General features: G+C 65.4%; 44 protein-coding genes, 1 tRNA gene and 2 pseudogenes. 22 read left to right on the top strand and 25 right to left on the bottom strand.

What is annotated here, in order from left to right:
• Nucleotides 1-742 precede the first annotated feature (742 nt).
• Nucleotides 743-2,023 carry a 5-aminolevulinate synthase gene (gene hemA, locus VE25_RS06100; RefSeq protein WP_046107703.1) on the top strand — a complete coding sequence of 427 codons (1,281 nt, stop codon included), beginning with the start codon at nucleotides 743-745 and terminating at the stop codon, nucleotides 2,021-2,023.
• Between the two features lie 113 nt (nucleotides 2,024-2,136).
• Here hemA and VE25_RS06095 read toward each other — a convergent pair whose 3' ends face one another.
• Nucleotides 2,137-2,772 carry a response regulator transcription factor gene (locus VE25_RS06095; protein WP_046107702.1) on the bottom strand — a complete coding sequence of 212 codons (636 nt, stop codon included), beginning with the start codon at nucleotides 2,770-2,772 and terminating at the stop codon, nucleotides 2,137-2,139.
• Nucleotides 2,773-3,031: 259 nt separating this feature from the next.
• On the opposite strand from VE25_RS06095, the gene VE25_RS06090 reads away from it, so the two are divergent.
• Both VE25_RS06090 and VE25_RS06085 read left to right on the top strand, forming a co-directional pair.
• Entirely contained in the window at nucleotides 3,032-3,979 is a 948-nt protein-coding gene (locus tag VE25_RS06090; RefSeq protein ID WP_046107701.1) for an IS1595 family transposase, read from the top strand.
• A gap of 327 nt (nucleotides 3,980-4,306) precedes the next feature.
• Nucleotides 4,307-5,239, top strand: a complete 933-nt coding sequence (locus tag VE25_RS06085) for a hypothetical protein (RefSeq protein ID WP_046107700.1) — start codon at nucleotides 4,307-4,309, stop codon at nucleotides 5,237-5,239.
• Nucleotides 5,240-5,355: 116 nt separating this feature from the next.
• Here VE25_RS06085 and VE25_RS22230 read toward each other — a convergent pair whose 3' ends face one another.
• Both VE25_RS22230 and mscL read right to left on the bottom strand, forming a co-directional pair.
• Entirely contained in the window at nucleotides 5,356-5,979 is a 624-nt protein-coding gene (locus tag VE25_RS22230; protein ID WP_083988755.1) for an NYN domain-containing protein, read from the bottom strand.
• 400 nt (nucleotides 5,980-6,379) lie between these two features.
• Nucleotides 6,380-6,817, bottom strand: a pseudogene (gene mscL / locus VE25_RS06080) (large conductance mechanosensitive channel protein MscL); the annotation flags it as partial.
• A gap of 187 nt (nucleotides 6,818-7,004) precedes the next feature.
• Between mscL and VE25_RS06075 the strand changes: the two are divergent.
• Nucleotides 7,005-8,627: an ATP-binding response regulator gene (locus tag VE25_RS06075; RefSeq protein WP_052731761.1), complete on the top strand. Its 1,623-nt coding sequence runs from the start codon at nucleotides 7,005-7,007 to the stop codon at nucleotides 8,625-8,627.
• Between the two features lie 120 nt (nucleotides 8,628-8,747).
• Here VE25_RS06075 and VE25_RS06070 read toward each other — a convergent pair whose 3' ends face one another.
• Entirely contained in the window at nucleotides 8,748-9,446 is a 699-nt protein-coding gene (locus VE25_RS06070; protein ID WP_046107699.1) for a response regulator, read from the bottom strand.
• 175 nt (nucleotides 9,447-9,621) lie between these two features.
• On the opposite strand from VE25_RS06070, the gene VE25_RS06065 reads away from it, so the two are divergent.
• From VE25_RS06065 to VE25_RS06055, 3 genes are all read left to right on the top strand, one after another.
• Nucleotides 9,622-12,900 (top strand): peptidoglycan-binding protein, encoded by a 3,279-nt coding sequence (locus VE25_RS06065; protein WP_046107698.1) that lies wholly within the window; start codon nucleotides 9,622-9,624, stop codon nucleotides 12,898-12,900.
• Nucleotides 12,901-13,108: 208 nt separating this feature from the next.
• Nucleotides 13,109-14,041 carry a sulfite exporter TauE/SafE family protein gene (locus VE25_RS06060; protein WP_046107697.1) on the top strand — a complete coding sequence of 311 codons (933 nt, stop codon included), beginning with the start codon at nucleotides 13,109-13,111 and terminating at the stop codon, nucleotides 14,039-14,041.
• A complete protein-coding gene (locus VE25_RS06055; RefSeq protein WP_046107696.1) occupies nucleotides 14,038-14,799 on the top strand; it encodes a TIGR02186 family protein in 762 nt (253 codons plus the stop codon). Before VE25_RS06060 ends, VE25_RS06055 begins: the two co-directional genes overlap by 4 nt.
• A 55-nt stretch (nucleotides 14,800-14,854) precedes the next feature.
• On the opposite strand, the gene pdeM is transcribed toward VE25_RS06055, so the two are convergent.
• Both pdeM and VE25_RS06045 read right to left on the bottom strand, forming a co-directional pair.
• On the bottom strand, nucleotides 14,855-15,565 hold the full coding sequence (pdeM, locus tag VE25_RS06050) for a ligase-associated DNA damage response endonuclease PdeM (protein WP_052731760.1): 711 nt from the start codon (nucleotides 15,563-15,565) through the stop codon (nucleotides 14,855-14,857).
• Nucleotides 15,565-18,054 carry a ligase-associated DNA damage response DEXH box helicase gene (locus VE25_RS06045; protein ID WP_046107695.1) on the bottom strand — a complete coding sequence of 830 codons (2,490 nt, stop codon included), beginning with the start codon at nucleotides 18,052-18,054 and terminating at the stop codon, nucleotides 15,565-15,567. Before VE25_RS06045 ends, pdeM begins: the two co-directional genes overlap by 1 nt.
• Nucleotides 18,055-18,134: 80 nt before the next feature.
• On the opposite strand from VE25_RS06045, the gene VE25_RS06040 reads away from it, so the two are divergent.
• Complete coding sequence (locus VE25_RS06040) at nucleotides 18,135-18,803, top strand: nucleoside/nucleotide kinase family protein (RefSeq protein WP_052731759.1); 669 nt, start codon at nucleotides 18,135-18,137, stop codon at nucleotides 18,801-18,803.
• A gap of 15 nt (nucleotides 18,804-18,818) precedes the next feature.
• Complete coding sequence (locus VE25_RS06035) at nucleotides 18,819-20,177, top strand: MATE family efflux transporter (RefSeq protein WP_046107694.1); 1,359 nt, start codon at nucleotides 18,819-18,821, stop codon at nucleotides 20,175-20,177.
• Here VE25_RS06035 and VE25_RS06030 read toward each other — a convergent pair.
• Together VE25_RS06030 and VE25_RS06025 are read right to left on the bottom strand one after the other, a co-directional pair.
• The gene (locus VE25_RS06030) at nucleotides 20,174-21,283 is read right to left on the bottom strand and encodes a quinone-dependent dihydroorotate dehydrogenase (RefSeq protein ID WP_244466872.1); all 1,110 of its coding nucleotides are present in this window, start codon (nucleotides 21,281-21,283) and stop codon (nucleotides 20,174-20,176) included. The genes VE25_RS06035 and VE25_RS06030 overlap by 4 nt on opposite strands.
• A complete protein-coding gene (locus VE25_RS06025; protein ID WP_046107693.1) occupies nucleotides 21,280-21,633 on the bottom strand; it encodes a DUF952 domain-containing protein in 354 nt (117 codons plus the stop codon). The genes VE25_RS06030 and VE25_RS06025 overlap by 4 nt, the downstream gene beginning before the upstream one ends.
• 147 nt (nucleotides 21,634-21,780) lie before the next feature.
• On the opposite strand from VE25_RS06025, the gene VE25_RS06020 reads away from it, so the two are divergent.
• Together VE25_RS06020 and aac(6') are read left to right on the top strand one after the other, a co-directional pair.
• Entirely contained in the window at nucleotides 21,781-22,422 is a 642-nt protein-coding gene (locus VE25_RS06020; RefSeq protein ID WP_046107692.1) for a S24 family peptidase, read from the top strand.
• A gap of 10 nt (nucleotides 22,423-22,432) precedes the next feature.
• Complete coding sequence (gene aac(6') / locus VE25_RS06015) at nucleotides 22,433-22,882, top strand: aminoglycoside 6'-N-acetyltransferase (protein WP_439328896.1); 450 nt, start codon at nucleotides 22,433-22,435, stop codon at nucleotides 22,880-22,882.
• A gap of 4 nt (nucleotides 22,883-22,886) precedes the next feature.
• Here the strand turns inward: aac(6') and VE25_RS06010 are convergent.
• A pseudogene (locus VE25_RS06010) lies at nucleotides 22,887-24,449 on the bottom strand (lysine--tRNA ligase); the annotation flags it as partial.
• Nucleotides 24,450-24,672: 223 nt separating this feature from the next.
• On the opposite strand from VE25_RS06010, the gene VE25_RS06005 reads away from it, so the two are divergent.
• Together VE25_RS06005 and VE25_RS22655 are read left to right on the top strand one after the other, a co-directional pair.
• The gene (locus VE25_RS06005; RefSeq protein ID WP_046107689.1) at nucleotides 24,673-25,101 is read left to right on the top strand and encodes a tellurite resistance TerB family protein; all 429 of its coding nucleotides are present in this window, start codon (nucleotides 24,673-24,675) and stop codon (nucleotides 25,099-25,101) included.
• A 137-nt stretch (nucleotides 25,102-25,238) separates the two neighbouring features.
• On the top strand, nucleotides 25,239-25,742 hold the full coding sequence (locus VE25_RS22655) for a hypothetical protein (protein WP_152664522.1): 504 nt from the start codon (nucleotides 25,239-25,241) through the stop codon (nucleotides 25,740-25,742).
• On the opposite strand, the gene VE25_RS06000 is transcribed toward VE25_RS22655, so the two are convergent.
• Together VE25_RS06000 and metZ are read right to left on the bottom strand one after the other, a co-directional pair.
• On the bottom strand, nucleotides 25,681-26,496 hold the full coding sequence (locus VE25_RS06000) for a transporter substrate-binding domain-containing protein (protein WP_052731758.1): 816 nt from the start codon (nucleotides 26,494-26,496) through the stop codon (nucleotides 25,681-25,683). The genes VE25_RS22655 and VE25_RS06000 overlap by 62 nt on opposite strands.
• Nucleotides 26,497-26,499: 3 nt before the next feature.
• Nucleotides 26,500-27,708 (bottom strand): O-succinylhomoserine sulfhydrylase, encoded by a 1,209-nt coding sequence (metZ, locus tag VE25_RS05995; protein ID WP_046107688.1) that lies wholly within the window; start codon nucleotides 27,706-27,708, stop codon nucleotides 26,500-26,502.
• A gap of 226 nt (nucleotides 27,709-27,934) precedes the next feature.
• Here metZ and VE25_RS05990 point away from each other — a divergent pair, with 226 nt between their 5' ends.
• On the top strand, nucleotides 27,935-29,047 hold the full coding sequence (locus VE25_RS05990; RefSeq protein ID WP_046107687.1) for a 2'-deoxycytidine 5'-triphosphate deaminase: 1,113 nt from the start codon (nucleotides 27,935-27,937) through the stop codon (nucleotides 29,045-29,047).
• A gap of 58 nt (nucleotides 29,048-29,105) precedes the next feature.
• A tRNA-Gly gene (locus VE25_RS05985) sits at nucleotides 29,106-29,179 on the top strand.
• Between the two features lie 27 nt (nucleotides 29,180-29,206).
• Here VE25_RS05985 and VE25_RS05980 read toward each other — a convergent pair.
• The 4 genes from VE25_RS05980 to VE25_RS05965 form a co-directional block, all read right to left on the bottom strand.
• Nucleotides 29,207-30,004: a sugar phosphate isomerase/epimerase family protein gene (locus VE25_RS05980; protein WP_046107686.1), complete on the bottom strand. Its 798-nt coding sequence runs from the start codon at nucleotides 30,002-30,004 to the stop codon at nucleotides 29,207-29,209.
• Between the two features lie 23 nt (nucleotides 30,005-30,027).
• Nucleotides 30,028-30,762, bottom strand: a complete 735-nt coding sequence (locus tag VE25_RS05975) for a sulfotransferase family protein (RefSeq protein ID WP_046107685.1) — start codon at nucleotides 30,760-30,762, stop codon at nucleotides 30,028-30,030.
• Nucleotides 30,763-31,752: a Gfo/Idh/MocA family protein gene (locus VE25_RS05970; protein ID WP_046107684.1), complete on the bottom strand. Its 990-nt coding sequence runs from the start codon at nucleotides 31,750-31,752 to the stop codon at nucleotides 30,763-30,765. It abuts the gene before it with no gap.
• Between the two features lie 64 nt (nucleotides 31,753-31,816).
• The gene (locus VE25_RS05965) at nucleotides 31,817-33,211 is read right to left on the bottom strand and encodes a sulfatase family protein (RefSeq protein WP_046107683.1); all 1,395 of its coding nucleotides are present in this window, start codon (nucleotides 33,209-33,211) and stop codon (nucleotides 31,817-31,819) included.
• A gap of 699 nt (nucleotides 33,212-33,910) precedes the next feature.
• Between VE25_RS05965 and VE25_RS05960 the strand changes: the two genes are divergently transcribed.
• The 5 genes from VE25_RS05960 to VE25_RS05940 all read left to right on the top strand — a co-directional run bounded on the left by VE25_RS05960 (nucleotide 33,911) and on the right by VE25_RS05940 (nucleotide 39,789).
• Complete coding sequence (locus VE25_RS05960) at nucleotides 33,911-35,809, top strand: ABC transporter substrate-binding protein (protein ID WP_083988751.1); 1,899 nt, start codon at nucleotides 33,911-33,913, stop codon at nucleotides 35,807-35,809.
• 85 nt (nucleotides 35,810-35,894) lie between these two features.
• The gene (locus VE25_RS05955) at nucleotides 35,895-36,893 is read left to right on the top strand and encodes an ABC transporter permease (protein ID WP_046107682.1); all 999 of its coding nucleotides are present in this window, start codon (nucleotides 35,895-35,897) and stop codon (nucleotides 36,891-36,893) included.
• Nucleotides 36,894-36,904: 11 nt separating this feature from the next.
• Nucleotides 36,905-37,768 carry an ABC transporter permease gene (locus tag VE25_RS05950; RefSeq protein ID WP_046107681.1) on the top strand — a complete coding sequence of 288 codons (864 nt, stop codon included), beginning with the start codon at nucleotides 36,905-36,907 and terminating at the stop codon, nucleotides 37,766-37,768.
• A 4-nt stretch (nucleotides 37,769-37,772) separates the two neighbouring features.
• Nucleotides 37,773-38,798 (top strand): ABC transporter ATP-binding protein, encoded by a 1,026-nt coding sequence (locus VE25_RS05945; RefSeq protein ID WP_046107680.1) that lies wholly within the window; start codon nucleotides 37,773-37,775, stop codon nucleotides 38,796-38,798.
• Nucleotides 38,767-39,789 (top strand): ABC transporter ATP-binding protein, encoded by a 1,023-nt coding sequence (locus VE25_RS05940; protein ID WP_046107679.1) that lies wholly within the window; start codon nucleotides 38,767-38,769, stop codon nucleotides 39,787-39,789. Before VE25_RS05945 ends, VE25_RS05940 begins: the two co-directional genes overlap by 32 nt.
• Before the next feature lie 4 nt (nucleotides 39,790-39,793).
• On the opposite strand, the gene VE25_RS05935 is transcribed toward VE25_RS05940, so the two are convergent.
• From VE25_RS05935 to VE25_RS05920, 4 genes are read right to left on the bottom strand one after another with little or no spacing between them, the layout of a single operon-like run.
• Nucleotides 39,794-40,648 (bottom strand): carbohydrate ABC transporter permease, encoded by an 855-nt coding sequence (locus tag VE25_RS05935; protein ID WP_052731757.1) that lies wholly within the window; start codon nucleotides 40,646-40,648, stop codon nucleotides 39,794-39,796.
• The gene (locus tag VE25_RS05930) at nucleotides 40,648-41,514 is read right to left on the bottom strand and encodes a carbohydrate ABC transporter permease (protein ID WP_046107678.1); all 867 of its coding nucleotides are present in this window, start codon (nucleotides 41,512-41,514) and stop codon (nucleotides 40,648-40,650) included. The genes VE25_RS05935 and VE25_RS05930 overlap by 1 nt, the downstream gene beginning before the upstream one ends.
• 50 nt (nucleotides 41,515-41,564) lie before the next feature.
• Nucleotides 41,565-42,884: an ABC transporter substrate-binding protein gene (locus VE25_RS05925; RefSeq protein WP_046107677.1), complete on the bottom strand. Its 1,320-nt coding sequence runs from the start codon at nucleotides 42,882-42,884 to the stop codon at nucleotides 41,565-41,567.
• Nucleotides 42,885-42,892: 8 nt separating this feature from the next.
• Entirely contained in the window at nucleotides 42,893-43,873 is a 981-nt protein-coding gene (locus VE25_RS05920; RefSeq protein WP_052731755.1) for a nucleoside hydrolase, read from the bottom strand.
• Between the two features lie 169 nt (nucleotides 43,874-44,042).
• On the opposite strand from VE25_RS05920, the gene VE25_RS05915 reads away from it, so the two are divergent.
• Entirely contained in the window at nucleotides 44,043-44,948 is a 906-nt protein-coding gene (locus VE25_RS05915) for a LysR family transcriptional regulator (RefSeq protein WP_046107676.1), read from the top strand.
• Here the strand turns inward: VE25_RS05915 and VE25_RS05910 are convergent.
• The 6 genes from VE25_RS05910 to VE25_RS05885 form a co-directional block, all read right to left on the bottom strand.
• On the bottom strand, nucleotides 44,910-46,802 hold the full coding sequence (locus tag VE25_RS05910) for a glycosyltransferase family 2 protein (protein WP_160299952.1): 1,893 nt from the start codon (nucleotides 46,800-46,802) through the stop codon (nucleotides 44,910-44,912). The two genes, VE25_RS05915 and VE25_RS05910, sit on opposite strands and share 39 nt — an antisense overlap.
• Before the next feature lie 29 nt (nucleotides 46,803-46,831).
• On the bottom strand, nucleotides 46,832-47,485 hold the full coding sequence (locus VE25_RS22225; RefSeq protein WP_046107706.1) for an acyl-homoserine-lactone synthase: 654 nt from the start codon (nucleotides 47,483-47,485) through the stop codon (nucleotides 46,832-46,834).
• Between the two features lie 68 nt (nucleotides 47,486-47,553).
• On the bottom strand, nucleotides 47,554-48,261 hold the full coding sequence (locus tag VE25_RS05900; RefSeq protein ID WP_046107705.1) for a helix-turn-helix transcriptional regulator: 708 nt from the start codon (nucleotides 48,259-48,261) through the stop codon (nucleotides 47,554-47,556).
• A 180-nt stretch (nucleotides 48,262-48,441) separates the two neighbouring features.
• On the bottom strand, nucleotides 48,442-49,443 hold the full coding sequence (locus tag VE25_RS05895) for an Hsp33 family molecular chaperone (protein WP_046107675.1): 1,002 nt from the start codon (nucleotides 49,441-49,443) through the stop codon (nucleotides 48,442-48,444).
• Nucleotides 49,444-49,579: 136 nt separating this feature from the next.
• Nucleotides 49,580-50,512, bottom strand: coding sequence for an ornithine carbamoyltransferase (gene argF / locus VE25_RS05890; RefSeq protein WP_046107674.1), 933 nt, complete (start codon nucleotides 50,510-50,512; stop codon nucleotides 49,580-49,582).
• Between the two features lie 128 nt (nucleotides 50,513-50,640).
• The gene (locus tag VE25_RS05885; protein ID WP_152664519.1) at nucleotides 50,641-51,849 is read right to left on the bottom strand and encodes an aspartate aminotransferase family protein; all 1,209 of its coding nucleotides are present in this window, start codon (nucleotides 51,847-51,849) and stop codon (nucleotides 50,641-50,643) included.
• 385 nt (nucleotides 51,850-52,234) lie between these two features.
• On the opposite strand from VE25_RS05885, the gene VE25_RS05880 reads away from it, so the two are divergent.
• Nucleotides 52,235-52,777 carry a GcrA family cell cycle regulator gene (locus VE25_RS05880; RefSeq protein WP_046107704.1) on the top strand — a complete coding sequence of 181 codons (543 nt, stop codon included), beginning with the start codon at nucleotides 52,235-52,237 and terminating at the stop codon, nucleotides 52,775-52,777.
• Nucleotides 52,778-53,223: the final 446 nt, after the last annotated feature.

Here is a 53,223-nt window from a genome sequence, read left to right as displayed (position 1 = left end):
CCCCCACCCCTCCCCTCAAGGGGGAGGGGAGGCAGTGCCCAACCCATTGATCCGGCAGAGAAAGCGGGAACTTATCCCCGCACCCGCGCAGCAGCCCCATACTCACTCCCACCTCCCGCACGACGCGGTGTCGACGAAACGCCGGCGGGAGGGTCCGGGTCAGCGGGGGTCGCCCTGCAGGGTCCCGAGCCGGAGCGAGCCGGGCGGCTTACCTCCGCATCTGTTTTGCCGGGAGGCGGCTACGTAGCCATCCGCCCCCGCGCCCGTCACCCCCAGCTACGGGGGGCTGGCTCGTGAGTGGGCCTGGCGGGTCAAGGCAGGTCGGAAGGCCCCTGGCGGTAATCCAACCGGCAAAGACCCACCATCCGGATGCGCGGGGCGGGCGAAAGCCTCCCGTTCTTTATATCGATAGGTTCGAGGCTCGAGACCGCCCCGCGCCGTTACACCTGCCGCAAGGCGGGAGACTTGAGGAGGAACCGTGAGGCCACCATGGCCGGGCGGGGTTCTGTCGTGCGCTCCAACCGGTGGTTCGCGCACTATGCCGCAGCCTTTGGCGCGGTCCCGCGCATTGGCAGCGCGCGTGTTCTACTTTAGGATTGCTCTAAACTTCGACGCCTCACCCGAAAGACGGCCCCGTTCGCCGCGCGGCGAATTGGCCCATGTCGCGGGGGCGGCGGGTCGAATAGGGTGCGGCAGCCTTGAAGGAAAACGCGGCCGGGCCCCGCGCCGAAAGGGATGTTTCATGGACTATCGCGGCATATTCGAGGACGCGGTCGATTCGCTCCGCCAGGAGAAGCGCTATCGCGTCTTTGCCGATCTCGAGCGCATCGCCGGGCGCTTTCCCCGCGCCGTCTACCGCGATGCTTCCGACAATGCCCGCGAGATCACCATCTGGTGCTCCAACGACTATCTGGGCATGGGCCAGAACGAGACGGTCATCGCCGCCATGCAGGAGACTGCCGGCAAGCTCGGCGTCGGCGCCGGCGGCACCCGCAACATTTCTGGCACCAACCGGCCTCTGGTCGAGCTCGAGCGTTCGCTCGCCGACCTCCACCGCAAGGAAGCCGCCCTCGTCTTCACCTCCGGGTTCGTCTCGAACGAAGCGGCGATCTCGACCATCGCCCGGCTCCTGCCCGACTGCGTGATCTTCTCCGATCAGCTCAACCATGCCTCGATGATCCAGGGCGTGCGCCAGTCGGGCATGCAGAAGCATATCTTCCGCCACAACGACGTGGCGCATCTGCGCGAGCTGCTGGCCGCCACCGACCGCAAGCGCCCCAAGCTCATCGTCTTCGAATCCGTCTATTCGATGGATGGCGACATCGCCCCGGTCGCGCAGATCTGCGACCTGGCCGAGGAATTCGGGGCCCTCACCTACATCGACGAGGTCCACGCCGTCGGCATGTACGGGCCGCGCGGCGGCGGCATTGCCGAGCGCGACGGGCTGATGGAGCGCATCGACATCATCGAGGGGACCCTCGCCAAGGGGTTCGGCGCCATGGGCGGCTACATCGCCGCCAACAAGGCGATCATCGATGCCGTGCGTTCCTATGCGCCCGAGTTCATCTTCACGACCGCCCTGCCGCCGGCCCTCTGCGCGGCCGCCCGCACCTCCATCGAGCACCTCAAGGTCTCGGGCGTCGAGCGCGAGATGCAGCAGCGCCAGGCGCGCCTCACCAAGGCGATCCTCGCCGACGCGGGCCTGCCGGTGATGGAGACGCCCACCCACATCGTGCCGCTGATCGTGGGTGATGCGCGCCTCTGCAAGGCCGCCAGCGACATGCTGATGGACAAGCACAACATCTATATCCAGCCGATCAACTACCCGACGGTCCCCAGGGGCACCGAGCGGCTGCGCATCACGCCGACCCCGCTCCACACCGACGAGATGATCTTCGAACTGCGCCACGCCCTCGTCAGCGTCTGGGCCAGCCTCGAGATCCCCCGCGTCCAGGCCGACCCCGCCATCACCGCAAGCAAGCTCACCTCCGGCGACCTGACCCTGCCGACGGTAGGGGGGTAACGGGAAAGCCGGCGGCACCGCCGGCTCGCAACTTATCCCCGCTCGTTGCCGCCGGGATAGACTGGCTGCCGATTTCGGGCCGGGCAGGGAGCGGCGTCATGCGCACAGGGTCCTCAGCTCGTCAGCACGATCCGCATCAGGTCCGCCGTGTTCTTGGCCCCGAGTTTCTCCATGACGCGGGCGCGGTGCACTTCGATGGTGCGCGGCGAGATGCCGAGCTCGCGCCCGGCCTCCTTGTTGGATTGCCCGTTGGTGATGAGCTGCAGGACTTCGCGCTCGCGCGGGGTGAGCTGGGCGAAGCCGCGCACCTCGATCGGGCGGCGCCCGCCCTGCATGGCGCCCAGGTGCACGTCCTGCCGCAGGGCCTCGCGCACGCTCGAAAGCAGGTACTCGCTGTCGATGGGCTTGGCGATGACGTCCGAGGCGCCCGCCTTCATGGCCGTCACCGCCTCCCTGATCCGCCCGCTGTCGGTCAGGATGAAGACCGGTGTGCCCGTGCGCATCGTCTTGACCCGGCGCAAGACCGTCAGGCCCGTGTCGGGCCCGAGGCGCAGGTTTGCCACGACGACGTCCGGCCGCCGATGCTCGAGGCTGGCGTAGAACTGGACGGTGTCGAGCGCGAAGGCGGTCTGGAATCCTTCCAGCCGGAAAAGCACGCTCAGCGCTTCGCAGGTGCCGGGATCCGGATCGATGATGTAGACCAGCCGGTCTCGGTTGAAGATCGAATGATAGTAGAGTTCGTCGCTCATAGGCCGTCTTCCCCAATAGCTGCCTGGCGATCACTGCATGGAGCCGAGGAGGAGGGCTGTGCCGTCACCGCGCCGCCCGTGGGCGACGCCAGCCTGGCTCCATCGCGTGAATCACCAGTAGTTTGCGCTAAGTGTTCACGCTCAACGACTTCAGTGGAACACGTAGGATGAACTACCTAGAACTTAGGTATATTTAGGCGATTATGCACTTGACACACCCAACCCTTGGCTTCTATAAAGGAGTCAAGGAGTTAGGGTCATGTCCATTTTGAGCGCCGCCTACTTTCACGATGAAGCCGCTGCTTTCGAGCATGTAGAGGCCATTCTGTGGGAAAATGGTCCTGTTTGTCCGCATTGCGGTGGCATGGATCGCGTGTACGCGCTCAAGGACGTGAAGGGTAAGACCGGCAAGGTTCGCCACGGCTTGAAGAAGTGCGGCCACTGCCGCAAGCAGTTCACGGTTCGCATTGGCACCATATTCGAGGAAAGCCACCTGCCCATGCACAAGTGGTTGCAGGTGATCTATCTGATGTGCTCCAGCAAGAAGGGTGTTAGCGCCCATCAGTTGCACCGCACCTTGGAAGTCACCTACAAGACCGCATGGTTCCTTGCCCATCGTATTCGCGAGGCCATGCGTACTGGCGAGCTTGCCCCGATGGGCGGCAGCGGCATGGTCGTTGAGGCTGATGAGACCTATTTCGGTGACAAGGAAGTTGTGACCAAGCGCACGAAGCGCGGCAAGTCCGGCCTGTCCAGCAAGCGCGCGATTGTCGGTCTGGTGGAGCGCGGCGGTTCCGTCCGCACCTTCCATATCGACCGCGCGACCAAGGCCAATGTCGGTCAGATCGTCGCGGAGAACGTCAATCGCGAAACGACTCTCAACACCGACGAGAGCCGGTTCTATGGCGATGTGGGCGCGCTATTCGCTGCCCACCACACCGTCATGCACACGGCCAACGAGTACGTTCGCGGCGAAGCCTACACCAACACGATTGAGGGTGTTTTCAGCATCTTCAAACGCGGCATGAAGGGCGTCTATCAGCACTGCTCTGAAAAGCACCTGCACCGGTATCTGGCGGAGTTCGATTTCCGGTACAATAACCGTATTGCTCTTGGGGTAGATGACAAGGCTCGCGCCGCTCGCGCTCTAGATGGTGTGAAAGGCAAGCGCCTCACTTATAAAAGGTCTAACCAAGCCACGATCTAAGGGATTCACAAACGAAGACGGCGGTGATAGAACACCGCCGTCCCAAGTCGTGCTGATTTGGCCCACGATTGAGGCTCTACGACCCTGCCAGGTTGTGGAGCCTTTTCAATTATCCCGCGCCGCATCCGTGAGCGTGACTGCGGCTAGGGACACCCTCCTTTTCATCGCCAATCTCCTTTCCCCGAACAATCGGTAGGAACATTAATGGCCGCGAATCGCTCGCCGGTCAAGCGGCAGTTGCTCGGATTGCTTCAATTGCTTCAACTCCGATTGCTTTTTTGAATTGCTTCGTGTACCTCTGGGGCGCTGAACCCTCAGGAGGCCACAATGGCACGCGCCCAAAGCCCCGGTTATCCGAACATGTCGCTCCCTAAGGCGATCCAGGCAGTAAAAAAAATCCACGAGGCGGATCGCCGAAATCCTATCGATCGGGCGGTTGCGGCCAAGCACATTGGCTATAGCGGCCAAAGTGGAGCCTCTGATAAGGCTTTGGCATCGCTGGCCCACTACGGACTGACGGAAAAGACTGGCAAGGGTGAGATCCGCGTCAGCCCGTTAGCAGTGGATATCTTGCACCCGGACAAGCCGGAGGCACGAAAGGCTGCGCTGCTAGCGGCGGCTTTTAAGCCCAACATTTTTGCCGATCTGCGCGACCGGTTCGGGGGCGGTCATGTTTCAGAGGACGCGCTAAAGTCCTACCTTATCCGAGAGAACTTTCTTGATCGCGCCATTAACCCTGTCACGCAGGCATATTTGGAAACTTGCCGATATCTGGAGCAAGAGAAAGCATTCGAAAGTGATGGCTTGGGTGGCCCTGATGAGCCAGAATCACCAAATGAAAGCGATGGCGCGGCCACCGTTTTCGGTGGGGCCAAGGTCGGCGACCTCGTTCAATGGGAGGTCAACGGCGCGCTCCAGATGGAAAAGCCGATGCGCGTCCGGATGGTTTCGGAAGATGGCCAGTGGATAGCGGTCGAAGGTAGTGAGACTGGAATACCCATGAGCCAAGTCATAGTAGAAGAGCGGGGGCCATCGCTGCCGCCTGCGCCGCCTCGATTCAAGGTAGATCAGCCACCTGAGGCTGACTCTCGTATGCAGGCGCTCGCTGGTGAAACTGAATGGATGCGTAATCTTGTGGGCCGAGATACCAAGGTTCGGTTGCTCGTGAGTGGTGGCGAGATGGGCGCTAAGGAAATAGGTAAGCTGATCAAACTCCTCGAAGCGCAGCGGGCGGTTTTGGCTGACGATGACGAAGAATAGGGCTGAGGGGCCCCAAATCGACAAGTTCAAAGAACTCGCCCGCGAGCTAGAGACGGACGAGAGCGAGGAGCGCTTTGACGAGCGATTGCGCAAGATCGCCAAGTCGCCAAAGCACACTAAGCCGGTGGAGCATAAGCCGGAGGACGAGTAGCAACTACCGCTCCGTCTCCGTCAGAAATTATCTCCGGCAACAGGCACTTTGCAATGCGACCCCGTGTGATGGTCGCACCAGAGTTGCCAGCCTTTAGAAGTTCTCGCGCATGCCCATGGCGCTCCGGTGGCGTGGCGATAAACACCTGCTTACCAGGGTACCGTCCGCGCACCTTACGCACCGCTGGAACGTGGTCGCTGTCTGCACTCACGATAATTGCGCGGTCGAAAACATCGTCTATGGCGTCCTCGAGCAACGTGAGTGAGAAGTGTACGTCCGTCTCTTTCTCTTCGTGCTGCTTCCATGTGGACTTACAGCTAAGGCACGTGGCGATCTTCTCTGAAAACCTAGCTACGTGGCACTCCACTCCGGAGTGGCGAAGGGCAGCGACATATTCGCGATGACGAGCGTATTGGGAAGGTTTCCATGTCGCGTAAGCCGTGAAGTAGGCGACTTTGATAAGTTCTTCGCCGGGCCTGCAAAGCGACTCCGCAAGAGACCAGAGGTTCACCCACTTGAGGTGAGGTCTCTGCAGGTCATTGATGGCATGATAGAGGTTGAAGCCGTCGATATAGCACGCAACGCGCATTAACGGCCCCTAGAAATGGTAAAGGCCGACTCTGAGAGCCGGCCTATCCAACAGGACGTACCTGTTGGGGGGAATGTGTCTGCAAGATAGGCATGCACCGCTGATTTGTCAACGTGCGTTGCCCAGTCGTGATCTCTGTACGCCAGCCCCATAACGCATATGTAGCATCACCCGTTCCCCAACTCAACGGGTGTGTCAAAGGTATAATCGCCTATATTTACCCACAAATCGACTGTCAATGCCTGCATTCCTAGACGGAACGGGCCGTGAGCGCTAGGGAAAACGCCTGCGTTCCAGTCTATTTATTCGCCGCAGGCTTGCGCGCGGTCGACCGGCGAGCCGCAGTTTTGGCCGGCGCGGCGCTCACTGATTCGCTAGAGCCCAGCGCCGGCGCCGCCTTGGCGGGAACTTGCGCCTTGATGGCGTCGCGGATCTCGGTCAGCAGCACCTCTTCCGTGCTGGGCGCGGCGGGTTCCGGGTCCTTGGCCGCCTCGCGCTTCATGGTGTTGATTCCCTTGACCACGAGGAACAGCACGAAGGCGATGATCAGGAACTTGACCAGCGCGTTGAGGAAAAGGCCGATGTTGAGCGTCGCCACCCCTGCCGCGTTGGCGGCCGCGACCGAGGGAACCGGCACGTCGTTGGGATTGGAGAGCACGACGAAGAGGTTGGAGAAATCGATGCCGCCGACGAGAAGGCCGATGATCGGCATGAAGATGTCGTCGACGATCGAGGAGACGATGGCCCCGAACGCGGCGCCGATGATGACGCCGATGGCCAGATCGATCATGTTGCCCTTGACGGCGAAGTCGCGAAATTCCTTGAGAAAGCCCTGCATTGTCCCACCTCGTTATGCATCCCCGGCCCCCGGGGATTGGCGTTTGCGCTATGCCGCAAGGGTCACCCAGTTTGGCGCGCAATGCAATCGCCATTGCCCCCCGTGACCTTCGTCGGGGTTGCGCGGGCGTGCCGGCGGGCGGATAGTTCCCCCGCAAAGGCAACCATCTTCATCGCCGGACCTCGCCATGCCGCATAAGTCGGCCGGCGCCGAGCACAGCGTGCGTCAGGCGCTGGATTTCATTCCCCAGGGCATCGCCGTGTTCGACCACGGCCTCAAGCTCATCGCCTGCAACCGGCGCTACGGCGATCTCCTGGCGCTGCCGGGCGAGCTGATGCGCCCCGGCACGCCCCTCTTCGACATCGCGCTCCACCTGGCCGACCGCGGCGACCTCGGCCCCGGCGATCCGGCGCGCCTTGCCATCGAGCGCATCAACACCATCACCGCCGCGCCCTCCACCGTCACCCAGCGTATCGACAGCCGCGGGCAGGCGCTCGAGTTCCACTCGAGCCGCCTGCCGGACGGAGGCCTGGCCGTCAGCTTCGCCGACGTGACGGCGAGGGTCAGCGCCGAGCGCGAGCTCGCCAGGGTCAACCTGAGCCTCGAGGGACGCGTCGAGGAGCGCACCGCCGCGCTCACCCGCGTCAATGCAGAGCTCGAATCGGCGAGAGCCAAGGCCGACGCCGCCAACCACGACAAGACCCGGTTCCTGGCCGCCGCGAGCCACGATCTGCTCCAGCCGCTCAACGCCGCCCGGCTCTATACCTCGACGCTGATGGAGCGGGCCAAGGATACAGGGCTCGGCGAGCTCGCGACCTCCATCGAAGCCTCGCTCACCGCCGTCGAGGACATCATGTCGGCCCTCCTCGATATCTCTCGCATCGATAGCGGCGCCGTGCGTCCGGCGCCCGCCCCCTTCGGCGTGCGCGACGCCCTGAAGAAGATCGAGGTCGAGTTCGCGCCCATGGCCCGCGAGCGGGGTGTGCGGTTGCGAATCGTGCCGGCGGCCGCCACGGTCGTCACCGACCGCATGCTGCTCTCGCGCATCGTACAGAACCTCGTGTCCAACGCCATCAAGTACACGCGCCCCGGCGGCAGGGTGCTGGTGGGCGTGCGCCGGCGCGGCGCCCGGCTGCGGCTCGACGTCATCGACACCGGCATCGGCTTCAACAAGGACCAGCACAAGCTGGTCTTCGCCGAGTTCTCCCGGCTCGACCATGGCGCGCGCATGGCCCAGGGGCTGGGCCTCGGGCTCTCCATCGTCCAACGCCTGGTCGCGACCCTCGGCCTTTCGCTCGAGCTCGACAGCGTCGAGGGCAGGGGCTCGCGCTTCTCGCTCTTCCTGCCGCTTGCCCGCAACGTCCAGGTCGCCGAGGCCGAGGAGGCGCCGGCGGGAGAGGCGAGCTTCGGCACCCTCGACCTCAAGGTGCTCTGCGTCGACAACGAGCGGGCGATCCTCGAGGCGATGGACGGGCTTCTCGCCCATTGGGGGTGCGACGTGCGCACGGCTCTCTCCCTCAAGCAGATCGACCGCGAGCGGCTGCTCGAGGGCTGGTATCCCGACCTGGTGCTGATGGACTATCACCTCGAGCAGACGTCGGGCCTCGATGCCATCGAGTGGCTGCGCCACAATGTCGGCGGGCACCTGCCGGCCGCCCTCGTCACCGCCGACCGCAGCCCTGCAGTCAGGGCGCTCGCCGAGGAGCGCGGCGTCGCCGTCGTGACGAAGCCCGTCAAGCCCGCGACGCTGCGCGCCGTGATCAGCGGCCTTGCAAGCCAGAGCGGACGGCAGACGCGGCGCTCGGCCTGAGACTGGAGCAGTTCTGGATTGGCAAACTGACGGCTTGCCCTTCCCTTCTCCCTCCGGGGAGGGGCCGACTTTCCGCGTTCATCGGAAAATCAGGATGAGGGGCTGCGATATCTGTGGTCCCTAAGCCTTCTCGTTGCCGACAGAGAACAGCGCCTCGAACTGACCGTCCTCGATGCGCGCGGCGGCGATCACCGCCTGGGTGCGGCTGTCGACGTCGAGCTTCTGCAGGATGGCCGAGACATGCGCCTTGACCGTCGCCTCCGAGATCGAAAGCTCATAGGCGATCTGCTTGTTCATCAGGCCGTCCGAAAGCATCATCAGCACCCGCACCTGCTGCGGGGTGAGGGTCGCGAGCCTGCGCATCAGCGCGGACTGCTCGTCCTCGCTCCCCATGCTGAGCCCCGCCGGCACGAAGACCTCGCCCGAGAGCACCGTTTCGATGGCCCGCCGGATTTCCGTCGGCCCCACGGATTTATGCAGGTATCCCGCCGCGCCGAGCTCGAACGCCCGCCGCACGATCGTGGCGTCTTCGACGGCCGAGATGATCATCACCGGGATGTCCGGATATTGCGCGCGCAGCAGCAGCAGCCCGGAAAAGCCGCGCACGCCCGGCATGTTGAGGTCGAGCAGCACCAGGTCGCAGTCGCGGTCCGCCTCGAGTGCGGCGCTGAGGCCATTGAGGTCCCCCGCCTCCTCGACGCTCACTGCTGCATCGCCCCCTGCCAGCGTCTGGTGCAGGGCCGAACGGAACAGCGGATGGTCATCGACGATGATGATGCGGCGGCGCGTCATGCCGAGGCTCCAGAAGTGTCTTGCCATGCCTACGCGCTCGCGGCGCGATGGTAAAGCGGGCTTGCGCTAGACTTTCGGCCGATCGGATGCCCGCGCCGGCCGCTATTTAACGGCTTGTTTACCATGTTTTCCCAAGAGTGAGGGGCAGCCCTCCGCGCCGAATCAGCGGGGGTTTCCGCAATTCCACCGATTGGGATCCCCCATGGCCCGCGCCTATTCCCTCTCCGAAACGCCAGAGACCGATCCCGACGCCCAGTCCGGCGAGTGGCAGGCGCTGCGCGGCGAGCTGGTGGCGCTGTTGGATCAGGTGGAAGGCCGCTATGCGACGCGCCAGGCCCCCGCCGATTCCCAGGTCGAGGGATTGTCGCGGCGCGTGCGGGCGCTGCGTAACCAGGTGATCGAGACGCCCGGCCTCGAGCGCCGGCGCGAGGCGCTGCGCTCGGTCAAGCGCGCCGTCGATCGCTTCAGCGAGCGCGACGACAACGGCACCACCGAGCCTGACGAGCTGCGCGCCGCCATCGCCGAGATCCGCAGCCGCCAGACATCGGCCCAGGTGCCGATCATCGGCCGGCGCTCGCCCGACAATGGCCAGCTCACGGAACTGACGGCGCTCGTCGGCGGCCTTTCGGGACGCCTCGAACGGCTGGAGACGGAACTGCACGGCCTGCACCAGGATGCCGGCGGCGTGCGCGAGATCGCCGGGCAGGTCGAGCAGTTGAGCCAGGTGGTGGAACTGCTTGCCGGCGCCGTGGGCGAGACCGGTCAGGTCAAGCGCCTCGAGACGCAGCTCGCCGGGCTCGCCAAGCTGGTCGCCGATACGCCCCGGGTCGATGTCGACGCCATCAACATCCGCCTCGACGAGGTCTCGGCGACGGTCGGCAAGCTCGCCGAGCTGCAGGTGCAGCAGATGGAGCGCGAGATCGTTCGCGATGAGCACCCTGCCGCTCCCGATCCGGCGCTGCGCGCCATCGAGGAAGGCATCCGCAACGTCTACGACCGGATCGACGCCATCGAGAAGAACGTGGGTGCTTCGCCCTTCGATCTCGATCGCATGACCGAGGAGATGGCCGCCTTCACCGCCGCCATGCAGCGGCAGGATGCGGTGCCTCAGTCGCTCATCGCCAAGATCGATGCCATGACTGCGCAGATCGGCGGCCACGAAGGGCAGGGGAGTGACGTTGCCGAGCTGCGGCGGGATATCGCTGCGTTGCGCGATGCCGTCATCGGTGGCCTCGAGCCGCGCTTTGCCCGCATCGAAACGCAGATCGAGGCATTGAGCGGCGCCACCCCCATGGCCCCGGACGGACCGTCCGTCGGCCAGATCGAGAACCAGCTGCGCAAGCTCATGGAACGCCTCGACGAGACCGGCGCCAAGATCGACGATCTCGCCGGCCTGCCGGCAGGCGCGGCGCCCGCCTCGCTCGACGCGTTCGAGAAGCGCATGTCGGCGCTGATCAATACGGCCGGCCGCGACACCGCCGAACGGTTGACGCGCCTCGAAGCGGCGCTCTCGCGGCGTGGCGAGACGCCGGCTTCCGCCGAGACTGCGCAGCCGGCCAAGCCGCAGGCGAAGCGCGATCTGATGCCGGCCAATCCGGCCGACGAGGCGCCGCTCGTCGATCCCGGCTTTGCCGAGGGACCCGTGCGCGCCGCCCTTGAGACCAAGAACGGACCGAAGCTGCCGGCAGGCAAGTCAGCCGCCGGGTCGGCGACACCCGCCGGAAAGCCGGCGTCGACCGCCGCCCAGTCGGACCGGCCCGCTTTCGATCCCAACAGCATCGAACGTCCGCCGCGCCCGGTCTCGAGCCTGACCGAGCCGGCAGCCGATCCTTTCGGCGAGACGCCGCGGAAAGCGTCGATCCCCGAGCCGGCCCCGGCCGCCGCGCCCTTGAGCGCGCAGAGCACCTTCATTGCGGCCGCCCGGCGCGCGCAGCGCGCCAAGCAGGAGACGGCGAGCCAGCCCGCCGGCGCCAACTCGTTGATCGGGCGCGCATTCTCTCGCGTTGCAACGCCCGCGGACGACGGCCGCCCGGCCGCCGAACCCGTTGTCGAGGAGCCCAAGCGCGAGAAGCGCCGCTGGGGACTTGGCTCCCGCAAGGGCGCCGCCGCCTCGCAGGCCGAGCCGGTGCCTGCCCTCGATCTCCCGGAAGAACCGGTGGAGGAAGAGACGAAGGGCGGATTCTGGCGCCGCAACCGCCACGCCCTGCTGCTGGCCGTCGCGCTGGTCGCCGTCTCGGCCCTCGCGCTCAACCTCGCCATGCAGCGCCTGGGCGCCGGTCGGACCGCGCCCGCGCCGCAGATCGAGGAGACGGCGCCGGCCGAAACCGGCGAAGCGACCGGCCTTTCCACCATGCTCGATGCCCAGCCTGTGGAATCGGCGGCGACGCTGACCGCGCCGCAGGTCGGCGATGTCATCGATACCTCCGCCACCGCGTCGATCAATTCCGCTGCCGCCAAATTCGCGACGCCGCTTGAGACGGCGTCCATGCCCCCGACCCTGGATGTTGGAGAAACGATCTCGTACGCGGCGGCCGAGGCCGATGCGGAGGCGATCGCGCCCGAGCCCGAGCCGGAAAGCAGGATCCTGACCGGTTCGATCCCCGCGACCCCGGATGGGCCGGTCACCTTCGCTCCTCCGGCCGAGGATGTGGGGCCCGAAGCCATGCGTGAGGCTGCCGCCAACGGCGATGCGCGCGCCCAGTTCGAAGTCGCCGCCATCCTCACTGAAGGACGCGTCGTCGAGCAGGACTATGAGGAAGCCGCCGTCTGGTACGAGCGCTCGGCCGCCCAGGGTTTCGCGCCGGCACAGTACCGGCTCGGCAATCTCTACGAGAGCGGCAACGGTGTCGAGAAGGACCTCGAGGTCGCCCGCCTCTGGTATCAGCGCGCCGCCGAAGCCGGCAACCGCATGGCCATGCACAACCTTGCCGCCATCCACGCCGGCGGGGAAATGGGCGACCAGGATTTCGAGACCGCGGCCGAATGGTTCGAGCAGGCCGGCGAGCGCGGCATGACCGACAGCCAGTTCAACCTCGGCATGCTTTACGCCCGCGGACTCGGCGTCGAACAGGACTTCGAGCGTTCCTACAAGTGGTTCTCGCTCGCGGCGCATAGCGGCGATACCGACGCCGCCAAGGCGCGTGACGACATCGCCCGTTCGCTCAGCGCCGAGGCGGTTGCCCGCCTCAACGAGGAAGCCGCCGCCTGGAAAAGCACGCCCATCGACCTTGCCGCCAACTTCGCCCCGATCGGCACCTGGGACGAGGAATTCAATCCGGGCGAGGTCATTTCCAACCGGGAAGTGGTGACCAAGGTGCAGCAGGCGCTCGCCAGGCTCGGCTATGATGTCGGCACCGCCGATGGCCTTGCAGGCCCCAAGACCCGAGAGGCCGTTCAGGCCTTCGAACGCGGCACGGGCATGAGCGAGAGCGGCGCCATCAATCCGCGCCTGCTCGCCGTGCTCGGCAGCCAGCCCGTCTGAGGCGAAAACGTCACGCCGCCGGGACGGTTTTTCCGTCATGACAAGTTGGTTTGACAGCGCGTCAACGGAACCGTAAGCCCTTTGGTCATAGAAGAAACAGAATGCCTCCAACCGGCGAAAAGCGGGTTGGGGGCGATAATGCTTTTTCCTCACGAACCTCGGCGCAGTGTCGCGGTCCTCCGGTTCGTGCCGTCTTCGGATCAGGGCCTTGCAGATCTATCTGCCGATCGCCGAGTTGTCCGTGAACCTCTTCTTCCTCATCGGAATCGGAGGGGCGGTCGGATTCCTTTCGGGGCTCTTCGGTGTCGGCGGCGGCTTCCTGCTGACGCCGCTGCTCATCTTCTCGGGCGTGCCGGCCTCGGTCGCGGTCGCCTCGGTCACCGGCCAGGTGGTGGCGGCATCGACGTCGGGGGCGCTGAGCCACTACCGGCGTGGCGGCATCGACATGCACCTGGCCATGTACCTGGTGCTCTCGGGCATCCTCGGCGCCTTCGGCGGCGTTGCGGCGTTCTCGATCCTGCGCGCACTTGGCCAGCTCGATCTCTTCATCGCCCTCGGCTTCCTGGTGCTCCTCGGCTCGGTCGGCACGCTGATGATGATCGAGTCGGTCAATTCCATCGTCAAGCAGCGGCGCGGCGTCGTCGTGCGCGAGCGCCAGGCGCACCAGCACAACTGGATCCACGGCCTGCCCTGGCGGGTGCGGTTCAAGAAGTCCCGGCTCTACATCAGCGTGCTGCCCGTTCTCGGCATCGGCACGATCATCGGCTTCCTCGGCTCGCTGCTCGGCGTTGGCGGCGGCTTCATCATGGTGCCGGCGCTCGTCTATCTGCTGCGCGTACCGGGCAACATGGTCATCGGCACCTCGCTCCTGCAGGTCGTCGCCATGATGGGCGCGACGACGATCCTCCATGCGGTCCAGAGCCAGAGCGTCGATATCCTGCTCGCCTTCTGCCTGATGATCGGAGGCGTCGCCGGCGCCCAGTTCGGAGCCTCAGCCAACAAATACCTGCGTGGCGAGCAGCTGCGCGCGCTCCTCGCCATTCTCGTCCTCGCCGTCGCCATCCGTTTCGGTCTCTCGCTTGTGCTTACCCCGACGGATGTCTTCAGCATGGCCGTCATCGGCCCGGGAGGCGCGCGATGAGACGGCTCGCCCTCGCCACCCTCGCCATGCTCCTCTGCGTTTCGCCGGTGCTGGCCGAGCGGCTGGTCTCTCAGCTGTCGACCGACCTCATCGAGATCACCTCGAGCTACGATGGGGAGCGCATAACCTTCTTCGGCAGCATCGAGCCGGCGGCGGGCGCCGAGCAGCGTTTCGTCGAGGGGCCGTTCCATGTGGTCATCGTCGTCACGGGCCCGGCCCAGGCGCGGGTCGCGCGCCAGAAGACGCGCAACTTCGGCATCTGGATCAACACCGACCAGGTCGTCTTCGATCGCTTCCCGAGCTATTTTCAGGTGCTCTCGAGCGGACGGCTCCTCGATATCACCAGCCCGACGACGCTCGCCGTCGAGAATATCCTGCCGGAGGCCCAGCCGACCGTGCAGGACGAGGCGGGCTGGTGGAAGTCCTCCGTCTTCGGGCGTGAGCTCGTGCGCCTCATGACCCAGAAGGGCTTCTTCGGCCTCTCCGAGTCCGGCGTCCAGTTCCTCTCCAACACCACCTATGCCGCGCGCCTGACGCTGCCGAGCGATGCGCCGCCGGGCTCCTATCTCGCCTCGACCTACATCTTCAGGGACGGCGAGATCGTCGCGCGGCGCGCCGAAGGCTTTGCCGTGAGGAAGACCGGCTTCGAGCGGTTCCTGGCCGTCAGCGCCACCCAGCAGCCCTTCGTCTACGGCATCGCCTGCGTCGCGATCGCGCTCTTCACCGGGTGGCTGGGCGGCGTGATCTTCAGGCGGTGAGTGCTGCCGCGTGCCGGTCGGCCTAGAGCTCAGCGTTTCAAGGAAACGGTGAACTCTAGCCGCCGACGAGCCGCTTGGGACTGACCGGATAGAGCCGGCCTCGCCCCATCATCGTCACCTTGATCTCCGACCAGGCGAAGAGCCCTATGAAGGCGGGCGAGAGGATGTTGAGCGTTCCCGTCGAAACGCCATAGGCCGGCATGATCATCAGCCGGCTGTCGTGGACGAAGCAGCCGCGCCGCACGGAGCGCCCGTTCATCAGCACCCGCGCCGCCGGATGCAGGTGCCCGGCGATCAAGCCGTCCACCGATCGCTGCGGCTCATGCGTCAGCGTCAGCCCGCGATGGGCGAACGCGGGAAGGCACCGCCCGCCCAGCTGATGCGGCGTCGGATCGTGGTTGCCCGACAGCCACAGCCATTCGCAGCGCTCCATCAACCCGTCGAGCCGCGCACGGTCCATGTCCTGGAGCGAGGCGGTACCCTCGTCGCGATGGAAGCTGTCGCCGAGCGCGATGACGGTCGCCGCCCCGGTGTCGAGCAGATCCTGCTCCAGCCGCCGCAGGGTCAGGCCTGTATCGTAAGGCGGCAGCATCTGCCCGCGCCGCGCGAAGGAGCTCATCTTCTCGAGGTGCAGGTCGGCAACGAGCAGCATGTTCTCGGCGCGCCAGTAGAGCGCACCGGACGCCAGCGGCTCGAACATGTGGCCGGCAAAGCGGATGAACACGGTGGTGTCCGCCTCGTTGGTATTGACCGCCTCTTGGAACACTACCCGCCCAAAGCTTCCCGCATCAACTCGTCGGCCGCCTCCGCCATGGCGGTCTCGCGTGCCTCCCCGAAGATCGGCTCCTTGCCGATCTCCAGCATCACCGGTACCGCGAGCGGGGAGATTCGGTCCAGCGGCTTGTGGACGATGTGCCGGCGGATGCGCTTGAGGCACTCGCCCAGCCGCTCGATGTCGAGGAGGCCCCGCGCCGCGTCCCGGCGGGTCGCCTGGATCAGGACGTGGTCCGGCTCATGGGCGTAGAGCACGTCATAGATGAGGTCGGCAGACATGGTGATCTGCCGTCCGGTCTTCTCCTTGCCCGGATGCCGCCGTTCGATGAGCCCGGCGATGATCGCGCAGTTGCGGAACGTGCGCTTCATCAGCGCCGATTCGTCGAGCCAGGCCTCGAGGTCGTCGCCGAGCATGTCTTCGGCAAAGAGCTCGTCGAGCGAGAGCCGTCCGGTGCGGATGAGCGCTGAAAGATCGCCGAGCCCCCAGATGGCGAGCGCGTATTCGGAGGCGACGAACCCCAGCGGGCGCGCCCGGGCGCGCTCCAGCCGCCGTGTGAGCAGCATGCCGAGCGTCTGGTGCGCCAGCCGTCCCTCGAACGGATAGCAGACGAGATAGTTGTGCCCCTCGAACGGGAAGGTCTCGACGAGAAGGCTGTCATGCCCCGGCAGCACCGAGGCTTCCTGCTGAAGACGCAGCCACCCCGAGACCTGGTCGGGCAGCGCCCGCCAGTCCTCGGGCGTTGCGAGAATCCTGCGTACGCGGTCGGCGAGGTAGGTCGAGAGCGGGAACTTGCCGCCCATATAGGATGGGATCTTGGGATTGGTCGCCTGCGAGCGCGACACGAACGCCTCGTTCTCGTGCATGCCCTCGAACGCCACCACCTCGCCGCCGAACATGAAGGTGTCACCGGGGACGATCGTAGTGAAGAAATATTCCTCCATTTCGCCCAGCACCCGTCCGCCGCGGCTGATCGGCCCGCTGGTCGCGCCCTTGCGGAAGCCGCGGCCGCGCACCAGCCGCACCCGCACCATCGGCTCCTCGATGATGGTGCCGACATTGAGCCGGTATTGCTGGGTGACATAGGGGTTGGCGATCCGCCAGAGGCCTTCGGGCGTGCGCCGCAGCCGCGCGTAGCGCTCATAGGCGCGCAGCGCATAGCCGCCGGTCGCGACGAAATCGAGGATGCGGTCGAACTGGCTGCGCGCCAGCTCGCGATAGGGCCAGGCGCTGGTCACTTCGGCAAAGAGGTCGTCGGCGTCGAACGCTCCGGCGCAGGCGCGCCCGAGGATGTGCTGGGCAAGGACATCATAGCCGCCCGTCGTCGGGTTCTCGCTGTCCTGGTGGTTCTCGGCCACCGCCTCCACCGCCGCCTCGCATTCGAGCACCTCGAAGCGGTTGGAAGGCACCAGCACCGCCTTCGACGGCTCGTCGAGCCGGTGGTTGGCGCGCCCGATGCGCTGCAGCATGCGCGATGACCCCTTAGGCGCTCCGACCTGCACCACGAGGTCGACATCGCCCCAGTCGATGCCGAGGTCGAGCGTCGAGGTGCACACCACGGCCTTCAGGTCCCCGCGCACCATGGCGCTTTCGACCTTGCGCCGCTGCTCGACCGAGAGCGAGCCATGGTGCAGCGCGATCGGCAGCATCTCCTCGTTGATCGCCCAGAGGTTCTGGAACAGCATCTCAGCCTGCGAGCGGGTGTTGACGAAGAGGAGCGTCGTGTTGTGCCGCTTGATCGTCTCGTAGAGCGCCGGCACCGCCCAGGCGGCCGAGTGTCCGGCCCAGGGCAGGCGGTCCTCGGTATCGAGAATGGACAGCTCCGGCGGCGCTCCGCCCGTGGCATTGAGCAGGTGCGCCGGCGCCAGCGGCACGGGCAGCGCGATCCAGTCGCGCAGGAGGTCCGGCCGCGCCACCGTCGCCGAGAGCGCGGTGATCCGCATCTGCGGAGCGAGCGCCGCGATGCGGGCGATGGCAAGCGAAAGCAGCTCCCCGCGCTTGGAGGTGACGAGCGCGTGCAGCTCGTCGAGGACGATGCGCTTCAGCGAGCCGAAAAGCTGCGCCGCATCCGGATGGCTGAGGAGCAGCGCGATCTGCTCGGGCGTGGTGAGGAGAATATTGGGCGGATCGTATCGCTGCCGCTGCCGGCGCGCCGCAGGCGTGTCGCCGGTGCGCGTCTCGACCCGGATATTGATTCCCATCTCGTCGATGGGGGTCGTCAGGTTGCGCGCCACATCCACCGCCAGGGCCTTCAGCGGCGAGATGTAGAGCGTGTGCAGCCCGTCCTGTGGGGTCTCGATCAAATCGGTCAGCGTCGGCAGGAACCCGGCGAGCGTCTTGCCGGCGCCCGTCGGCGCGATCAGCAGCGCCGAGGCGCCCGCCTGCCAGCTTTCGAGCACGTCGAGCTGGTGCCGGCGCGGCGCCCACCCCTTGCCGGCGAACCAGCCGGCGATGATCGGATGAAGCTTGAGCGCTTGCGACATGGAATCCGGCGGGTGGACGTGCAAATTCTTCTTGAGCCTATATGATCGTCGCAAAAGGCAGAAGGAGGAGAGGCGCGGCCATGCCCACGCGACTTGAGCTCGATCCGCAATCGGCGCTCTCGGTGCTCGTCACCCATGTGCTCGAGATGGAGCGGCACACGCGCGAGCGCATCGCCATCGGTGTTGCCGGCGGGCCGGGTTCGGGCAAGTCGACCCTCGCCGGCGAAGCCGTCGTCGCGCTCAATGCCGTTCAGCCGGGCACTGCCGCGCTCGTTCCGATGGACGGGTTCCACATGCGCCACGCCAAGCTCGAGCAAATGGGGCAGGTGGACTACAAGGGCGCCCCGCACACCTTCGAAGGGGCCGCCTTCGTCAATTTCCTCCATCACATCAAGGTCGCCAATGCCCCGGTCAAGGGACCGATCTACAGCCGCAAGATCGAGGACGTGGTCGACGATGGCTTCGAGGTCGCTCCGGACGTGCGCGTGCTCGTCGTCGAGGGCAACTACCTGCTGCTCACCGATCCGCCCTGGGCCGGCGTCAAGCCGCTCCTCGACTTCTCGGTCTTCCTCGATGTCCCGCGCGAGACGGTGCGCGCCCGTCTGATGAAGCGTCATGCAGAGGAAGGCCTCTTTACCGAGGAACGCAATCGGGCGCATATCGAGCGCAACGACCTGCCCAACTATGATCTCGTGGCCGAGACGCAGAACCGCGCCGACCTCGTCATCGCCATCATCTCCGACCACTGACCGGAATCCATCGAAATGACCACCGCCGAGGGCGGCAAGCGCGCCCAGTATCCGTTCGACGTACGTCATGCCGACGTCTGGAAGATCGCGCTGCCGGCCTGCGTCGCGTTCATCACCGAACCGCTCGCCGGCCTCGTCGACATCACCGTCATCGGCCGGCTGGGCGATGCGGGGCTCCTCGGCGGCCTCGTCCTCGGGGCGCTGGTCTTCGACTTCATCTTCTCCATGGCCTACTTCCTGCGCATCGGCACGGCCGGGCTCGTCGCCCAGTCGGTCGGCGCCCGAGACCCGCGCGACGGCTTGCTGCATGCCGTGCGCGCCATCGGACTTGCCGTCGGCATCGGCCTCCTGATGATCGTGCTTGCCGGCCCGATGCTCTGGCTCGCCAATTGGCTCCTGGCGCCCGAGCCGGGCGTGGCTGGTGCGCTCGCCACCTATTTCCAGGTCCGCATCTGGTCGGCGCCGTTCTCGCTCATCAACTATGCGCTTCTCGGCTGGTTCTACGGCCGCGCCGCGGCGACCACAGGCATGATGCTGCAGATGATCATCCACGGGGTGAACATCGTTGGCAGCATCCTCTTCGTCTATGTATTCGGCTGGGGCGTCGCCGGCGCGGCTGTCGGTACCGTCCTCGGACACGTCGCCGCCGCGCTCCTCGGCCTCGTGCTGATGGCGCGCCACTTCGGCGGCGTGCGCGCGATCGTTGCCGCTGTCGTTCCGGCCGAGCTCTTCGATGCGGCGGCCCTGAAGCGGATGTTCGGCCTGAGCCGCGACCTGATGATCCGCTCGCTCGCCCTGATGGGCGCCTATGCCTATTTCGCCGCCCAGGGCTCGCGCATGGGCGAGGTGGTGCTGTCGGCCAACGCCATTCTCCTCAACCTCCTGATGATCGTCGGCTTCTTCATGGATGGCATCGCCCAGGCCGCCGAGCAGCTGACCGGCAAGGCGGTCGGCGCCAACTGGCGGCCCGCCTTCGACAAGGCGTATGGGCTCAGCTTCCAGTGGGGCCTGATCATCGCCGTGTGCCTCGGTCTCGCCTGGTATTTCGGCGGCGGCTACGTCATCGGCTTCATGACGACCAACGAAGAGGTGCGCGCCTACGCCATGGACTATCTGTGGCTTGCCGCGCTATGCGCGCTGACCTTCATGCCCGCTTTCGTCTACGACGGCATCCTGGTCGGTACGACACTCAACGTCACCATGCGCAACGGCATGGTCATGTCGCTTTTCGTGTTCCTCGCCGTCGCATTGCTGCTCCAGCCGGTGCTCGGCAATCTCGGTCTCTGGCTGGCGCTCCACGCCTGGTTCCTGGCGCGCGGCGGCATCTACTGGTGGGCGCTGGAACGGCGGCGCGCGAGCCTGTTCGCGGGTTAACCGGAAACGTGTCCCACCGCCCAGTCGGCGGTGCGCGTGCCGACGAGCTCGCCGATATTGGTCTTGCCCTCGGCCCGCACCGCCGCCACGAGCCCGCGCTTGATCCGCTCCAGCAGGTCGAGTCCGCCGAAGACGAGGGCGGAATAGAGCTGCACGGCATTGGCGCCGGCCTCGAACTTGGCCACCGCCGACTGCGGTGAATGGATGCCGCCGACACCGATGATCGGCAGCTCGCCGACCCGCTGGCGCATCTGCGCGAGCTTGCGGGTCGAGAGCGCGAACAGCGGCTTGCCCGAGAGCCCTCCGGTCTCGCTGGCATTCTCCATGCCTGCGACCGTCTCGCGCCCGATGGTGGTGTTGGAAACGATGAGCCCGTCGAGATCGGTCGCCAGTACCACATCGGCGATGGCATCGAGCGCCGCTTCGTCGAGGTCCGGCGCGATCTTGAGGAAAACGGGGACGCGAACCTTGGCCTTGGCGCGGGCGGCGAGCACCTCGCCGAGCAATCGGCGCAGCGCTTCGTCGGCCTGCAGGTTCCTGAGGCCCGGCGTATTGGGCGAGGAGATATTGACGGTGAGGTAGTCGGCGACGTCGGCAAAGCGCTTCACCCCCGCCACATAGTCGGCGACGAAATCTTCGCTGTCCTTGTTGGCCCCGATGTTGGCGCCGAGCGCCGCGGGCACCCGCGTCGCCTTGAGGCGCGCGAAAACCGCCTCGTGACCTTCATTGTTGAAGCCCATGCGGTTGATGACCCCGTCGGCCTCTCCCACCCGGAAGAGCCGGGGTTTGGGATTGCCCGTCTGCTGGCGCGGCGTCACGGTGCCGACCTCCACCATGCCGAAGCCCATGCGGGCGAGCGGGCGCGGCACCTCGGCATTCTTGTCGAACCCGGCCGCCATGCCGACGGGGTTTGCGAGCTCCAGTCCGCAGAGCTGCGTCTTCAGCTCCGGCGGATCGGGATCGACCTGCTCGGGCGCAAGGCCCAGCCGCAACGCGGTTATCGTCGTGCCGTGGGCGATTTCCGGATCCATGCGCAGCAGGGCATCGCGGCTGAGGTTCTGCATCGCCGGCAGGCGAAGGAGGGGAGAAAGAGCCGACAGGATCATATGACCGCCTCGGGCAAGTCGCAGCTCCCGTCGGCCGCGACCGCGATTTGCGCCTCCCAGGCGACGGCCGAGAGCGGCAGGGGAGCGTAGAGGTGCGGAAAGAGTGCGCCGCCACGCGATGGCTCCCATTTGAGCGCCGCGCCGAGGTCATCCGTCCGCACGGCGAGCAGCACGAGGTCGCCCTTGCCCGCGAAGTGCAGCCGCAGCGTCTCGGCAAGCTGTTCGGCGGTGGAAAAATGGATGAAGCCGTCCCTCGCGTCGATCGGCATGCCGGCGAAAACGGCAGCCTCCCGCGCGGGTTCGTAGGTGGCTTCTGTCGCGATCTTGTAGATGAATTCGGGTTCGGCCATGGCGCCGGGACCCTAATCCTACGGGCTCTCCGCGGCAAGCGGCGGCAAACCCTTTACCGAGTCTTTACAGAGCAAACGCCCGGCTGTAGTAATAGGACAAGTTTCCGAATCTAAGATATCATTCCTCTCCAGCGAGGATCCGGCATCATGCTGTCACACCGCGCCATCTGGGATGGCATCGACGCGATCGCCCGGCGCCACAGCCTCAGCGCCTCAGGTCTGGCGCGGCTGGCCGGTCTCGACGCCACGGCGTTCAACCCCTCCAAGCGCATCAGCAAGGACGGGCGCGAGCGCTGGCCGTCAACGGAAAGCATCGCCAAGATCCTGGAGGCGACAGGAGAGAACTTCGAGCAGTTCCTCAATGGCGCCGGGGCCTTTCTGCAGATGGATGCGCCGCCTCGCGTCGCGACCGTTCCGCTCATTGGCCTTGCCCAGGCCGGCGCCGGCGGCTTCTTCGATGCGGCCGGCTTTCCTGCCGGGCAGGGTTGGGACGAGATCGCCCTGCCGTCACCCGGCGATGCAGGCATCTATGCGCTGGAGGTCCAGGGCGATTCCATGGAGCCGCTCTACCGCGAGGGCGACCGGATCGTGGTCTCGCCGACTGAGCAGGTGCGGCGCGGCGACCGCGTGGTGGTGCGCACCCATGAGGGCGAGGTGATGGCCAAGATCCTCGCCCGCCAGACCGCGCGTCAGATCGAGCTGCATTCGCTCAACTCCGCGTACGAGCCGCGCATCCTCGATATCAAGGATGTCGAATGGATCGCCCGCATCATCTGGGCGAGCCAGTAATATGTCCGGTATTCACGTCTCGCCTGCCTGCGCCGCCGACGACGCCGATTGGCTCGCCATGCGCAACGCACTCTGGCCGAGGAGTCGGGATGATGAGCATCGCGCCGATATCGAGGCCTACGATGAGACTGCGCGCTCGCCCATCTGCCTCATCGCCCGCGACGAGGCCGGTGTGGCGCTCGGTTTCGCCGAAGCGGCCCTGCGCCACGACTATGTTAATGGTTGCAAGACCTCGCCGGTCGCCTTCCTCGAAGGCATCTATGTGCGGCCGCAAGCGCGGGGCAGGGGCGTTGCCAGGAAGCTCGTCGTGGAGGTCGAGGCGTGGGCGCTCGGGCTCGGCTGCACCGAGTTCGCCTCCGACGCGGCTCTCGACAATGTCGAGAGCCATGCCATGCATAAGGCCCTCGGCTTTACCGAAACCCAGCGCGTCGTTTACTTCCGCAAGCTCCTGAGCAGCTGAGCCGTCAGGCCGCGGCGCTCACCAATTTGCCCGCCAGCGCATCGGCGATGAGCTTGCGCGTCTCTGCTACGCCATAGAGCGCGACGAACGAGCCGAAGCGCGGCCCCTGGTCAGCGCCGAGCAGCACCTGGTAGATCGCGCCGAACCAGTCGCGCAGCGGCTCGAACTGGTGCGCCTTGCCCACCTCATAGACGAGGTTCTGCAACTCCTCGGCATTGGTTGAGCCTTCGAGAGGCGTAAGCTGATCGGCGAGGTCCTGCAGGGCTGCGCGCTCTTTCTCGGTCGGCGCGCGGAAAACCTTTGTCGGCCGCACCCGATCGTTGAAGTAGCGCACCGCGTAGGTCGCGAGCCTGTCGAGCTCCGGCTCCGTCTGCGGTGTCGCGCCTTTCACGTAGCGCGAGATGAAGCCCCAGAGCACCGAGGTATCATGGGCGTTCGATGCCGAGACGATGTTGAGCAGCAGCGAGAAGGTGATCGGCATCGAAACCTTCGGCGGATGGCCGAAGTGCACGTGGAACGCCGGGTTCTCCAGCCGCTGCGCCACGTCCTGGCCCTGATAGGCCTCGGCGAACTGGTAATATTCGTCGACCGCGCGCGGGATGACGTCGAAATAGAGGCGCTTGGCCGCCCGCGGCTTCTGGAACATGTAGAGCCCGAGGCTCTCGGTGCTCGCATAGGCCAGCCACTCATCGATGGTGAGGCCGTTCCCCTTGGACTTCGAGATCTTCTGCCCGTTCTCGTCGAGGAAGAGCTCGTAGACGTAGTGCTCGGGCGCCTGGCCGCCGAGAATCTCGCAGATGCGGTCGTAGATTGGCGCGTTGGTCTGATGGTCCTTGCCGAACATCTCGAAGTCGACCCCGAGCGCGGCCCAGCGCATGCCGAAATCCGGCTTCCACTGCATCTTCACATGTCCGCCGGTGACGGGGACGGTCACGTCCTGCCCGTCCTCGTCGGCGAAGGTCACGGTGCCGTCCTTGGCATTGACATCCTTCATCGGCACATAGAGCACGCGCCCGCTGGTCGGCGAGATCGGCAGGAACGGACTATAGGTCGCCTGCCGCTCGGCTCCGAGGGTCGGCAGCATGACCTTCATGATGTCGTCGTAGCGCTCGGCCGCGCGCAGCAGCACCGCGTCGAACTTGCCGGACTTGTAGTAGTCCGTGGCGCTGGCGAACTCGTAGTCGAACCCGAAGGTGTCGAGGAACCGGCGCAGCATCGCGTTGTTGTGCTCGCCGAAGCTCGCGAACTCATTGGTCCAGGGGTCCGGCACGGCGGTCAGAGGCCGCTGCAGGTAGGGCTCGAGGAACGAGCGGCTCGGCACGTTGTCGGGAATCTTGCGCATCCCGTCCATGTCGTCCGAAAAGCAGATGAGCCGTGTCGGGACTTCGTCGCGGGTCAGCAGCCGGAAGGCGGTACGCACCATGGTCGTGCGCGCGACCTCCCCGAACGTGCCGATATGGGGCAGTCCCGAGGGGCCGTACCCGGTCTCGAACAGCGCTTCCTGTTTGCCGCTCTTCTCCAGCCGCTTGACGAGTTTCCGGGCTTCCTCGAATGGCCAGGCGCGGGCGGTCTGGGCGGCGTCGAAGAACGCGGGGTCGAGGGGCGGGAGCGGCGACAAGGTTGGCACGCCTTTTCGGGTTGGAATTGCGACAAGAGCGGTGTGTTGCATTCTGTGTCAGCCCCGTCAATGCTGGGGTGGGTGCCCGAACCTGGGGCCGGCAGCCCCCTTGCGGGTTGCCGCGGCCCTGCCTAGGTAGATCGCGCCAGATGCAACCAGGAGACCGCTGCATATGCCGAGCCCCGTTCAAGACGCTCTGATCGAACTGATGATCGTCGCCGCCTCCTCGGATACGACCATGACCGAACGTGAGCTGGCGCGCATCGAGTCGCTGGTCGGACGTCTGCCAGTCTTCGAGGATTTCGACATGCACCGCATCGCCGAAGTGGCCAATGCCTGTGCCGACAAGATCAACGGCAATGGCGGCTTCGAGGAGGTGGTGGAGGCGGCGATCGCGGCGGTGCCCCAGAAGCTGCAGGACACCGCTTATTCACTTGCCGTCGAGGTCATCGCCTCCGACCTTCACACCAGCCAGGAAGAATTGCGGTTCCTGGAATTCATGCGCGATCACCTGCGACTCGACCGGCTGACGACGGCCGCGATCGAAACAGCCGCCCGTGCTCGCCATCGTCGCCTGCCTGACACTTTGACGCAGGGCTGACCCCGCTTTCAGCCGCGGGAATGTTGCCTGGCCTCTGGAAATCGGACTATGACGTTTCCATGTAGGCTTTGTGACGACGTTGCTCGGCTGAAATCATGGATTTACCGTTCGATTCCCTGTCGCCCATGGAAACGGGCATGCGCTTGCATCTCGAGCGCCTGCCCTCCGACGCTGTTATAGAACACCGCCGGATCACCGACAGGGACGAGCTCGGCCAGCTCTATTGCGCCTATCGGGCGACCCCGTGGCGGGTCGAACGACCGATGTGGGATCCGCTGGCCCGTCCATTGCGCCTGCAGGATGTCGCGGGACGCATGGAGGAGTTCTCACCCGACAATCGTCGGCACTTCCTCTCTCTCGTCGACCAGTTCAAGGCCGTCTCCGGCCCGGTCAAGCTGCGCCTGCCAGCCTATCGCCTCGTTGGCGGCGAGGCGTTGCTCCTCGACGGCAATCACCGCGCCACGGCGTTGTGGATGTCGGGCAAAGCCATCGACGTGACCCTCGCCACGCTCTGCGCTCCCGTCGACCGGCGCGTGCTCATCGACCTCAAATACTGGGATGGCGGCTGGCGGCGCTTCCTCAATAGAATCCGACGGGGAACCATCGCAGATAGAGTTCGTCGAGCGATCCGCCTTCCTTGAGGCGGACGAGCGCCCAGTCGATGGCGTGGCGCACCGTGTCGTGTCCTGCAGGCACGGCGATTGCGAGACCCTTGCCGAAAAGCTCCGGCCGGAAATAGGCTTCGCCCGCAAAGCTGCAGCAGGCGAGATTGTCGTTGAGCCAGAACGAGGCGCGCATCGCGTCGCCGAAATAGGCATCCGCTTCACCCGCCTTGACCGCTTCGAGCGCGGCAATCTCGTCATCCATGGGCGCGAGCGTCGCGTGCGCGAGATAGCGCTGCAGGAACTCCTCGTGCGCCGAGCCCCGCCGTACGCTGATCCGGGCGCCGGTGAGCGCGGAAGGGTCGAACCCACGTGCCGCATCCGCTTGCGTTACGAAGCGGCCGGGCAGGGCGAGGTAGATCGATGAGAAATCGAAGCGCTCCCCGTTCTCGGGGCTGAGCGCAAGGCCCGCGATCAGGGCATCCCCCTGATTGTCGGCCAGCGCATCGGCCGCCTGCTCCCAGGGCCAGGCCTGCACGGTGCAGGGCACGTCGACTTCCTCACAGATGCGCCGGGCAAGATCGATATTGAACCCGACCAGCGCGCCCGTTTCGTCGCGAAAGTTGAACGGCGGAAAGTCCGCGCTCGTCAGGAACCTGATCGCCGGCACGGGCACCGGATTGGGCAGGATTTCGCGCGCGCTCGGATCGGCATGATTGGGCACCGCCTGTCCGAGGGCGGCGGACGTCCAGCAGGCCCAGATCGCGGCAAGGATCAGTCGGCGCCAGCCCATCGGTCAGATCTGGTCCAGGCCATAGAGGAGGTCGGCGATAAGGTCGTCGGCCGCTTCGAGCCCGACCGAAAGGCGCAGCAGACCCGGCGTGATGCCCATGTCGAGCCGCACATCCTCGGAAAAGCGCTGGTGGGTGGTCGTCGTCGGGTGGGCGATGATCGACTTGGCGTCCCCCAGGTTGTTGGAGATGACGATCACCGCCAGCGCGTCCGCGACCTTGAACGCCGCCTCCTGCCCGCCCTCGACCTCGAAGGCGACGAGGGTCGAGCCGGATTTCATCTGCCGCTTGGCGAGCTCGTATTGCGGGTGGCTCTTGTGGTGGGGGTAGAAGACCTTGCGCACCTTCGTGTGGCCCGCGAGCGCCTCGGCGATCCTGGCCGCGCTTTCGCTCTGCTGGCGCACCCGCAGCGGCAGCGTCTCCAGGCCCTTGAGCAGCACCCAGGCATTGAACGGGCTCATCGAGGGACCCGTCTGGCGGATAAAGGTGTGGATGTCGCCGGCGATCAGCTCCTGGCTGCCGAGGATCGCGCCACCGAGCACACGGCCCTGTCCGTCGATGTGCTTGGTGGCCGAATAGACGACGAGATCGGCGCCGAGCGCCAGCGGCGACTGGTTGATCGGGGTGGCAAACACATTGTCGATGACGAGCTTGGCCCCATGCGCATGGGCGATCTCGGCGACGGCGGCGATATCGACGATCTCGAGCGTCGGGTTGGTCGGGGTCTCGAGGAACACCGCCTTGGTATTGGGGCGCATGGCCGCGGCGAAGTTCGCCGGATCGCGTCCGTCCACCAGAGTCGAAGCGACACCCCAGCGCGGCAGGAAATCCTCGACGACGAACCGGCAACCGCCAAAGAGCGCGCGCGCCGCCACCACGTGGTCGCCGGCCCGCACCTGGCTCATCAAGGCCGTGGTGACGGCGGCCATGCCGGTGGCAAGCCCCCGCGCCGCTTCCGCGCCTTCGAGGAGCGCCATGCGCTTCTGGAACATCTCGACGGTCGGGTTGGAGAAGCGGCTGTAGATGTGGCCGGGCGTCTTGTTCTGGAAACGCGTCTCGGCATCGGTTGAGTTCGGATAGACATACCCGGAATTGAGGAACAGAGCCTCCGAGGTTTCGCCATGCTGGCTGCGCTCGGTGCCGCCATGGACGAGCTGCGTCTCGGGCGCGCGGCGCTTGGGATCGGCGAGGGGATTCTTTTCCTTGGACGACATCTCAAAACCTCAAAACAAAAAACCGGCGCGCGTGAGCGGCCGGTTCGAAACGGTCGTTTAGCACTTGGACTTTACCGGACATGGGGACCTCATGAGGCCTCGTGCCAGGAAGGTGGCTGCAATCTGACCGGCCAAATCACCACCGAGGAAACTTCTATTGCCTTTTCGCCCTTGGCGTCAATTGCGCCTGTTGCTATCGGAGTATGACACTGACCGGCGGATTGAGATGACGAGCAACAACGAGTGGCCGATCGGCGTCTATCCGGCGCGCCTCATCGAGAAACTGGCGCAAGTCCGCGCGATCATCTCGCAGACGCCGTTCGATGCCGATCAGGTGCAGCCGGCAAGCCTCGACCTGCGCCTGGGTGAAACGGCCTTCCGCGTCCGCTCGAGCTTCCTGCCAGGCCCCGAGCGCACCGTCGCCGATCGCATCGAGGCGCTGAAGCTTCACCAGATCGACCTGACGTCGGGCGCGGTGCTGGAGCGCGGTTGCGTCTATATCGTGCCCTTGCAGGAAAGCCTGCGGCTGCCCGAAACCGTCAGCGCCTCGACCAACCCCAAGAGTTCCACCGGCCGGCTCGACATTTTCACCCGCGTCATCGGCGACCGGGCCCGCGGCTTCGACCAGTTGCCCGCAGGCTACAGCGGACCGCTCTACCTCGAGATCAGCCCGCGCACCTTCCCGGTGCTGGTGCGCACCGGCTCGCGCTTGAGCCAGATCCGTTTCCGTTCGGGCGACACGCTCCTCGATCCCGCCGAACACCAGGCGCTCCACCGCGAGCAGACGCTGGTGTTCAACGCCAATCAGGATGTCGGCAACGGCGTCGCGCTCTCCATCGACCTGTTGGGCGAGAACCGCGGCGGCCTCGTCGGCTTCCGCTCCAAGCGCCACACGGCGGTCATCGACGTCGATAGGAAGGGCGCGCTCGACGTCCTCGACTTCTGGGAGCCGCTCAACAGCCGCGGCTCGGGCGAGCTGATCCTCGATCCAGACGAGTTCTACATCCTCGTCAGCCACGAGGCGGTGCACGTGCCGCCCGACCATGCCGCCGAGATGGTGCCGTTCGATCCGCTGGTTGGCGAGTTCCGCGTGCACTATGCCGGCTTCTTCGATCCGGGTTTCGGCCACTCGGCCGCCGGCGGCACCGGCAGCCGCGCGGTGTTGGAGGTCAGGAGCCGCGAAGTGCCGTTCCTCCTGAACCACGGCCAGACCATCGGCCGTTTGATCTATGAGCGCCTCGCCGAGCGTCCCGACCGGCTCTACGGCACCGCGCTCGGTTCCAACTACCAGGCGCAGAGCCTCAAGCTTTCCAAGCATTTCAAGCCCTATCCGGCTTGAGTTCGGCACGCAAAGCCGCTTGACGGTTCTGGCGATTTCGCGCAGAAAGTTCCCCGTCGCGGGTGTAGCTCAATGGTAGAGCAGAAGCTTCCCAAGCTTACGACGAGGGTTCGATTCCCTTCACCCGCTCCAGTTTCCCCGACAGCGATCTGAGCGCGATCACCGCGCCCCGCAGGCCTGCAGGCACGCCTGCATGTGGCCGCGAGCTTCAGCGGCAATGACGGCGCACTGCTCGACCGAATAGTCCTTGGCCCCGATCACCTCGAGGTCGAGCGGTCCGGCATAGCCCGCCTCATGCAGGGTGCGGATATAGCCGACGAGGTCGATGTCGCCGCGCCCGTTGGCCTGCTCCTCGGGCTTGCCGGGACCGGTCAGGCCCTCGAGGCAGTCGCGGATGTGGACGTGCTTGACGCGGCTGACCACGGCCGCGATGGCTTCGACCGGATTTTCGCCCGAACGGAAGATGTGCGAAGGATCCATGTCGATGCCGAACGCCGGCGAGGAGATCGCCTCCATCACCTTGAGCGTCGTCGGCGTGTTGTGCATCGCGTGCCCGATATGCGCCTTGACGCAGAGCGTCACGCCGTAGCGTTCGGCCATCTGCGCGAGCTTGCCGAGCGCGTCGATCGATTCCGCAAGGCTCGCCTCGTCGCCCGTCTTGCCACCAGGTCCGCAATTGATGATCGGAATGCCGATCTCGACCGCCGCCTGCATGGCCTGCTCCATGATCGCCGGATCGCGCGATGGTTGCTCCATGGCCAGCAGTTCGAGGTTGTAGGCGCCGGCGAGGCGCTTCACCTCCGGTGCGATCTCGCGCCAGCGATCGATGACGAGGTGTTCGCTCATGCCGTTGATGGCCGAGACCTCGACCCCGTCATAGCCGGCCATCGTCAGGTACTTGAAGGCCGTCTCCATGTCGTGTCCGCCGAAGAGGACGGTGTTTGCACCAAGCTTCATGGATTTCTCCTCCGTTTGCGCCGTCAGGCGGCAGGTTCGATGTCGTAGCGATAGGCCTTGAGTGCCGGCTCGAAGAAATCGAAGGACACGTTCTCGTCAGGCTTGCGACGCCAGCGCCCGACCGCATCGGGCCGCACGATGATGCGGCCGAGTTCGAAGCCGAGGAATTTCTCCAGCCGCTCGAGGGTCGCCTCCTGGTTGAGCACGAAATCCTCGAAGCGCACCTCCAGCCAGTGCGCTGGCCTGGGCGTCGCCTGCACCAGGTCGTACTGGTATTTCCATGAGATCGCGCGGCGCTTGTAGACGTCCTCGGTCGGCGGATAGTCGATGCCGAAGTCGCGCATGTCGTCGGTCTTGTGCGTCGCAAGAATCCCGTCGCGCGGGTCGCGGATCCAGAAGATATATTTGGCCTCCGGAAACATGCGCTGGATCCAAGGATAGACGAGCGTCGTCTCCGGGATCTTCCAGCCGCGTTGCTCGGATGTGCTGGCGAGCACGGCTGCAAGATACTTTTCGATGAGGTCCTTGAACTCCTTGGGAATCTCGGCGCTCATCGCGCGGGAAAAATCCCATTCGAGCTCGCCGACCCGGTCGACATAGCGGGCAAAGATCCGGCAGGCTTCATACATCGCCTCGGGCGGCACGAGATCGCCGGAGGCGTTGAGGGTCTGGCCCATATAGACGCCGCTGGCATAGAGCGTGTGGGAGATGGCGCGCGTGCCCCCATGGCCGCGCCCGATGACGGTGATCAGCGACATCTAGAGCGTCACCACCGTATCGGTTTCCCACGACTTGATCGCCGCCTCGATGATGCGCTGCACCTTGAGGCCGTCCTCGCCCGAGGCATCGATCGCCTCCGGCTTGGCGCCCTCGAGGTTCTGCTCGATCCAGCGGGTGATGCGGCTCTTGAACGTCTCCGGGAATTTCTGCATGCCGCCGATGCAGGTGTAGCGCTCCACCTCGGGCGAGCGGCGGGGGTAGAATTCCAGCTCCTCGCAGGCGTCGCGCAGCACTGCGCGCGCCTTGGAGCCGACGATCTCGAGCGTTTCAAGGCCGTAGCCCGGACCTGCGTCATAGGAGCCGGTCAGGTGTCCGATGACACCGCTCGTAAACAGCAGATTTACCTGGACATTTGACCAGATCTGCCGCCCTTCGCCCTTTTTGAAAAATGCCTGAACTTTTGCAACATCCCCGCAAAAATATCGCAAAACGTCCAGCGAATGTGGATGCAGGGCGCGCATGTGGAAATAGGGCGCGCTCTCGTTGGGGTTGTTGATCCACATCGTCATGTTGACGATGTTGAGCGGGCCCAGCCGGCCGCTGTCGATCCACTCCTTCAAACGCAGTGCAGCCGGCGTGAAGCGGTGGTTGAGATTGATGCCGTAGCGCAGCCCCTTCGACCTGGCGAGCGCCACCATCTTCTCGGCCTCGTCGATCTTGTTGGAGATCGGCTTCTCGCCGAGCACCGGGATGCCCGCTTCGAGCAGCGCCACAGTCGGCTCATAGTGGTGCCCGCCGTTCTCCTCGCCGGCGGTCGCGACGCTTGCCGCGTCGATCTTGAGCCCGGCGCCGACCATCTCCGCAACCGAGGTGAAGGCGCGGCACTTGTAACGCTCGCCCGCTTCCCTGGCCTTGTCTTCGATGGCGTCGCACACGGCGACGATGGTGCAGTCGGGGTGCTCGTCATAGACCCGGGCATGCGTGTTGCCGATATTGCCGAGGCCGACGATGGCGACGTTGAGGGACATGGGTCCTTCCCTTTCAAAATGGTCTGGTGCGTCAAATGCAGGGGCCGGCATGCGGCCCGCCGGCTTATTTGCGGGATTCGGCCTGCAGCCGGGCGGCCTGCGTGGGATCCCCGATGTGGAGCGTGTCGTAGGCCTGCTGCGAGGTCTTGAAGCTGCCGACCCCGGCATGGCCGTGCCAGTCGCCCTGCTCGTAGATCGGAGCGGGCAGGCCCGTCTCGCGCTCGCGCCGCTCGATCCAGGCCTGCATGCGGGTCTTGAGGTCGGCGACGATGTCCGGGCGCTTGTCGGCGAGGTTCGTGAGCTCCTGCGGGTCGTCGTTGAGGTAGTAGAGCTCGACCTCGGGCTTGAAGTGGAAATCGGGCTCCAGCGCCACGATCAGCTTCCACTCCGGCGTGCGCCAGCCATGCTTGTGCATCCAGGTGCACTCGGTGATGTAGAACTCGCGGTCATGGTGGGTGACCTCGCCCCGGATCATGGGGAGAAGGCTGCGGCCTTCGTGCGGATCCTCGAAGGGGATGCCGGCCAGCTCCAGGATCGTCGGCATCAGGTCCTTGTGCTGGTTGTACCCGGCAAGACGCCGCCCAGCGGGGAGCTTGGCGGGATAGCGGATGACCAGCGGCACGTGCAGCACGTTGTCGTACATGCCGTGATGGTCGAACCAGCACTCGTGCTCGTAGAGCGTTTCGCCGTGGTCCCCGTTGATGACGACGATGGTGTCGTCGAGCACGCCCCGCGCCTCGAGCGCGGTGAAGATCGTGCGCAGCGCTGCGTCCATGTAGGCGATGGCGCCGTCGTACTGGGCGACGACATAGTCCTTGTCGGTGATCCCCGGCGGCATCCAGGAGCGGAAGAAGTCGGCGAACGGCTTGAACGCCATCACCGGGTCCATGGACGTATTGGCCGGGTCGAGCTCGTCGCCATGATAGAACATGCGCTCGAACGGCTCCGGCGGCAGGTAGGGCGCGTGCGGGTCCATGTGGCGCAGGAAGAGGAAGAAGGGCTTGTCGTCGTCGACCAGCCGGTCGAGCTCGGGCAGGGTGACCGTGTTGAGGTTCTGCGCTTTGGGGCTGCGCCCCTCGTTCCAGCTGCCCCAGCCGGCATAGTCGAGATATTTCTGGAAGCCGCGCGAGCTCGGATTGCCGGTAAAGCCGACGCAGGTGGTGTTGTAGCCTTCGCCGCCGAGGACCTCGGCCAGCGTGCGTACGTCGGTGCGCAGACCGCCCTTGTGACGCAGCGCCACGACCTGGGTGCCGAAGCAGTCCCGCCCGGTCAGCATCGAAGCATAGGCGCTCGTCGTCGGAATGTGCGGGCTGTAGGTGTTCTCGAAGGTGACGCCGCCGCGCGCGAACTGATCGATATGGGGCGTCGTCAGGCGCGGATAGCCATAAAGGCTCATGTGATCCGCCCGCAGCGAATCGATGCCGATCAGCAGGATATTCGGCTTTCCTTGCCGGCTCATCGCGCCGCCCTCCGGGCCGCTTGCCGGTCAAAGGCGACTTCGATCGCAGCTGCGCGTCGCATCGTGCAGGCGCGTCCGCATACCGTACGGTAGATACATGCAGGCACTCGTCCCCTCCCTTGCCCGCTGCCCTCGCAGCCGGCCAAGCCAACGCATTCCCTTCGAGATTTTCGCCCTCCCCTCCCAGAGAGTGGCGACAAGACTAGCCGCACGAACGAGATCGGCGGCACCCTCCCAGGCACGGACAATCTGGCATCGTCTTTCGGAGCTGTCAATCACAAGCAATCAAATTCGCGCAGACACCCTATCGAACTGGTCAAGTAAAACGCCATCGTTAGCTGAATTGATTGATTTTGATTGACACTGCGCGCAGGCTTTGATTGCATCCCTGTGCGGCGGTCTGAGGGGATCGCATGGCAAGCGGCCCTGTCTGGCCGGCGAAACGGGAACACGACCAAGCGCTTGGCGGCGTGCGAGGGGCATGCGAGAGCCGGCGGAAAACACAGGCCGTGCTTTCCCGAAGGTCGATTCGAACGACCGCGACGTGACCGAGTGACTACGAAGAGGAGGCCGAGGACCGGTATCACCGAGGGCGGCGAATGGAGCGGAATGGAGGCCGCCCGTCTGCCCGTGTCGAGTCCGACTACCGATACAACCGCCGGAGGGGCGGTATTCAGCTTTCAGGGAGGAAAAGCGACGATGTTTTCACGTCTGGTTTCCGCGGGCCTACTGGCCGCGGCCTTCAGCCTGCCGATCGGCAGTGCGATGGCGCAACCGTCCGGTTTGCCGGTCGATGTGCCGCGCGAGCAGCTGTTCGTTTCCGATCAGATCCTGCGCTACAACGTGGTCGGCAACTACAATTTCTGGGTGCAGGGGCCGCAGAACCCCACCCGTCACGCCATGTTTCTGGAAACGCTCTGGGTACGCGATCAGGAAACGGGCGAGCTGATCAACGACGTCGCGAGCAGCCCGCCGCAATACAACGACGATTACACGCAGATGAGCGTCGACCTGCGCGACGACATCTACTGGAGCGATGGCGTCCAGTTCACCGCCGACGATCTCGTCTATACCGTCCAGACACTCATGGACTCGCCCGAGCTCGGCGCCAATGGCTGGCACACCCAGCTCAATCAGTTCGTCGAGAGCGTCGAGAAGACCGGCGACCATTCGGTCACGTTCACGCTGTCCGAGCCGAACGCCCGCTTCCACTCGATGTTCGAGGCGCGCTGGAACGGCGTCTACATGATGCCCAAGCACGTGTTCGAGACGGTGGAGGACCTTGCGACCTTCACCAACAATCCGCCGGTGGTGCTGGGCAGCTACATCCCCGTGCAGGCGGATCCCAACGGTTTCTGGGAGCTCTACCAGCGCCGCGAGGACTGGGAACGTTCGCCCGCCGGCGTCCAGACCGGAAATGCGGGCCCTGAGAACATCCTCTCGATCTTCTACGGGGACAGCACCCGCAAGGCGATCGCCATGTCCCGCGGCGAGCTCGACGTCTATTTCGACGCCGATTTCGAGGCGTTCCAGACGACGCTCGACACCACCTCGACGGCCCGCTCCTGGTACCAGGAGTTCCCCTGGGCCTATCCGAACGAGGTGAGCTCGCGCCAGTTCGTCTTCAACATGGAAGGCGATCCGATCTACGCCAACAAGGACGTGCGCTGGGCCCTGGCGCTGGCGCTCGACATCGTCGAGCTCCAGACCGAATACATCGGCGGCGTCGTCAAGGTCACGCCGTTGCCCGTTCCGCCGACCACCGAGCTGATGCGGCTCTACCACGATCCGCTCGAGGAGTGGCTGGTGAACCTCGAGATCGACCTGGGCGAGGGCGAGATGTACAAGCCCTACGACCCGACCGTGCCCGACCGGATCGCCGAATGGGCCGCGGGGCAGGGCTATGAAGTGCCCGGCACGCCGCGCGAAGTGTTCGGCACGGGTTGGTGGAAGTTCGATCCCGAGGCGGCCGAAGCGCTGCTTTTGAAGAACGGCTTCACCCGCGACGGCTCGGGCCAGTGGCTGAAGCCGGATGGTCAACCCTGGGTATTGAGCCTGCAGTCGCCCCCCGACGAGAACGACGCCTTCCGCATGTCCAACGCGGCGGCCGACATGTGGAGCGACTTCGGCATCCAGGTCGACCTGCAGGGGCCGGAGCGCGCCGTCTGGGATCAGAACCATATCGAGGGTCAGTTCCAGGTCTCGACGCCCTGGTACAGCTTCGCGCTTGCCTCGGGTGATGCCTGGCCGGAAATTCGTGGCTGGCACCCGGAGTTCTACGTGCCGGTCGGCGAGGACTATCGCTCCAAGGGCGGGGGCAACTTCCAGCGCATCAACGATCCCAGGATCGGCGAAATGCTCGATGCGATGCAGGCGGTCGAGCCCGGCAGCGAGGAGAACTTCGAGCTCGTGCGCGAATACCTGAAGTACTGGACCGAGGAGATGTATTTCATCACCACGATCAGCTTCAAGAAGTTCGTCACCTGGGATGAGCGGTACTGGACCGGTTTCCCGACTGCAGAGAGCCCGGACTACATGCCGCTCTACTGGTTCCAGGGAGGCAAGTACGCCTTCCAGAGCCTGCGGCCGGCAGAATAGCGCCGAACGGCGGGGGAGGGTGCGCGCCACCTTCCCCCATTCCTGACGCACCAGTCCGCTCACGCATCCGGGGATGACGTCGCCCATGACTCTCTTCAAGGAATATATATTCCCGCGCCTGATCCAGTGGGTGATCGTCATCTTCATCGGCGTATCGCTGACGTTCCTGATCCCGCGCATGTCGCCGATCAATCCGATCGACCAGGCGATGGGGCGCCTCACGGCCTTCCAGACCCTTTCGCCCGAGGCGACGCTCGCGCTCCGTCAGTCCCTGATGGACCTCTACGGGCTCGACGGCAGCCTTTTCAGCCAATACGTCAACTTCTGGGGGCGCGTGCTGCGCGGCGACCTCGGACCTTCGTTCAGCGCCTTTCCGACGACCGTCACCGAAATGATCGGCTCGGCCATCTGGTGGACGATCGGGCTCCTGGGCCTCTCGACCGTCATCGCCTGGACGCTGGGGCTCGTTCTGGGCGCGCTCGCCGGCTACTTCCCCGACCGCTGGTGGTCGAAGGTGCTCGAGAACACGCTGGTTTCGATCTACCCGATCCCCTACTACATCGTCGCCTTCATCCTCTTGATGCTGTTCACCTATTACCTGCCGATCTTTCCGTTGGTGGGCGGCAGCCGGGGCGCGCCGGGGTTCAGCTGGAGCTATCTCAGCTCCCTCGTCTACTACGGGTTCCTGCCGGCGCTCTCGCTGGTCATCGGCGCCACGGCTTTCCGCTTCATCATGTCGAAGGCGCTTGCCGGCACCGAGCGCACGTCCGACTATGTGCGCTTCGCCGAGATCGCCGCGCTCCCCAAGCGCAAGATCGTCTTCCGCTATGTGATCCGCAACACCATGCTGCCGCAGGTGACGGACCTTGCCCTCTCGCTCGCCGCGATCTTCGAGGGCGCGCTAATCACCGAGGTCGTCTTCGGTTATCCCGGCCTCGGCTATCTGCTGCTCAACGCCATCAATGCCAGCGACTACAACATGATCATGGGCATCACGCTGCTCTCGATCGTCGGCATCGCCACCGCATCGCTCTTGATCGATCTCTGCTATCCGCTGATCGATCCGCGCGTGCGCTACCGGTGAGGGCCCAAGCCATGCTCGTGACGATCCGCGACCTCTTCCGCTACAGCCCCGCCTTCCGCTACGGCTCGATCATCCTCGTCGTGGTGTTCATCCTCGCCGCGCTCTCGTTCTTTTCGCCCTATGCGGCCGAGGCGCGCCGCGTCGTTCCGCGCAACGCCCCGCCCTCATGGGAACACTGGTTCGGCACCACATCGCAGGGGCAGGACGTCTTCTGGATGCTGACCTATGCGGTGCGCAACACGCTGATCGTTGCCGGCCTCGCCGTCATCATCGGGCGCGGCATCGGCGTGATGATCGGCATGATCTCGGGCTATCTCGGCGGCCGTTGGGACCGGTTCCTTTCCGGCCTCGTCGATTCCTTCATCGTCATCCCGCGCCTGCCGCTCTTGATCCTCATCGCCGCGATGCTGCGCGGGCAGATGACGCTTGTCGCGCTCGGGCTGATGATCGGTCTCCTCGACTGGGCGATCCCTTCCAAGCGCTACCGCTCGCAGGTGCTGAGCCTGCGCGAGCGCGAATTCACCAACACGGCGGTGTTCTCGGGGATGCGCGCGCCCAAGGTCGTGGTGCGCGAGCACCTGCCGTTCCTCATCCCGTTCCTGCTCGCCGACGTCGTCAGTGGTTTCCTCTTCGCCATCGGGCTCGAGGTCACGCTCTCGGTGCTCGGCCTCGGCGACATGAACGCGCAGAGCCTCGGCACGATGATCTACTGGGGCAACTACTACCAGTCGCTGCTCGCCAACCGCGTCTGGGTGCTGGCGGCGCCGATCGCGGCTTCCGTGTTCATCGTCGTCGGCTTCTATCTCTCCTCGGTCGGGCTCACCGCCTATCTCGATCCGCGCACCCGGTTGGCGCGCCTGCAAGCGAAAGGTTAGCCTCGTGGACCAGCCTCCCATTCTCGAAGCCAGGGACCTCAAGGCCTACTACATCACCGAAGCGTTCGGGGTGAGACGCACCGTCAAGGCCGTGGACGGGGTGTCGCTCGCCATCCGGCCGGGCGAGATCTACGGCATTGCCGGAGAATCCGGCTGCGGCAAGTCCACGCTTTTGAAGATGCTGCTCGGCGAGTTCGAGCCGCCGCTGACGCCAGTCGAGGGTTCGGTCACCTATGATTTCGGGGAGGGCCAGCACGACGCGCTCGACATGAGCGAAGGGGAGGTCACCGCCACGCGCTGGTCGCGGGTGTCCTACGTGCCGCAAGGCTCAATGCACGTGCTCAATCCCGTGCGCCGGATCGGCGATACCTTCCATGATTTCATCTCGACCCATCAGCCGATGTCGCGGCGGCAGACCAATGAGAGGGTGGCCGCCTACCTCGCCGAATTCGGCCTGCGCGAAGGCGTGCTGCGCGCGTTCCCGCACCAGCTTTCCGGCGGCATGCGCCAGCGCGTGACCATCGCGCTCGCGACCATCCTCTCGCCCAAGCTGATCTTCGCCGACGAGCCGACGACCGCGCTCGACGTGGTCGTGCAGCGCGGCGTCATCCAGCTGTTGAAGCGCATCCAGCGTGACCATGGCTCGACGCTGGTGCTCATCACCCACGACATGGGCGTGCAGGCCAACCTCGCTGACCGCATCGCCGTGCTCTATGCCGGCAAGCTGGTCGAGGAGGCGGACACCCGCACCATCTTCAAGGCGCCGCGCCACCCCTATACCCAGCACCTCATCGGCTCGCTGCCGACCCTCGAGGACAAGGTGGCGCGCGTGAGCCTGCCCGGCCGCCCGCCCGCGCTCGACGATCCGCCGAGCGGCTGCCGTTTCCACCCGCGCTGCCCTTACGCCATGGAGGTCTGCAAGACCATCGTGCCTCCGCTCGTCACCCTCGAAGGCGGCCATCGCGCCGCGTGCCACCTGATCACCGGTGAGACCGATCATGCCGCAGCAACCAGCCCAGCCCTTGCTTGAGATCGACCGCCTGACGCGGGTGTTCCTCAGCCGCCAGGGCCTTTCGGTCACCCGGCTCGAGGCGGTGGACGATGCTTCGCTGACCCTCGAGGCCGGCAAGCCCGAGATCTATGCCCTTGCCGGCGAGAGCGGCAGCGGCAAGACGACGCTGGCGCGCATGGTCCTCGGGCTCGAGCGGCCGACGCAGGGCACGCTCAACTACAAGGGCCGGCCGGTCGGCGACCTGACGCCCAAGGACAAGCGGACCTGGTTCTACCGCGAAGTGCAGCCGGTCTTCCAGGACCCGTTCGCCACCTTCAGCCCGATGAAGCGCGTCGACAGCTATCTCTACGAGACCGCGCGCAATTACCGCGTGGCGGAGGGAGCCGCGATCGAGAAGCGGATCGACGAGGCCCTGGGCGTCGTCGGCCTGACCCTCGCCGAGGTGCGCGGGCGCTATCCCAACGAGCTCTCGGGCGGGCAGGCGCAGCGCATCTCCATCGCGCGGGCGCTGATCACCAGGCCATCATTGCTGGTCGCCGACGAGCCGGTCTCGATGCTCGATGCGTCGCTGCGCATGTCGATCCTCAACCTCTTCAAGGATCTGCGCGACAGCCAGGGCGTGGCGGTGCTCTACATCACCCATGACCTGGCGACCGCCTACTATACCGCCGACCGCATCGGCGTGATGCTGCGCGGCTGGATCGTCGAGACGGGGCCGGTCGAGCGGGTGCTGGGCAACCCGCTCCACCCCTATACGCAGCTCCTCAAGAGCTCCGTCCCGCAGGCCGACCCGGACAAGGCCTGGTCAGCCGCGCCGGCGGAACCGCCGCGACCGGTGAAGTTTCCGGTGAGCGGCGGCTGCAAGTTCGCCGCGCGGTGCCCATACGTGATGGATCGCTGTCGGCAGGAGATTCCCGGCTCCTACGAGGCCGAGGGCCGCCACGTGAAGTGCTTCCTCTACGAGCCGGGGTTCAGCGGCGTCCGGCCGACGGCCGAGGCGGTTCCTTGAAGCCTCAGCCCTTGATGCCGGCGCCGGCGAGCCCCTGCACGTAGTAGCGCTGCAAGGGCAGCAGCAGGGCGATGGGGATGAGCGCGGTGATGACCGCGACGGCAAAGAGCTGGTTCCAGATCGTCTGGTACTGCTGCTGGAATGCGGCCATGCCGACCTGGATCACCTTGAACTGCTGGCTGGGCATGGCGAGCAGCGGCCAGAGGAACGCTTCCCACTGGAAGATGAAGAGGAGGAGCGCCGCGCTGATGCAGGTCGGCATCGAGAGCGGCACGTAGATGCGCAGCAGGATGTTGATCCAGCTGACGCCATCGAGCCGCGCGGCTTCGGCATAGTCCTTCGGCACCTGGGAGAAGAACTGGTAGAAGAGGAAGACGGCCAAGCCGTTGGCGATGCTGGGAACGATCAGTGCCGCGATGTTGTCCAGCCAGCCGAGTTGCTGGGTGACCGTATAGAGCGGCAGCGCGATCGCCTCGAACGGCAGCATGAAGCTGATGATGATCGCCGTCAGGATGTACTTCTTGCCCTTGAAATCGAACATGGCGAAGGCAAAGCCTGCCGCGCCGTTGACGACGAGGCCGGCGGCCATGGTGATGAGGGCGACGATCAACGTGTTGGCGATGATCATGCCGAAGCCGCGCTCGAAGACGCCGGTGTAGGCCTCGAGCGAAGCCGGGCTCGGCAGCAGCGCCTTGGCGGTGAAGGGGAAGATGTCGGCGAAGACCTCGGCGTTCGGACGCAGAGACGAGACGATGGCCCACCAGAGCGGCAGCACGAAGACGAAGGCGACGAGGGCATAGACGAGATGCTTGGCGCCAAGGCTCAAGCCCTGCCGCACGGGATTGGAGGACATGGACATCAGCGTGCTCCCTTGCCCGAAAGCAGCCTGAACTGCAGGCCGACGATGACGAGGAGGATGGCGACGACCACGACGATGATGGCCATAGCGCGGCCCATGTCGCCGAAGATGAAGCCGGACTTGTAGGCCTCATACATCAGCACGTTGGTCGAATCGGCCGGCCCGCCCTGCGTCAGCATGAAGATGGGCGCAAACAGCAGGAAGTTGATCGAGACGTCCGCAACCAGCACGAAGAGCAGGGTCGGGCGCAGCAGGGGGATGGTGATATAGAAGAGTTGCTGCCAGGGCTTGACCCCGTCCACCTTGGCCGCGTCGTAGATCTCGGGCGAAATGTTCTGCAGCCCGCCGATGATGAAAATCATCCAGTAGGAGATGCCCTTCCAGGTGGCGATGGCGATGATCGAATAGAGCGCCAGCGACTGCGCCGTCAGCCAGGGCTGCGCCGGCACGCCCGCGATGCCGAGGACGCCGTTCACCAGCCCGTCCTGGCTCAGCATGATGCGCCAGATGATGACGGCCGTCGGCAGCGACACCCCAATCGGGATGAGGAAGAGGATGCGATAGAAGGTGACGCCCTTGAACTGCTGCACGTAGAGCAGGGCAAGGCCCAGCGCGAGCGCGATCTGGATCGGGTTGATCAGCAGGTTGAACCACAAGGTCACCCACAGCGAGTTCCAGAAGATCGAGTCGGTGAGGAGCGCGATATAGTTGTCGAAGCCGACGAAGACGCGCTGGCCACGCAGCACGTTGAAGAAGCTGTCGCCGGCGGCGAGCGCGATCGGGTAGAGCCGGAAGACGACGAGGCCGATCAGCGCCGGCGCCAACAACGCGGCGATCAACAGGACTGGTGTGCGCGAGTTCGTCATGCGGTCTACCGGTGGCGCGTCCCCGACCATGCCGGGGACGCGAATGCTGGTTAGGGGGCGACGCGGGCGGCCGCGGACTCGAACTTCTGCACGGCGCTCGCCAGAGCATCGGCAACCGGCACGCCGTTGGCAATGTCGACGAAGGCGGTGCGGAACGCATCCTGCAGCTGCCCATAGGCCGCCGTCACCGGCCGCGCCTTGGCGGTGTTGAGCGAGTCGTAGACGCCGAGGCGGAAGACGTTCTGCGGGAAGGCGTCGAACGAGGCGTCGGTGCTGATCTCGTCGAGCAGGGGCTTGTAGGTCGGCAGCTGCTGGAGCGAGTCGAACCAGATCCTGGTGCCTTCGGCGTTGGTGGTGAGATAGGCGGCGAAATCCATGGCCTCGGCCTGGTTGGCCGACGCGGCATTGACGCCCACATACCAGGAACCGGTCGGGGTCAGCACCTTCCCGCCCTCGAAATAGGGGTAGGGGGCGACGCCGAAATCGACGTCCGTTTCCGAAAGGATCGGGATGTTCCAGGTGCCGGCGGCGAACATGGCGAGCTGGCCGTTGCCGAAGAGCTGCGCGCCCTCGCCATAGCCGAGGCTGCGCGGGCTTACGCCCCAGGCGTTGTAGAGGTCGCTCCAGAAGGTTGCCGCCTTGGTCCAGGCTTCGCTGTCCAGATACCCCTTGGCGGTATAGCCGTCCGGCCCGATGACGTCGGTGCCGAGGGATTCGCCGAACGGCTGGAGCTGGTAGAGCTCGCCGAACTGCTCGACGCTAAAACCGTAGGTCGTGGTGCGGCCGCCTTCCTGGACGGTCAGCTTGCGCGCCGCATCGGCCACCTGCTCCCAGGTCCAGCGCTTGGTCTCGGCCAACTCGTCAACCTCAGCCTGCGTCGCCGTCTCGCCGGCGGTGAGGCCGTCGGGCGCCGTGATGCCGGCCGCCTCGAACAGGGCCTTGTTGTAGAACAGCACCTGCGCCGAGTTGTTGATCGGCAGGGCGTACTGCGCGCCCTCGTACTTGCCGGCCTCAAGTGCGCTCGTCACCAGCGAGGAGGTGTCGATGGCGGCATCGATCGGCGAGAGGAAACCGCGCGAGGCATAGCTGGCGAGGAGCGGCGCATCGACATAGACGAGGTCGATGCCGGCGTCGCCCGAGCGCAGCCGCAGCTCCGCCACTTGGAAGAACTGCGCGAACGGGTAGGGCTGCAGGTTGATCGTCACACCCGGATTCGCCGCTTCGTAGGCATTGACGACCGCCTGCATGGCGGTGGTGTCGCCGCCCTCGATGACGATCATGTTGAGCGACTTGTCCTGCGCCAGCGCGGTGCCGGCGAGCATGCCGGCGACGAGCCCGGCAACTATGGCGATCTTGGCAGTCTTCATCATGGCATCCCTCAGGGGTTGGGAGAAATTCGGCCGGCGGCCCAGATCAAAGCCTCTGTCACCAGCGCGGCGAAGCGCTCGGCATCGGCTTTCATGGCAACGCCGACATTCTTGTTGCGGGTATCGTGGGCCGGGTCCTGCGGCCGCAGGTCGATCAGGGTCTGGCCGTAAGACTCGTCATTGCCGACGATCACCTCGCCCGGCAGCTGCTCGACGGTAAAGAGCGTCGGATCGATGAGCCAGGCGATGGCGCAAGGATCGTGCAGCGGCGCGCCGGGTTTGTCGGCGCCCGCGAACCGGTAGTAGGTGCCGCAATAGAAATCCATGATGTCGGCGACGGCATTGTCGCCCGGCCGGGCCGCGCGGACCGCGGCGACATCCTGCCGGCGCAGCAGCGTCTGGTGGGTGACGTTGAGGCCGAACATCACGAGCTTGGCGCCGGAGCGGAACACGATCCGTCCCGCTTCGGCATCGGCCCAGATGTTGAACTCGGCCGCCGGCGTGACGTTGCCCTCGCCCGCCGAGCCGCCCATGAAGACGATCTGGCGGACCTTGCCGGCAAGGTCGGGCCGCAGCCCGAGGGCCAGCGCGATATTGGTCATCGGGCCGACGACGACCAGCGTGATCTCGCCCGGATTGGCATCGACGATGTCGATGATGGCCTGGACGGCGTGCTTCGGCTCGACCGCACGCGTGGCCGGCGGCAGCTCGACGCCGGCGCTGTCGAGACCCGAGGGCCCATGGAAGGCGGCCGGGAAATCATAGCGATGCAGCAGCGGCTGCACCGCGCCGCTGTAGACCGGCACGCTGAGCCCGAAGGCGGAAACGATGCGCAGCGCATTGTTGGTGGTGTTGGCGAGGGAGGCGTTGCCGCACACGGTCGTGATCGCCTCAATGGCGATGCCGGGATGGAACGCGGCGAGGAGGATTGCCGCCATGTCGTCGTGGCCGGGATCGCAGTCGATGATGATCCGGTGGGGAGAAGTCGTCACGCAGTGAACTCGCTCTGTCTGACACAAAAACCTGCGTGCTCGAGAGCGGGTCGCAAAGGGCGGACATCCATGCTCGAAGCCCCACAGTTCAAGGAAAAGCGTAGGATGGACGACAGTTTTGCAACAGCATATAAAACCGCAGTTCAGTTGACTTTTCCTGAGGTATCGGTTGCTCCACCTGCTCAACGCATTGCGCGCGTTCGAAGTCGCGGCGCGGCTGGGGAGCGTGCGTAAGGCGGCCGATGAGCTGCACGTTTCGAGTGGGGCGATCAGCCGCCACATCAAGAACCTGGAGGATGCGCTCGGCATTGCCCTCTTCGAGCGCGGCAACCGCTCGATGAAGCTGACGCCGGCGGCGGCGGCGTTCGCGGCGACGGTGACGGAGGCCTTCGCGTCGATCACCCGCGGCACCGAGCACCTGCGGGCAACCTACGGCCAGTCGACCATCATGCTGACGGCGCCGGACACGTTCCTGCTGCGCTGGCTGGTGCCGCGCCTGACGAGCCTCGAGGCGGCGCTCGGCGGCGTCTCGGTGCGCCTGACCACCTGGACGCGCGAGATCAACCCGGCCGACCGATCGATCGACGTCTATGTGGGCGTCGGCCCGCTGCTCGACATCGCGGGGATGACGGTGGTTCCGGTCGCGCCGGAAACCTTCGGGCCGGTGGTGAGTCCGATGCTCATCCGCGAGCGGCAGTTTACCCGAGATCTGCTCTGGAGCCTGCCGCGGCTCGACATCCGCTGGCCGCCCGACATGTGGACCAACTGGGCGCGCGAGGCCGGCATTCCGCTCCCCGCCCGCGAGACCATCTGGTACGACGCGCTCTCCTTCAGCGTGCAGGCCGCCGAAGCCGGCCTTGGCGTCGCCATCGGCCCCGGTCCGGCGGTCTGGGACGCGCTGGAGCAGGGCCGACTGGTCGCCCCGCTCGGCATGGTCACCCGGCAAGGGCATTGGTTCCTCGCCTGGCGCGACGACCGGCCGAGCCAGACCATGCATGCCATCCGCCGCTGGTTTCAGCAGGAGATGGCGAGAGGCCTACGATGGGAACCTGATCCGGGCGGAGCGTCCCGCTGATGTTTTCGTCCCTCTCGCACTCCGCGGGGTGGGCTTGCGTTCCGGAACGGCCTGCGCCCGCGCGCCCGTGTCGCGTGCCGGCCTGTGGCTGGTCTTGGCCCAGTAGTACGGCTTGACCAGCAGTTCATGCACGGCGCGGAAGGTCGCGGCGGCCAGCAGCAGCCAGTAGATCGGCAGGAAGAGCTGCAGCGGGATCAGGGCATGTTTCTTTAGTCGCGCCAGCCCGATCACGTTGACGAGGAATGCGGCGCAGTTACCAAGAACGAAGAGGGCGAGATAGCCGAGGATCCAGATCTGGCCTCCGGGCTCCGAGAGCGGCTGGCCGGTGGCGAGCCGCAGGCCTGCCGTCATCATGAAGGTGACGTGCAGGACAGGCGCCAGGATCATCGCGAGGATGATGAGTTCGAAGAACGCAAAGCTCTTCCAGCCGAGATCGCGCAGGAGCTGCAGCGGCTGCCGGTTGTGGACGATGAAGGTCTGCATCCAGCCTTTCACCCAACGCGTGCGCTGCGCCATCCAGGCGTTCGTCGAAACCGGCGCCTCCTCGAGCGTATGAGAAGCGAGGGTATCGACGCGCTGGCCGAGCCGGGCGAGCCGCACGCCAAGATCGGCGTCCTCGGTGACGTTGAAGCTGTCCCACCCGCCTATGGCCCGCAGTGTTTGCGTGCGGAAATGGTTGGAGGTGCCGCCGAGGGGGACCGGCAATCCCCAGCGCGCCTGTGCGGGCAGAACGAGCCCGAAAAGCGCTGCATACTCACCCGCGAACTGTGCGGCGATGAGTCCTTCCCCGCCATTGTCGACCACCAGCTCCGCCTGCAGGCACGCAAGGCCTGCATCCTGCCGGAACCGGGCCGCGGCCTGCCAGAGCTGATCGGGCGCCGGACGGTCCTCGGCGTCGAAGACGACGATGAACTCGCCGCGCGCCAGGGGCAGGGCGTAGTTCATCGCCTTGGGCTTGGTGCGCGGCTGGCTCTTCGGGACGACGACCAGCTCGAAACGGCTGTCGCGCAGATACGCCCCGACCGCCGCAATCGTAACCGTGCTGTCGGCCTCGACCACGAACTTGATGTCGAGCTTTTCGGGCGGGTAGTCGATCGCCGACATGGCCCGGTAGAGCTGCGGCACCATGGCGGCCTCGTCGCGCAGCGGCAGCAGGATGGTGTAGATCGGCAGATCGACGTCGGCGGGTCGAGGCAGCCGGGGAGGCGGTGTGTCGCGCATGGTCACAACCGCGGCGATGCGCAGAACGGCAGGCGCCGCGACGATCAGGATCGAGAGCGCGATCATCAGCGGCTGTCCGCTGAACGGCGCCGCCACGATGCAGACGAGAAGCGTCAGCAGTAGCGCCGAGAAGATGATCCGCGCCGGCATCGTCAATTCGAGATGTGCGCTTGCCCAGGGCCAGCGCCGCGCCAGCCGCTGCCGGGCCGACGTCGTAAGGACGGGAGCCGCGCACTGCGCGATGAAGGCGCGCAGCGCCCTTGGGGGCACGATGCAGAGGCGCCCGCGCATGTCAGGGTTTGCTCTCACATGCTCGGCGAGCCTGAGGAACGCGGAAAAGTCGGGTGCGCAGAACAGCACGTCGCGGCCGAAGACCTGCAACCGGCAGGAGCGGATCTGCGCCAGGGCGTCGATGCGCGCCGGTTCGCAGCTGCCCTCGAGGTCGCGTGGCACCGTATCGTGATAGGCAAGACCCGCCCACTGCGCGGCGCGCGCGCTGGCCACTGCCTGCGGCACGCCCAGGCGCCGCACGCAATAGTCGAGCGGATCGATCTCCAGCAGCAGGGCATCGCTGAGGATGCGCAGCGCCATATCGTCCGTCAGGCGGTCCTCGGCCAGGACCGCCCGGAGCAACCCCAGGCTCGCCGACATTTCCGCTTGCCCTAGTAGAGGCCGGCGACGGCGATGTGCGGAGCGCGTGTATCGAGGTCGATGACGGGCAGGAGCATTTGCGACATGCCCGTAGCCCGCCGGATGTTGGCGAGCGCCGTCTCCGAGACCTCGATCCACGCTGCCAGCGTCGGCTTCCCATCGATATTGGCCGGCGCACCGAGGGGGACGATGCGCATGCCCATGCTCACTCCGAGTTCGACCATGTAGATGGTCGACACGAAGGTGATGAAGGCGTAGCCCCGCGAAAGGGCATACTCCATCATCGCGCAGAAAAGGGCTGCAGACTCCGGGGCTCGGCGCCTACCCTCGCGACGATCGGGCCGCACATAAAAGCGCGTCCAATCGGCCCCTAGCGCGGGTGGCGCAGGAAGTGGCTCCGTGACGAGCCCCGGAAAGACCGCCTGCAGCAAGGTCGGTCCATCGTGACAGTTGAAGCGGGAGCCTCCGACCAGCTCGTCGCCATCCGTCACCAGGATATGCGTGGCATCGGGTCCGTCGAAAGCGTCCACATCACGCCCATCCGGACGGCGGATCGCCTCCCAACCTTGCAGGTCGACGAAGATTCGATGCCGTAACTTGTAATTCGCTTCGAGTAAATCTCCATAGCGAGCGCGGTTGTGAGCGCCCAAAAGGTGTACCTTCATAAGGCCGACCCCCAACTGGTCCGTGCTGTATTAGGCACGTTCCAGCCGTCTCGCGGTATTGGCATAAATTACAATGTGATGAGTTTGTGCCGAATGGCTTCGACGACGGTGTGCGTGCGGTTCTTGGTGCCGAGCTTGGCCTGGGCGTTGACGCAGTGCTGGTTGACGGTGCGCTCGGAAAGCCCGGTGATCACGGCGATCTCGCCGGCCGTCTTGCCGTTGGCGGCCCATTTGAGCACCTCGGCCTCGCGCCTGGTGATCGCCCGGCGCTTGCGCGGATGCTCGTCGCCCGCGGTGTTGAGGTAGCGCAGCCGCCCATGGGCGTAGAGGGCCAGCATGTGCAGCTCGAGCCGCGAATGCTCGTCGAGCGCATGGGCGCTGCCGACGAGCGACACGATCCCCTGCATGCCGCCTTCCATATGGACGGGGATGGAGAAGCCGTCGTTCATGCCGAAGTCCCGGGCCTCTTCCATGACCCGGCGCGCAGGCAGGTCGGAACTCGGGTCGTAGGTGGCTGCCGACCATTCGAAGGGCAGGGTGGTCGAGAAGCAGAAGCGGGCGACCGGATCGAGGTGCACATAGCCGAAGCTGGTGTAGCGCTCGTACCATTCGTCGGGCCAGCCCGAGAGCAGCACGAACGGCCGTACGTCCTGCCCGCGATCAGGCAGTCCCGAAATGATGAATCGCTCGAAGCCATAGCCGCCGATCGCACCGAAGAAGATATCCAGGATATCCTCTCCGGACGTCTGACGCTGGATAGCATCGATCGTCGACATCAAGTCCGAATTCAACTGGCCCGCCTCTTGCCCGGCTGAATGAGGAACTATTGTGATGCGTTATGCGAATTTGCGCAAGTGTTTGACACGTTGTGCAAATCCGGATGAGAGGGCGCGTCAGAGAAAACGTTTGCGCACTCGCCACTTGCAAAGAAAAGGGCGGCTCCGGGCCGCCCTTCCTCAATTGCTGGTTTCGAACTGGTGCGGATTGAAGTGGTAAGCGCTCGAGCAGAACTCGCACACCACCTCGATTTCGCCATCGACGGCCATCTCGGCCCGCTCCTCGCTCGAGAAGCTGTTGCGCAGCATGTCTTCTATGCGTTCGAGCGAGCAGGTGCAGCGCTCCTCGATCGGCGTCGGCTCGAAGACCCGCACCCCCGTCTCGTGATAGAGCCGGTAGAGGAGCTGCTCGGGCGAGACGGCGGGGTCGGCGAGCTCGGCATCCTCGATGGTCGAGAGCAGGGTGCGCGCCCGCGTCCAGCTGTCCGGCTCGACGAAATCGGGATCGGCCGTGTGCGGGTTGTCGAAGTTGCCGTCGCCCGGCAGGTCCGGCATCACCGCCATGCCATGCTCGGGTAGGTGCTGGATCAGGACGCCTCCCGCGCGCCAGTGGGGCACCGGGTCGCCCTTGCGGCTGAGCTCGGCCACCGCCAGGCGCACCTGGGTCGGGATCTGCTCGGACTGCATGAAATAGGTGTGCGCCACCTCCTCGAGGGAATTGCCGTCGAGCGCGACGATGCCCTGGTAGCGCTCCATGTGCTCGCCCTGATCGATGGTCATGGCCATGTGTCCGCTTCCCAGGAGCGCGCCGGGCTGGTTGCGTCCGCCCGCGAGCGCTGCCTCGAGTTCGGCCTCGTCGAACCGCGCATAGGCGCGCACGCCGTCCGGGGCGTCGAAATCGACGACGATGAGGTTGACCGGACCATCGGTCTGGGTCTGCAGGATGAAACGGCCATCGAACTTCAGCGAAGAGCCGATGAGCGCGGCGAGCGCGATCGCCTCCCCAAGGAGCCGCGCGACTGGTGCCGGATAGTCGTGGCGCTTGAGGATCGTGTCGAGTGCCTGGCCCAAACGCACCGAGCGGCCGCGCGTGTCGAGATTCTCGAGGGTGAACGGCACCACGGCGTCGTCGCCCGTTTCGGGTCGGTCGAGGCCCAGGGTGGAGAGCAGATTCTCAGTCATAGTTGTTCCCGTGGTCATCGTCTGCCTTTACCTCAGGCTACGCTTTGCAGGGCTAACCCGCCACCCGAGCAAGCAGCAAACCGGCGCCGCCCACTTCGTCAAGGATGGCGCCGCCGGAAGATTCTGCAGGATGCAGTCAGTTCGTTTCGACCCCGAAGGCCCAACATAAAATGGCTTTCTGGGCGTGCAGGCGATTTTCGGCCTCGTCCCACACGACCGATTGGGGACCGTCGATCACTTCGTCGGTCACCTCATCTCCGCGATGAGCGGGCAGGTCATGCATGAACAAGGCGTTCTTGTCAGCCAAGGCCATCAAATTGGTATTGACCTGGTAGGGTTTCAAGACCCGGCGACGTTCGGCGACATCGACGTCGCCCATCGACACCCAGGTGTCGGTGATGACGAGGTCGGCGCCCTCGACCGCCTCGCGCGGATCCTCGATCAGCTTGACATACTCGCCGGCCCGCCGGATATCGTCCATCAAATCCTTTTCAGGACTGTATTCCTCCGGGGTGGCGACGCTTAGGTGGCACTCGAAGAGCTCCGCCGCATTCACCCAGGAATGCAGCACGTTGTTGCTGTCGCCGACCCAGGCTACTTTGGCCCCCTTGATGTTGCCGCGATGCTCTTCAAACGTCATCAAGTCAGCCATGATCTGGCAAGGATGGGCACGGCGGGTAAGGCCGTTGATCACCGGAACCGTCGCCGCCTCGGCCAATTCGAGCAGGTCGGCGTGGCTGAGGATGCGGATCATGATCGCATCGACGTATCGGCTGAGGACGCGGGCGGTATCGCCCAGGGTTTCCTCACGCGAGAGCTGCATTTCCTGGCCGGACAGCATGATGGTTTCGCCGCCGAGCTGGCGCATGCCGACATCGAAGGAAACGCGGGTGCGGGTGGATTGGCGCTCGAAGATCATGGCCAGCACCTTGTCCTTGAGGAGCTGTGGCCGGTCGCCCTCCTTGAGGCGCTGCTTGAGCGCTACCGCCTGGTTGAGCATGCCGCGCAGATCGGCATAGGTGAAATCGTCGATGGAGAGAAAATGCCGTGGATTGCCGGTCGAATTCATAGGCCGGGTTCCTTTTTGACGCTTGGTAAAACGGGCGGCCGCAGCCGCAGTTGATCAATCCAGCCCGATGGGCGGAGGAAACAAACCGCGTCGGCGACGCCCGAAGTGATAAAAGGTCAGCATGGCTCTCAGTCGACCGCCGGGGCGGTCGCCGTCTCGGCCTCGATGGCGGTGAAGGCGGCGGAAATGCGCGCCATGGCGTCCTCGAGGTCGGCCTCGGTGACGATCAGCGGCGGCAGCAGGCGCAGCACGTTGTCGCCCGCCGCGATCGTCAGGAGCTTGTGATCGTCGCGCAGGCGCGTGACGAAATCCTTGACCGGCGGCGTGATCTTGATGCCGGCCAGCAGCCCCTTGCCGCGCATCTCGACGACGAACTGCGGGAAGCGCTGGGCGAGCTGCTGCAGGTGCCAGGCCAGCCGCTGGCCCATGCTGTTGGCGTGATCGAGGAAGCCGGGCGCCAGGATGCGGTCGAGGACCGCGTTGCCGACCGTGCAGGCGAGCGGGTTGCCGCCATAGGTCGAGCCGTGGGTACCCGGCACCATGGCCTTGGCGATCTCGCCCCTCGCCAAGCATGCCCCGAGCGGGAACCCGCCCCCGATAGCCTTGGCGACGGCGACGATGTCCGGCGTGACGCCGGCCCATTCGTGCGCGAAGAACCGCCCCGTCCGCCCGAACCCGCACTGGATCTCGTCGAGGATGAGGAGCAGGCCGTTCTCGTCGCAGAGCCTGCGCAGGCCCTGCATGAAGTCCGTGGTCATGGCGGTGACGCCGCCCTCGCCCTGCACCGGCTCGATGAGGATGGCGCAGGTCTGCGGGCCGATCAGCGCCTTGACGGAATCAAGGTCGTTGGGCGTTGCATGCTTGAAGCCGGGCGCCGGCGGGCCGAAGCCCTCGAGATAGCTGGGGTTGCCGCCGGCGGCGATCGCCCCGAGCGTGCGCCCGTGGAACGAGCCGGTGAAGGCGATGATCTCGTAGCGGTCCGCCTCGCCCTTGTCCCAGAAATAGCGCCGGGCCGTCTTGATGGCGCATTCGATCGCTTCGGTGCCCGAATTGGTGAAGAACACCGCATCGGCGAAAGTGGCATCGGTGAGCCGCTGGGCCAGCCGCTCCTGCTCGGGAATGGTGAAGGTGTTGGCCGTGTGCCAGACCTTCTCGGCCGCCGACTTCAGCGTCGCGACCAGGTGCGGGTCGCCGTGCCCCAGCGCGTTGACGGCGACGCCCGAGTGGAAATCCAGATATTCGGCGCCGTCCTGCGAGAACAGTCGCACGCCCTCGCCCCGCTCGAAAGCGAGATCGGACCGGGCATACGTGCCGTAAAGCGCAGACATGGAGTTCACCGATAGGTCAAGTGTTGCAGGAATGACTCAGGAGCGGAACGGAATGCACATGAGCCCCTAAAAAATCAAAAACGCGCTGCCTTTTGGCGGCGCGCGAGGCCCTTGAAATAGGGCAAATCGGGCCGGCAAGTCAATGCAGGAGCGGTCAAGTGCCTGATTTGACTCTGCCTTTCTTAACCCGATCTTAACCATGGGTTTTTCCGGGGAAAGTCTCGCCCGACTCTTGATCCCGATTCCGCCGCTGGCGTACTATCCATCGCGTGGGGACACGATATCTCGTGTGGCGGACCCTTGCGACATACGAAGTATAGCGATGCCGGCTGCCGTTCCGTTCTGGCAGCTCGATGAGGGATTCTGTTTGAAGATGGTTGCAGGAGCGCAGATCATGGGCTGGACCGACGAACGCGTCGAACTGCTCAAGAAGCTTTGGATGGAAGGGCTGAGCGCCAGCCAGATCGCCGCCGAGCTCGGCGACGGGGTGACGCGCAACGCCGTGATCGGCAAGGTGCACCGGCTGAAGCTCTCGGCCCGCGCCAAGCCGACCAACACGGCCCCGCGCGCCCGCGCCCCGCAGCGCACGGCCCCCCGCCGCGTCGCCTCGCCTTCGGGCGGGATGAGCGCCGGCATCGGCATGGGCAAGCCGCGCGCCAGCGTCATGCGCACCCAGACGATCGGCGCCACGGCGCTCGCCGTCAGCCCCGAGATGGAGGCTGAGGTCTACGTCGCCCCGCAGGTGCAGGAGCTCTTTATCCCCGAGGACAAGCGCCTCTCGCTGCTGCAGCTCAACGAGCATACCTGCAAGTGGCCGATCGGCGACCCGCTGACCAAGGACTTCTATTTCTGCGGCCAGGCTTCCGGCGAAGGGATTCCGTATTGCGAGTTTCATGCGCGTCGGGCCTACCACCAGTTGGACAAGAAGAAGCGCTGAGCGCTTCGCGATCGACGGTATCGAGAGGGGAGGCGATGGCCTCCCTTTTCGTTTGGGCGTGCAGAAGCGCCCGGCGGGTTCAGGCCCCGGGGTTCGATGGGTAGAGCGGCATGCGGCGAGGATTGCCTCATGCAGATTAAATAGCGAGGCAGGCCTCGCCGCATACATCCGGGATTTTTGGCTTAATCCGCCCGCTTGTCCGCCAGGGAAGCCTCCCTTCCGGCTTTCACCGGTACGATGCCGGCAGGCATCCGGTCGGGTGACGGTTTGGACCTCGCCTGGAGCGACCCCCATGCGACCCGGATCCACCACACCGGAAGCTCGTATGCATCCTCGCCCAAGGGTGCGGCGGTGAGAAGGAGTATGGGATACTCTCAAGCTGCGGGGATAAGTTTTTATTTCTGCGCCGGATCAATGGGTTGGGCACTGCTCCCCTCCCCCTTGAG

Source organism: Devosia geojensis (assembly GCF_000969415.1).
Taxonomy (GTDB): Bacteria; Pseudomonadota; Alphaproteobacteria; order Rhizobiales; family Devosiaceae; genus Devosia; species Devosia geojensis.
Note: the sequence above shows the minus strand (reverse complement) of the source record. Positions and strands in the feature narration are given on the sequence as shown.

Coding starts and splice junctions, on each gene's coding strand:
- hemA (WP_046107703.1), top strand. CDS start 743: ATGGACTATCGCGGCATATTCGAGGACGCGGTCGATTCGCTCCGCCAG.
- VE25_RS06095 (WP_046107702.1), bottom strand. CDS start 2,772: ATGAGCGACGAACTCTACTATCATTCGATCTTCAACCGAGACCGGCTG.
- VE25_RS06090 (WP_046107701.1), top strand. CDS start 3,032: ATGTCCATTTTGAGCGCCGCCTACTTTCACGATGAAGCCGCTGCTTTC.
- VE25_RS06085 (WP_046107700.1), top strand. CDS start 4,307: ATGGCACGCGCCCAAAGCCCCGGTTATCCGAACATGTCGCTCCCTAAG.
- VE25_RS22230 (WP_083988755.1), bottom strand. CDS start 5,979: ATGCGCGTTGCGTGCTATATCGACGGCTTCAACCTCTATCATGCCATC.
- VE25_RS06075 (WP_052731761.1), top strand. CDS start 7,005: ATGCCGCATAAGTCGGCCGGCGCCGAGCACAGCGTGCGTCAGGCGCTG.
- VE25_RS06070 (WP_046107699.1), bottom strand. CDS start 9,446: ATGGCAAGACACTTCTGGAGCCTCGGCATGACGCGCCGCCGCATCATC.
- VE25_RS06065 (WP_046107698.1), top strand. CDS start 9,622: ATGGCCCGCGCCTATTCCCTCTCCGAAACGCCAGAGACCGATCCCGAC.
- VE25_RS06055 (WP_046107696.1), top strand. CDS start 14,038: ATGAGACGGCTCGCCCTCGCCACCCTCGCCATGCTCCTCTGCGTTTCG.
- VE25_RS06045 (WP_046107695.1), bottom strand. CDS start 18,054: ATGTCGCAAGCGCTCAAGCTTCATCCGATCATCGCCGGCTGGTTCGCC.
- VE25_RS06040 (WP_052731759.1), top strand. CDS start 18,135: ATGCCCACGCGACTTGAGCTCGATCCGCAATCGGCGCTCTCGGTGCTC.
- VE25_RS06035 (WP_046107694.1), top strand. CDS start 18,819: ATGACCACCGCCGAGGGCGGCAAGCGCGCCCAGTATCCGTTCGACGTA.
- VE25_RS06030 (WP_244466872.1), bottom strand. CDS start 21,283: ATGATCCTGTCGGCTCTTTCTCCCCTCCTTCGCCTGCCGGCGATGCAG.
- VE25_RS06025 (WP_046107693.1), bottom strand. CDS start 21,633: ATGGCCGAACCCGAATTCATCTACAAGATCGCGACAGAAGCCACCTAC.
- VE25_RS06020 (WP_046107692.1), top strand. CDS start 21,781: ATGCTGTCACACCGCGCCATCTGGGATGGCATCGACGCGATCGCCCGG.
- VE25_RS06005 (WP_046107689.1), top strand. CDS start 24,673: ATGCCGAGCCCCGTTCAAGACGCTCTGATCGAACTGATGATCGTCGCC.
- VE25_RS22655 (WP_152664522.1), top strand. CDS start 25,239: ATGCGCTTGCATCTCGAGCGCCTGCCCTCCGACGCTGTTATAGAACAC.
- VE25_RS06000 (WP_052731758.1), bottom strand. CDS start 26,496: ATGGGCTGGCGCCGACTGATCCTTGCCGCGATCTGGGCCTGCTGGACG.
- metZ (WP_046107688.1), bottom strand. CDS start 27,708: ATGTCGTCCAAGGAAAAGAATCCCCTCGCCGATCCCAAGCGCCGCGCG.
- VE25_RS05990 (WP_046107687.1), top strand. CDS start 27,935: ATGACGAGCAACAACGAGTGGCCGATCGGCGTCTATCCGGCGCGCCTC.
- VE25_RS05980 (WP_046107686.1), bottom strand. CDS start 30,004: ATGAAGCTTGGTGCAAACACCGTCCTCTTCGGCGGACACGACATGGAG.
- VE25_RS05975 (WP_046107685.1), bottom strand. CDS start 30,762: ATGTCGCTGATCACCGTCATCGGGCGCGGCCATGGGGGCACGCGCGCC.
- VE25_RS05970 (WP_046107684.1), bottom strand. CDS start 31,752: ATGTCCCTCAACGTCGCCATCGTCGGCCTCGGCAATATCGGCAACACG.
- VE25_RS05965 (WP_046107683.1), bottom strand. CDS start 33,211: ATGAGCCGGCAAGGAAAGCCGAATATCCTGCTGATCGGCATCGATTCG.
- VE25_RS05960 (WP_083988751.1), top strand. CDS start 33,911: ATGTTTTCACGTCTGGTTTCCGCGGGCCTACTGGCCGCGGCCTTCAGC.
- VE25_RS05955 (WP_046107682.1), top strand. CDS start 35,895: ATGACTCTCTTCAAGGAATATATATTCCCGCGCCTGATCCAGTGGGTG.
- VE25_RS05950 (WP_046107681.1), top strand. CDS start 36,905: ATGCTCGTGACGATCCGCGACCTCTTCCGCTACAGCCCCGCCTTCCGC.
- VE25_RS05940 (WP_046107679.1), top strand. CDS start 38,767: ATGCCGCAGCAACCAGCCCAGCCCTTGCTTGAGATCGACCGCCTGACG.
- VE25_RS05935 (WP_052731757.1), bottom strand. CDS start 40,648: ATGTCCATGTCCTCCAATCCCGTGCGGCAGGGCTTGAGCCTTGGCGCC.
- VE25_RS05930 (WP_046107678.1), bottom strand. CDS start 41,514: ATGACGAACTCGCGCACACCAGTCCTGTTGATCGCCGCGTTGTTGGCG.
- VE25_RS05925 (WP_046107677.1), bottom strand. CDS start 42,884: ATGATGAAGACTGCCAAGATCGCCATAGTTGCCGGGCTCGTCGCCGGC.
- VE25_RS22225 (WP_046107706.1), bottom strand. CDS start 47,485: ATGAAGGTACACCTTTTGGGCGCTCACAACCGCGCTCGCTATGGAGAT.
- VE25_RS05900 (WP_046107705.1), bottom strand. CDS start 48,261: ATGTCGACGATCGATGCTATCCAGCGTCAGACGTCCGGAGAGGATATC.
- VE25_RS05895 (WP_046107675.1), bottom strand. CDS start 49,443: ATGACTGAGAATCTGCTCTCCACCCTGGGCCTCGACCGACCCGAAACG.
- argF (WP_046107674.1), bottom strand. CDS start 50,512: ATGAATTCGACCGGCAATCCACGGCATTTTCTCTCCATCGACGATTTC.
- VE25_RS05880 (WP_046107704.1), top strand. CDS start 52,235: ATGGGCTGGACCGACGAACGCGTCGAACTGCTCAAGAAGCTTTGGATG.